Raw genomic sequence first — 56,160 nt, forward strand, 5'->3', positions numbered from 1 at the left:
CGTGCCCGCTTTTGATTTGGCTGTTGCTTTTGCTCTTCAACACTCAAGACCCCATACAAGCCCTCACCCAAATAACGGATATACACCCTTAAACCAAAACCTGGCCCAACTCTTGCTCTACCTCCTGTTACCGCACCCTCGACCCCTGTGCGGCGGAGACTCTTGACTATGGCAATCACCCCGAATTCGCTCCTTCAGGCAGCCCTTGCGGCCAAGCCTCAAGCGCCCGCTGCCAATCCACCGGCAGTGGCTGCGAACCCGCGGGACAAGGCCCCGGGCTTCGCTCAGGTGTTCGCCAACCAGGCCCCTGCGCCTGCGGCAAAACCTGTCGACACCCCCATCAAATCCACCCGCGACAAGCCTGCGGACAACAGCCCCAAGCCCGCCGCCAACAACGACAAGCCTGCCGCCGGTACCCCATCGGTTGCCGATAACGGCAAGACTTTGCCTGCCAACCCGCCGGCCAAGGCGGACACCCCGGACACCACCGCCAAGTCAGACGACGATGCCCCGGCAGACGATCCGTCCCTGGCCCAGCAACCTCCGGTCGACCCCGCCGTAGACCCGGCGCTGATAGCCGCGGTAGTCCCTGTCCCCGTCCCCGCTACGCCGGCGCCCGTCGAGACCCCGACGCCGGCCACCGCGAAGGATGACAAAAACCAGCCAGTCGTGGCGCCACCGATTGCCGCGACCGACGACGCCAAGCCCGCCTTCGATCCCGAGGCCGATCCGCTGGATGCAATGCCCGCCGTGCGCCTGGCCATGGAGCAGGGCGGACACGTGTCCGCCAGCAGCCAGGCCCCGGCAAAAACCGCCCCGGCCCCGACCCAGGATCAGCCGACCGCCGCGCAAAACTTCGTCACAGGCCTGGCCAATATGGTCGACCAGCAAGCGTCCAAGGACAGCACCGACCAGGGCGGCGACAAAGCCTTTGCCGGTCTGATCGACGGCGGCCTCAAGGATTTGAAGGATGCCAGCAGCGACACCCGTGTCGATGACTTCGCCAACCGCCTCGCCGCGCTGACCCAGGCTGCCACGCCGAAAACTGCGAATGCCCTGCCGCCGGTGGCCAACGCGCCATTGGCCATGCACCAGAGTGGCTGGACCGATGAGGTGGTGAACCGGGTCATGTACCTGTCCAGCGCCAACCTCAAGTCGGCAGAGATCCAGTTGCAGCCCGCTGAACTGGGTCGCCTGGACATCAGCGTGAAGATGTCCGCCGACCAGCAGGCGCAAGTCACTTTCATGAGCGGCCATGCAGTGGTGCGTGAAGCCCTGGAAAGCCAGTCGGGCCGCCTGCGGGAGATGTTTGCCCAGCAGGGCATGGGCCAGGTCGACGTCAACGTGTCGGACCAGTCACGTGGCTGGCAGGGGCAGCAGGGCCAGGACCAGCAACAGCAGAACCAGGCTCGCGGCGTCAGCGGCAGTGGCGGGCGGGGTGATGGGGTTGATGGCGGCGGTATCGGTGAGGTGACTGAAGTGGCCGCGCCGGTGGTGCAGTCGGTGATTGGCTCCAGTGCCGTGGACTACTACGCCTGATCCGAGGCCTGGTGATGATCAAAATGTGGGAGCGGGCTTGCTCGCGAATACGGAGTGTCAGTCACCGTTACAGGTGCTGATCCACCGCTTTCGCGAGCAAGCCCGCTCCCACATTGGTTTTGCAGTGTCGGCGAAACCGTGACCGAACTGACAACTCTGGCATAACACTTGCTCTTGCCTTTCCCCAGAACTATGAATCCCAGAATAGTGACGGATTATTGGCATGGCGAAGAGCGACGACGCAGCAAAAGCACCCGCAGGCAAGGGCAAGCTCAAGCTTATCCTGCTGATTGTCCTGGCCTTGTTCCTGGCGATCGGCTTGTCCGTGGGGGCTACCTGGTACTTTATGCACAGTGCCCAGAGCAAACCGGCCGCCACGGCCGAGGTCAACCCCAACGTCAAGCAACCGGCAATCTTCGAGCCGATGCTGCCGGCGTTTGTCGCCAACTTCAATCAGAACGGCCGTCAACGCTACCTGCAGGTGAGCATTACCCTGCTGGCGCGTAACCAGGCAGACCTGGATGCCCTCAAGGTGCACATGCCAGTGATCCGCAACAACCTGGTGATGCTGTTTTCCGCCCAACCCTTCGACACCCTCGCCACCCCGGTGGGCCAGGAAATGCTGCGCCAGAAGGTCACTGCCAGCGTGCAGGAAGTGGCCCAGAAGGAAGTCGGCAAACCGGTGATCGAGCAGGTGCTCTTCACTAATTTCGTATTGCAGTAGGATCACGACATGGCCGTGCAGGACCTGCTGTCCCAGGATGAAATCGATGCGCTGCTCCATGGCGTCGACGATGGTCTGGTACAGACCGAAATGGCTGCCGAGCCCGGCAGCGTCAAAAGCTACGACCTGACCAGCCAGGATCGCATCGTCCGTGGACGCATGCCGACCCTGGAAATGATCAACGAGCGTTTTGCCCGTTACACCCGTATCAGCATGTTCAACATGCTGCGCCGCTCGGCGGACGTGGCAGTGGGCGGCGTGCAGGTGATGAAGTTCGGTGAGTACGTGCACTCGCTGTACGTGCCCACCAGCCTCAACCTGGTGAAGATCAAGCCGCTGCGCGGCACCGCGCTGTTCATCCTCGACGCCAAGCTGGTGTTCAAGCTGGTGGACAACTTCTTCGGCGGCGATGGCCGTCACGCCAAGATCGAAGGCCGTGAATTCACCCCGACCGAGTTGCGGGTGGTGCGCATGGTGCTGGAGCAGGCCTTCATCGACTTGAAGGAAGCCTGGCAGGCGATCATGGAAGTCAATTTCGAGTACATCAACTCGGAAGTGAACCCGGCCATGGCCAACATCGTCGGCCCCAGCGAAGCCATTGTGGTCTCCACCTTCCACATCGAACTCGATGGCGGCGGCGGCGACCTGCACGTGACCATGCCGTACTCGATGATCGAGCCGGTGCGCGAGATGCTCGATGCCGGTTTCCAGTCCGACCTCGACGACCAGGACGAACGCTGGGTGAAAGCCCTGCGCGAAGACCTGCTGGACGTCGACGTACCCCTGAGCGCCACCGTGGCCCGTCGCCAGCTGCGTTTGCGGGATATTTTGCACATGCAGCCGGGGGATGTGATTCCCGTCGACCTGCCGGAAGAACTGATCATGCGCGCCAACGGCGTGCCGTCGTTCAAGGTCAAGCTCGGTTCTCACAAAGGCAACCTGGCGTTGCAAGTGATCGAACCGATCAACCGTCGCTGATCCACCTTAATTTCTGCTCCGCCGAGGACATGTAATGGCTACCGAACACGAAAACACTTCCGCCGAAGACCAGGCCCTGGCTGACGAGTGGGCGGCTGCCCTGGAAGAAACCGGCGATGTCGGCCAGGACGATATCGATGCACTGCTGGCGGCCGATGCGGCCACTGCACCGGTTGGCAACCGCCTTCCCATGGAAGAGTTCGGCAGCGTGCCGAAGAACAATGACCCGGTGACCCTCGACGGTCCGAACCTGGACGTGATCCTCGACATCCCGGTGTCGATCTCCATGGAAGTCGGCAGCACCGAAATCAACATCCGCAACCTGCTGCAGCTCAACCAGGGGTCGGTGATCGAGCTGGACCGCCTGGCCGGCGAGCCGCTGGACGTGCTGGTCAACGGCACGCTGATCGCCCATGGCGAAGTGGTGGTGGTCAACGAGAAGTTCGGCATCCGCCTGACCGACGTGATCAGCCCGAGCGAACGCATCAAGAAGTTGCGTTGATATGAAGCGCTCATTGGTAGGACTGTTATCGACGCTGCCCTTGAGCGTAATGGCAGCAGAACCGGTTGCCCAGGCGGCTGCGCCGGCACTCGGCAGCGGTGTGGGCGGGCAACTCACCCAGTTGGTGCTGGGGTTGTTGCTGGTGGTGGGGCTGATCTTCGTGCTCGCCTGGGTGCTGCGCCGCGTGCAGCGCATCGGCCCGGGCAATGCCCAGGTCATCGAGCTGGTGGGTTCACGCGCCCTTGGCCCGCGGGACAGGCTGGTGCTGGTGCAGGTCGGCGACGAGCAGATCCTGCTGGGCATCACCCCCGGTCGCATCACCCCGTTGCACGTGCTCAAGTCGCCTGTGGAAGTGGCCCAGACCCAAGCGGCCACGCCGGAATTCGCCCAGCGCCTCATGGAGTTGCTGGGCAAGGATCAGAAGGATAAGAAGTAATGCGCGTTTTATTGACGCTCATGCTGTTGCTGGCAGCGCCGCTGGCGTACGCAGCAGACCCGTTGTCGATCCCGGCGATCACCCTGGGCACTAACGCGGCGGGCGCGCAGGAGTATTCGGTCAGCCTGCAGATCCTGCTGATCATGACCGCGCTGAGCTTCATCCCCGCGTTCGTGATGCTGATGACCAGCTTCACCCGCATCATCATCGTGTTCTCGATCCTGCGTCAGGCCCTCGGCCTGCAACAGACGCCGTCGAACCAGATCCTCACCGGCATGGCGCTGTTCCTGACGCTGTTCATCATGGCGCCGGTGTTCGACAAGGTGAACCAGCAAGCCCTGCAACCGTACCTGGCGGAGAAAATGACCGCCCAGGATGCGATCGACAAGGCCCAGGGCCCGATCAAGGATTTCATGCTGTCGCAGACCCGTTCCAGCGATCTTGAGTTGTTTGTGCGGTTGTCCAAGCGTACCGACATCGCCAGCCCCGACATGGCGCCGCTGACCATCCTGGTGCCGGCGTTCGTGACCTCGGAGTTGAAGACCGCGTTCCAGATCGGCTTCATGATCTTCATTCCGTTCCTGATCATCGACCTCGTCGTGGCGAGTGTGCTGATGGCCATGGGTATGATGATGCTGTCGCCGCTGATCATTTCGTTGCCGTTCAAGATCATGCTGTTTGTGTTGGTGGACGGGTGGGCGCTGATTATCGGCACCCTGGCCGGCAGTTTCGGTGGGGTGTAGGCCATGACGCCAGAAGTAGCAGTCGACCTGTTTCGCGAAGCCCTGTGGCTGACCACCATGATGGTCGCCGTGCTGGTGGTGCCGAGCCTGTTGGTGGGCCTGTTGGTGGCGATGTTCCAGGCCGCGACCCAGATCAACGAACAGACCCTGAGCTTTTTGCCGCGCCTGCTGGTGATGCTGATCACCCTGATCGTCGCCGGCCCGTGGCTGGTGCAAACCTTCATGGAATACATCCTGCAGCTGTACGGCAGTATTCCGCAGTTGATCGGCTGACCCCGTGAATTCGATGCTGGCCTTGACCGACACCCAGATCAGCACCTGGGTGGCCTCGTTCATCCTGCCGTTGTTCCGGGTCACGGCCGTGCTGATGACCATGCCGGTGTTCGGCACCACCCTGGTACCACGGCGCATCCGCCTGTATTTCGCAGTGGCGATCACCGTGGTCATCGTGCCGGGCTTGCCGCCGATGCCACCGGTGAATGCCCTGGACCTCAGTGCAATGATGCTGATCGCCGAGCAAATCATCATCGGCGCCTTGCTGGGCTTCTCCCTGACGCTGTTCTTCCAGGCCTTCGTGATCGCCGGGCAGATCATCTCGATCCAGATGGGCATGGGCTTCGCGTCCATGGTCGACCCTACCAACGGCGTGTCGGTGGCGGTGATCGGGCAATTCCTGACGATGCTGGTGACCTTGCTGTTCCTGGCCATGAACGGCCACCTGGTGGTGTTCGAGGTGATGACCGAAAGCTTCACCACCTTGCCGGTGGGCAGCGGGTTGGTGGTCAATCATTTCTGGGAGCTGGTGGGGCGCTTGAGCTGGGTGCTCGGTGCATCCCTGCTGCTGGTATTGCCGGCGATCACTGCGCTGCTGGTGGTCAACATCGCCTTTGGCGTGATGACCCGGGCGGCGCCGCAGTTGAACATCTTCTCCATCGGTTTCCCGTTGACCCTGGTGCTGGGCATGGGGATTTTCTGGGTCGGCATGGCTGACATTCTCAATCAGTATCAACCGCTGGCGACCGACGCCTTGCAGTTTTTACGTGACTTGGCGCGGGCGCGGTAAGCCATGGCCGAGAGCGAGAGTGGCCAGGACAAGACAGAAGACCCCACGGAGAAACGTAAAAAGGACTCCCGGGAAAAGGGCGAGATTGCCCGCTCCAAAGAGCTCAACACCCTGGCGATCATGCTCGCCGGTTCCGGCGGCCTGCTGATCTACGGCGGTGGCCTGGCCCTGGACCTGATGGAGTTGATGCGCCTGAATTTCTCCCTGCCCCGCGACGTGCTGCTGAGCCCGGGCGCCATGGGCTTGTACCTGCTGCACTCGGGCAAGATCGCGATCCTCGCGGTGCAGCCGATCCTCATCACCTTGTTGCTGGCGGCCCTGATCGGCCCGATTTCCCTCGGCGGCTGGCTGTTTGCCGCCGGCAGCCTGGCGCCCAAATTCAGCCGGATGAACCCGGCGGCCGGGCTCAAACGGATGTTTTCCACCAAGGCCCTGGTGGAACTGCTCAAGGCCTTGGCCAAGTTCATCCTGATCCTGTTTGTGGCGTTGACGGTGTTGTCGTCCGACATCGACGACCTGCTGCGCATCGCCCATGAGCCGATCGAGCTGGCGATCATCCACAGTGTGCAAGTGGTGGGCTGGAGTTCGCTGTGGATGGCCTGCGGGCTGATCATCATTGCTGCGGTGGATGCGCCGATCCAGCTGTGGGAAAGCCACAAGAAACTGCTGATGACCAAGCAGGAAGTGCGCGACGAGCACAAGGACCAGGAAGGCCGGCCCGAGGTCAAGCAGCGGATTCGCCAGCTGCAGCGCGAGATGTCCCAGCGCAAGATGATGGCCTCGGTGCCCGATGCCGATGTGGTCATCACCAACCCGACCCACTACGCCGTGGCGCTCAAGTACGACCCGGAGAAGGGTGGGGCGCCGATGTTGCTGGCCAAGGGCAGTGATTTCACGGCGTTGAAAATCCGCGAGATTGCGGTCGCCAATGACATCCTGCTGCTGGAATCGCCGGAGTTGGCGCGGTCGATCTTCTACTCCACCGACCTGGATCAGGAAATTCCGGCCGGGTTGTATCTGGCGGTGGCTCAGGTGTTGGCGTACGTGTATCAGATCCGCCAGTACCGGGCGGGCAAGGGCAAGCGGCCGGATCCGCTGAAGGACCTGCCGATTCCGCCGGATCTGCGTCGGGATTCCTGATTTTGTAGCGCCGTTCCCGGCCTCTTCGCGAGCAAGCCCGCTCCCACATTTGACCGTGTATATCCTGTAGAAACGCGGTCAAATGTGGGAGCGGGCTTGCTCGCGAAGGCGTCCGCCCAAACAACAAAAATCCCCCTGAGCGTTCCCGCAATTGCATCTGGCACCGTTTAAGTCGCGGGCGAGGGCGCTACCTCAATCAGCGTGGCGAGGGAGCTTGCTCCCGCTGGGGTGCGAAGCGCCCCCAATAAAGCTAGCGCGGTGAATCAGGCAAAGCGCGCAAGCCGTTCCGGGGCTGCTGCGCAGCCCAACGGGAGCAAGCTCCCTCGCCACAGGTGATGTGTGTACGGCGGTAGCCCTTCGCTGTCCGTGAGACCGATCTGCTTCCTCAAGCAAAAGTTGGAAGGCTTCTTGCAATACCGCCTCCAGGACGCTTCCCGGCGTCAAAAGTTTGCTTCAAGGAAACGAGGAATACCGGTGGATCGCTCTCAAATGCTCAGCACGGCCCGTGGCACCCTGACTGACCTCTCGCGAGGCAATCTGGGTGTGCCGTTGTTGTTGCTGGTGATGCTGGCAATGATGATGTTGCCGATGCCGCCGTTCCTGCTGGATGTGTTCTTCACCTTCAACATTGCGCTGTCGGTCGTCGTGTTGCTGGTGTGCGTATACGCCCTGCGGCCGCTGGATTTCGCGGTATTCCCGACCATCCTGCTGATCGCCACCCTGCTGCGGCTGGCGCTTAACGTGGCTTCCACCCGGGTGGTGATGCTCCACGGCCAGGACGGCCACGCCGCCGCGGGCAAGGTGATCCAGGCCTTCGGCGAGGTGGTGATCGGCGGTAACTACGTGGTCGGTATCGTGGTTTTTGCGATCTTGATGATCATCAACTTTGTGGTCGTGACCAAGGGCGCCGGGCGGATTTCCGAGGTGAGCGCGCGTTTTACCCTCGACGCGATGCCCGGCAAGCAGATGGCGATCGACGCCGACCTCAACGCCGGCCTGATCGACCAGAACCAGGCCAAGGCCCGTCGCCTTGAAGTCGCCCAGGAAGCCGAGTTCTACGGTTCCATGGACGGTGCCAGCAAATTCGTGCGCGGCGACGCCATCGCCGGCCTGTTGATTCTGTTTATCAACCTGATCGGCGGCATGGCGGTCGGCATCTTCCAGCACGGCATGACCTTCGGCGACGCCGGCAAGGTTTACGCCCTGCTGACCATCGGTGACGGTTTAGTGGCGCAATTGCCATCACTGTTGTTATCTACAGCTGCGGCGATCATGGTGACCCGTGCTTCGGGCTCCGAAGACATGGGCAAGCAGATCAGCCGGCAGATGTTTGCCTCGCCCAAGGCGCTGGCGGTGGCGGCAGGCATCATGGCGATCATGGGCATCGTGCCGGGCATGCCCCATGTCTCGTTCCTGAGCATGGCCGCCATGGCCGCCGGCGGTGCCTACCTGTTCTGGAAAAAACAAAACAACATCAAGGTGATTGCCCAGCAGGAAGTGGCGCGCCAGCAGGAGCTGCTGCCATCGCCGGCCCGCGCCCTGGAAACCAAGGAACTGGGCTGGGACGACGTGACCCCGATCGACATGATCGGCCTGGAAGTCGGCTACCGCCTGATTCCCCTGGTGGATCGCAACCAGGGCGGGCAATTGCTGGCGCGGATCAAGGGTGTGCGCAAGAAGTTGTCCCAGGACCTGGGCTTCCTGATGCCCACCGTGCACATTCGCGACAACCTCGACCTGGCCCCGAGCGCCTACCGCCTGACCCTGATGGGGGTGATTCTGGCCGAGGCCGAGATCTACCCGGACCGCGAACTGGCGATCAACCCGGGCCAGGTGTTTGGCAGCCTCAACGGGATTACCGCCAAAGATCCGGCTTTTGGCCTGGAAGCGGTATGGATCGAAATCAGCCAGCGCAGCCAGGCGCAGTCGCTGGGCTACACCGTGGTCGACGCCAGCACTGTGGTCGCCACCCACCTCAACCAGATTCTGTACAAGCACTCCCACGAGCTGATTGGCCACGAAGAAGTCCAGCAACTCTTGCAATTGCTGGCCAAGGCCTCGCCAAAACTCGCCGAAGAGCTGGTACCGGGTGTGCTGTCCACCTCGCAACTGCTCAAGGTGCTGCAAGCGCTGTTGGCCGAGCAGGTGCCGGTGCGGGACATTCGCAGCATTGCCGAAGCTATCGCCAACAATGCCGCCAAGAGTCAAGATACTGCCGCCCTGGTGGCCGCAGTGCGCGTCGGATTGTCGCGTGCAATCGTCCAAAGCATTGTAGGGCTTGACTCCGAGCTGCCTGTCATCACCTTGGAACCAAGGTTGGAACAAATATTGCTCAATAGTATTCAGAAGGCTGGGCAGGGCGCTGATGAGGGCGTGTTGCTGGAGCCAAGCATGGCAGAGAAGCTGCAACGTTCGTTGATCGAGGCCGCGCAGCGCCAGGAAATGGAAGGCCATCCGGTGATCCTGCTGGTGGCTGGCCCCGTCCGGGCGATGTTGTCGCGGTTTGGACGCCTGGCTATACCGAATTTGCACGTATTGGCTTACCAGGAAATTCCTGACAATAAGCAAGTGACTATCGTCGCGACAGTAGGGCCCAACGGCTGAGGTAGTGGGATATGCAAGTGAAGCGTTTTTTCGCCGCCGATATGCGTCAGGCCATGAAACTGGTACGTGATGAGTTGGGCGCCGACGCTGCGATTATCGGTAACCGTCGTATTGCCGGCGGTGTGGAGCTGACGGCTGCCCTGGATTACAAACCCTCGGCCCTGGCGCCGCGCGTGCCGAACATGGAACTGGAAGACGAGCTGCGCAAGACCGCTTCGCGCATTGTCTCGGCCCAGGCTGAACTGAGCATGCGTGGCGACAGCGACGCCTCCACCAATCGCCAGCTGTTTGCCGGGCTGCCGTTGACCGCGTCCGAGCCGCTGGTAGAGCCGACTTTTGTTGAACCACCGCGTCCTGCTGCGCCAGCCCCGGCGCCGGCGGTAGACCAGCGGGTGTTCGACTCGATGCGCTTCGAACTCAACGGCCTGCGTGAACTGCTGGAAGTGCAGCTGGGTTCGCTGGCCTGGAACCAGTTGCAGGGCAGCCAGCCACAACAGGCCAACCTGTGGCGTCGCCTGCAACGCATTGGCCTGTCCGGCCCGTTGTCCCGCGACCTGCTGCAACTGACCACGCAAATTGAAGAGCCTCGCCAGGCCTGGCGCATGCTCCTGGCCCACCTGGCGCGGATGATCGTCACCCCGGAAATCGAACCCCTGGAAGAAGGCGGTGTGATTGCCATGGTCGGCCCGGCCGGCATGGGCAAGACCACCACCCTGGCCAAGCTGGCCGCACGTTACGTGCTCAAGTACGGCGCCCAGAACATCGCGCTGGTGAGCATGGACAGCTACCGCATCGGCGCCCAGGAACAACTCAAGACCCTGGGCCGCATCCTCAATGTGCCGGTGACCCACGTCGACCCGGGCCAGTCCCTGGCCAACGCCCTCGACCCGTTGCTGCGCAAGCGCGTGGTGCTGATCGACACCGCCGGCCTGCAAGCCAGCGACCCGGCCCTGCGCATGCAGCTGGAAAGCCTGGCCGGGCGCGGGATCAAATCCAGAAACTATTTGGTGCTTGCCACTACCAGCCAGAAGCAGGTATTGACCGCCGCCTACCACAGCTACAAGCGCTGCGGGCTGGCGGGTTGCATCCTGACTAAACTGGATGAGACGGCAAGCCTGGGCGAAGTATTGAGCCTGGCAATCAGTCATGAATTACCGGTCGCCTACCTGACCGACGGGCCGCGGATCCCGGATGATCTGCATCTGCCGCGCCGTCATCAGTTGGTCAGCCGGGCTGTCAGCGTGCAAATGCAGGAAGAACCCAGTGAGGAAGCGATGGCTGACATGTTTGCTGACCTCTACCACAGCCCGAACAAGCGAGTTGGCTGAGGCATCATGGCTTTCTATTTAAAAATGACAGTGAAAAGTATCTACATCGATGGCCTGCCAGCAGTTCGCGCGGCCAACTTATGTAGCCTGCGTCTAAGCAAGACAAGGTAAAGAAATAAAATGGGCAGCATGCATCCCGTACAGGTGATCGCGGTGACCGGCGGCAAAGGTGGCGTCGGGAAAACTAACGTGTCAGTGAATTTGTCCCTGGCCCTGGCAGAGCTTGGCCGTCGCGTCATGCTGCTGGATGCTGACCTGGGGCTGGCGAACGTCGACGTTCTGCTGGGACTGACGCCCAAACATACCCTGGCCGATGTCATCGAAGGCCGCTGTGAGCTGCGCGACGTACTGTTGCAAGGCCCCGGCGGGATTCGCATCGTGCCGGCCGCTTCCGGCACCCAGAGCATGGTGCACCTGAGTCCGGCGCAACATGCCGGCCTGATTCAGGCGTTCAGCGACATTGGCGACAACCTCGACGTACTGGTGATCGACACCGCCGCCGGGATCGGCGAGTCGGTGGTCAGTTTCGTGCGCGCAGCCCAGGAAGTGTTGCTGGTGGTGTGCGACGAGCCCACCTCGATCACCGACGCCTACGCCCTGATCAAACTGCTCAACCGCGACTACGGCATGAACCGCTTCCGCGTGCTGGCCAACATGGCCCAAAGCCCGCAGGAAGGGCGGAATCTGTTCGCCAAGTTGACCAAGGTCACGGATCGCTTCCTCGATGTCGCCTTACAATACGTTGGCGCAGTTCCTTACGACGAGTGTGTGCGCAAGGCCGTGCAAAAGCAGCGTGCGGTCTATGAAGCGTTCCCTCGTTCGAAGTGCGCATTGGCGTTCAAGGCTATTGCCCAGAAGGTCGATACCTGGCCGTTGCCCGCCAATCCCCGGGGGCATCTGGAGTTTTTCGTCGAGCGATTGGTGCATCAGACGAGCGCAGGACCGGTGCTATGACAGCCAGCGGCTACAACCTTTACAAGAAGTCGGCACGTGACAGTCAAGTCGAATTGATCGAGCGCTATGCGCCCCTGGTCAAGCGCATTGCCTATCACCTGCTGGCGCGCTTGCCTGCCAGCGTGCAGGTCGAGGACTTGATCCAGGCCGGGATGATCGGCCTGCTTGAAGTGTCGACCAAGTACGACGCGAGCAAGGGCGCGAGTTTCGAGACATACGCGGGTATCCGTATCCGTGGGGCCATGCTCGATGAAGTGCGTAAAGGTGATTGGGCGCCGCGATCAGTGCACCGCAATACGCGGATGGTGAGTGACGCAATTCGCTCAATTGAAGCAAAAACCGGTCGCGACGCTAAAGATCATGAAGTTGCGGCCGAACTCCAATTGAGTCTCGACGATTACTACGGGATTTTGAACGATACCTTGGGCAGCCGGCTGTTCAGTTTCGACGACCTTTTACAGGACGGCGAACATGAAGGGCTGCACGAGGACGGCGCGAGTGCCCATCTCGAACCGTCACGGGACCTGGAAGATGAACGCTTCCAGAGCGCGCTGGCGGACGCGATAGCCAATTTGCCGGAGCGTGAGCGACTGGTGTTGGCGCTGTACTACGACGAAGAGCTGAACCTCAAGGAAATCGGTGAGGTCCTGGGAGTCAGCGAATCGCGGGTCAGCCAGTTACACAGCCAGTGCGCGGCCCGCTTGCGGGGGCGTTTGGGAGAGTGGCGAGCGCGCTGACAGGCAGTGTGGGGACACTGCGAACGATACCGTCCAGGCCCTGCGCCCGGACGGGCTTGGCCCGTGGTGCGCCCCCGGTAGTCCTTTTTGTGTAACGCCTGTTGATTGATATGGCGCGCCCAGGTGCTGGGCGCGTTTAAGACTGCTTGGAGGTCGAATTGGACAAGAACATGAAAATCCTCATCGTTGATGACTTCTCAACGATGCGGCGGATCATAAAAAACCTGTTGCGTGACCTTGGGTTCACTAACACGGTCGAGGCGGATGACGGTATTACGGCGATTCCGATCCTCAACAGCGGGAGCATCGACTTTCTGGTAACGGACTGGAACATGCCGGGCATGACCGGTATCGATCTGCTGCGCCACGTGCGCGCTGATGAAAAACTGCGCAGCCTGCCTGTGCTGATGGTGACCGCTGAAGCCAAGCGTGAACAGATCATCGAAGCCGCCCAGGCCGGGGTCAACGGCTACGTGGTCAAGCCATTCACTGCACTGGCCTTGAAAGAGAAGATCGAAAAGATCTTCGAACGCATCGGTCATTGATGCTGCCACGGGGGAGCTATGGAGCATAAAGAATCATCGCAGGCCGACTTTGAGTCGACCCTGAAAAAACATGCTCATCAACTCGTCGAAAGCCTTGAAAGAGGCCAGTTCGGCGACGCGGTGCAGTTGATCCATGAGCTCAACCAGACCCGTGACCGCGGCCTGTACCAGGAAGTGGGCAAGCTCACCCGTGAGTTGCACAGTGCGATAGTCAATTTTCAGATTGACCCGCACATGCCCCAGGCCGAGGAAATCTCGCAGATCACGGATGCCACCGAACGCCTGTCCTACGTGGTCAGGCTGACTGAGGCGGCGGCCAACCGCACCATGGACCTGGTGGAAAACGCCACGCCTCTGGTCAACGGTATGGCCAGTGAAGCCAAGGCCCTGAGCACTGACTGGGGCCGGTTCATGCGTCGGGAAGTGGGCGCTGAGGAGTTTCGTGAGCTGGCGCGTCGGGTCGAGGGCTTTTTGTCCCGCAGCGAGCAGGAAAACCGCACGGTTTCCAGCAACCTCAATGACATTCTGCTGGCCCAGGATTACCAGGACCTCACCGGTCAGGTGATCAAGCGTGTGACCCAACTGGTCACCGAAGTGGAAAGCAACCTGCTCAAACTGGTGTTGATGGCGGGCCAGGTCGACCGGTTTGCCGGCATCGAACATGACCGCGCAGCGATCCTTTCTGAAAAAGATCCACAAAAACACCTCGCCAAGGGTGAAGGTCCGCAGATTCATGCCGATAAACGTGAAGACGTTGTATCCGGGCAAGACGACGTAGACGATTTGCTGTCCAGTTTAGGCTTCTAAGGAGCACACCCATGAGCTTCGGCGCCGATGAAGAAATCCTTCAGGATTTCCTTGTAGAGGCCGGCGAAATTTTAGAGCAACTGTCCGAACAACTGGTCGAGCTGGAAAGCCGACCGGATGATGCGAACCTGCTCAATGCAATTTTTCGCGGTTTTCATACTGTAAAAGGGGGCGCCGGCTTCCTCCAGCTCCACGAGCTGGTGGAGTGCTGTCACATCGCCGAGAACGTGTTCGACATCCTGCGCAAGGGTGAGCGGCACGTCGACTCGGAACTGATGGACGTGATCCTGGAAGCACTGGACGCGGTCAACGGCATGTTCAGTGAAGTGCGCGAGCGCGCACCGATCACTGCCGCCACGCCGGAACTGCTGGCCGCCCTGGCGCGCCTGGCGGAACCTGCGGCCAACGCTCCCGTGGTGGAAGCAGTGGCTGAGCCGGTTGCCGAGCCTGCGGGCGACGTGACCGACAGCGAATTTGAACAACTGCTGGACTCGCTGAACGCCGTCAAGGCCGAAGCCGAAGCGCCGGCAGCCAGTGCGCCGGCCATGGTGCCGACCACCGAAGACATTACCGACGCCGAGTTCGAGTCGTTGCTCGACCAGTTGCACGGCAAGGGCCAGTTTGCCCCGGACGCGGTGGCCGCAGCGCCAGCGCCAACGGAAGCCGCGGCGCCCGTCAGCAATGAAATCACCGACGACGAATTTGAAGCGCTGCTGGACCAGTTGCACGGCAAAGGCTCGTTTGCCGCCGAGGCTCTGCCGGAAGTCGCCGCAACGGCCGCCGCGCCTGCGGCACCCGCTGCTGCGCCGGCCGCCGATGGACTGATCTCCGATCACGAATTCGAAGCCCTGCTGGATGAACTGCACGGCAAGGGCAAGTTCACCGAAGTGGTCGGCGCTGCTGCACCGGCTGCTGCCGCGGCTGTCGCAACACCGGCTCCTGCCGCCAAGGCAGCCGCGCCTGTCGCAGCGAAAGCGGCTCCGGCTCCGGCTCCAGCCCCGGCCCGGGCTGCCGCGGCTGCCCCGGCCCCGGACAAGCAACCGGCCAGTGAAGCCGAAACTACCGTGCGGGTTGATACCGCGCGCCTGGACGACATCATGAACATGGTCGGCGAACTGGTGCTGGTGCGTAACCGCCTGGTGCGCCTGGGCCTGAACAGTGGCGACGAGGCCATGCAAAAGGCCGTGTCGAACCTCGACGTGGTCACCGCAGACCTGCAGACCGCCGTCATGAAGACCCGGATGCAGCCGATCAAGAAAGTCTTCGGGCGTTTCCCGCGCCTGGTTCGCGACCTGGCACGCCAGCTCAAGAAAGAGATCAACCTGGAACTGGTGGGTGAAGAAACCGACCTCGACAAAAACCTTGTCGAGGCCCTGGCCGACCCGCTGGTCCACTTGGTGCGCAACGCGGTCGACCACGGTGTCGAGACGCCGGAAGAGCGCGAAGCCTCGGGCAAGAACCGCCAGGGCAAAGTGATCCTGGCGGCCGAACAGGAAGGCGACCATATCCTGCTGTCGATCACCGATGACGGCAAAGGCATGGACCCCACGGTACTGCGCAACATTGCAGTCAAGCGTGGGGTGATGGACAAGGACGCCGCCGACCGCCTCACCGACACCGAGTGCTACAACCTGATCTTCGCCCCTGGCTTCTCCACCAAGACCGAGATTTCCGACGTGTCGGGCCGTGGCGTGGGCATGGACGTGGTGAAGACCAAGATCAGCCAGCTCAACGGCTCGATCAACATCTACTCGACCAAGGGCCAGGGCTCGAAGATCGTCATCAAGGTGCCGTTGACCCTGGCGATCATGCCGACCCTGATGGTGATGCTGGGCAACCAGGCGTTCGCCTTCCCGCTGGTCAACGTCAACGAAATCTTCCACCTCGACCTGTCGCGCACCAACGTTGTGGACGGCCAGGAAGTGGTGATCGTGCGCGACAAGGCGTTGCCGCTGTTCTACCTCAAGCGCTGGCTGGTGGCTTCGGCCAAGCATGAAGAGCAGCGCGAAGGCCATGTGGTGATTCTTTCCGTGGGCACCCAGCGTATCGGCTTCGTGGTCGATCAACTGGTGGGCCAGGAAGAAGTGGTCATCAAGCCTTTGGGCAAAATGCTGCAGGGAACCCCGGGCATGTCGGGTGCGACCATTACCGGTGACGGTCGGATCGCGCTGATTCTGGATGTTCCGAGCATGCTCAAGCGTTACGCCGCACGGCGTATTTGATTCGGCCCGGGCAGGGCGGTTGTCCCTCGCCCGGCCTAACGGAGTGTTTATGGTAGTCAAGGTCCTGGTGGTGGACGATTCGGGTTTCTTCCGCCGCCGCGTCTCGGAAATTCTTTCATCGGATTCCAATATCCAGGTGGTCGGCACGGCCACCAACGGCAAAGAGGCGATCGATCAGGCCCTGGCCCTCAAGCCGGACGTGATCACCATGGACTACGAGATGCCGATGATGGACGGCATCACGGCGGTGCGGCACATCATGCAGCGCTGCCCGACGCCGGTGTTGATGTTCTCCTCGCTGACCCACGAAGGCGCCCGGGTGACCCTGGATGCGCTGGATGCCGGCGCGGTGGACTTCCTGCCGAAGAATTTCGAAGACATCTCGCGCAACCCCGAGAAGGTCAAGCAGATGCTCTGCGAGAAGGTGCACAGCATCTCCCGCAGTAACCGTCGCAGCCTGTTCAGTGCGCCGGCGCCCGCACCCGTTACGCCGCCACCGGCCGCCCCGAGCACCTTTGGTCGCCCGGCGCCGACACCGGTTGCGCGCCCGGCCGCCGCCCCGGTGCGTACGGCTGCGCCCGCCGCGCACTCACCTGCGCCCAAGCGCAAGGCCTACAAACTGGTGGCCATCGGTACGTCCACCGGCGGCCCGGTGGCCTTGCAGCGGGTGTTGACCCAATTGCCGGCCAACTTCCCGGCGCCGATCGTGTTGATCCAGCACATGCCGGCCGCGTTCACCAAGGCGTTCGCCGAGCGCCTGGACAAGCTGTGCCGCATCAGCGTCAAGGAAGCCGAGGATGGCGACATCCTGCGTCCGGGTCTGGCGCTGCTGGCCCCCGGTGGCAAGCAGATGATGGTCGATGGCCGTGGTGCGATCAAAATCCTGCCGGGTGACGAACGCCTGAACTACAAGCCGTGTGTGGATATCACCTTCGGGTCTGCGGCCAAATCCTACGGCGACAAAGTTTTGGCGGTGGTGTTGACCGGCATGGGCGCCGACGGCCGTGAAGGCGCGCGCCTGCTCAAGCAGGGCGGCAGCGCGATCTGGGCCCAGGATGAAGCCAGCTGCGTGATCTATGGCATGCCCATGGCCATCGTCAAGGCCGACCTGGCCGACGCCGTCTACAGCCTGGACGACATCGGCAAGCACCTGGTGGAGGCTTGCCTCTGATGGATGTATTGAGCCTGATTGGCATCATCATGGCGTTTGTCGCGATTATCGGCGGCAACTACCTCGAAGGCGGCCACCTGGGCGCTCTGGCCAACGGCCCGGCGGCGTTGATCGTGATCGGCGGCACCGTGGGCGCGGCGTTGTTGCAGTCGCCCATGAGTTCGTTCAAGCGCGCGATGCAGATCCTCATCTGGATTATCTTCCCGCCGCGTGTCGACTTGCCGGGCGGCATCGACCGCGTGGTCAACTGGAGCCTCACGGCGCGCAAGGAAGGCCTGCTCGGGCTGGAAGGCGTGGCCGATGCCGAGCCCGACAGCTACGCACGCAAAGGCCTGCAACTGCTGGTGGACGGCGCCGAGCCGGAAGCGATTCGCAGCATCCTCGAAGTGGACTTCTACACCCAGGAAAGCCGCGACATCAACGCTGCCAAAGTCTTTGAAAGCATGGGCGGCTACGCGCCGACCATCGGCATCATCGGTGCGGTGATGGGCTTGATCCACGTGATGGGCAACCTGGCCGATCCGTCGCAACTGGGCAGCGGGATTGCCGTGGCGTTCGTCGCCACCATCTACGGCGTGGCCAGTGCCAACCTGGTGTTGTTGCCGGTGGCCAGCAAGCTCAAGTCGATCGCCCTGCGCCAGTCGCGTTATCGCGAGATGTTGCTCGAAGGCATCCTCTCGATTGCCGAGGGTGAAAACCCGCGCTCCATCGAATTGAAGCTCCAGGGCTTCATGGATTGATGGGAGGTATTTGTTGTGAGCCGTCGCCGCCGCGAGCCTGAAGAACACGTCAACCATGAACGCTGGCTGGTGTCCTACGCCGACTTCATTACGTTGCTGTTCGCGTTTTTTGTGGTGATGTACTCCATTTCCTCGATCAACGAAGGCAAGTACAAAGTCATTTCCCAGGCGCTGATTGGCGTGTTCAACGACGCTGACCGCGCCCTCAAGCCGATACCCATTGGCGAAGAACGCCCCAAGACCGTGACCCCGGCCAAGCCGCTGGTCAACGACAGCGATGAAACCGCCGCCGGCATCGGTGGCACCAGCGACCCGCTGAAAAGCATCGCCGATAACATCAGCGCGGCCTTTGGCGACCTGATCAGCTCCAACCAGATGACCGTGCGCGGCAATGAGTTGTGGGTCGAGATCGAGCTCAATTCCAGCCTGCTGTTCGCCAGTGCCGATGCAATGCCCAGCGACCAGGCGTTTACCATCATCGACAAGGTGGCGGCGATCCTGAAGCCGTTTGAAAACCCGGTCCACGTTGAAGGCTTTACCGATAACCTGCCGATCAGTACCGCGCAGTACCCGACCAACTGGGAGCTGTCTTCGGCCCGGGCGGCGAGTATTGTACGAATGCTCGCGATGCAGGGTGTGAACCCCGGGCGCCTGGCGTCGGTGGGTTACGGCGAGTTCCAGCCGGTGGCCAATAACGCCACGGCGGAAGGCCGTGCGCGCAACCGTCGGGTGGTGCTGGTGGTGTCGCGCAACCTGGACGTGCGCCGCAGCCTGACCGGTACCGGCACTGCCAATGCAACACCGGATGCCGCCTTGAAGCGGGCTGGCACACAAACTGCACCAGCGCCCGTAAAGGCGCCGGTTCGCGGGAGTGCCGTCAATTCTCCGTCACCGGCTCTATAACCCCATGCAATTTCTCGGTCGAGCCTGTGCCTGCCGGGAGGAACAATCCGAATGAGAGTCTGGGCAGTTGCCAATCAAAAGGGTGGTGTCGGTAAAACCACCACGTCCATCGCCTTGGCCGGCTTGCTGGCCGAGGCCGGCAAGCGTGTGGTCGTGGTCGACCTGGACCCCCACGGCTCCATGACCAGCTATTTCGGCTATGACCCGGATGCCCTGGAACACAGTTGCTACGACCTGTTCCTGCACAAGGGCAGCGTGCCGGCCGACTTGCCGGGGCAACTGTTGCTGCCTACCAGCAATGAAAAGATCTCGCTGTTGCCGTCCAGCACCGCCCTGGCCACCCTTGAGCGCCAGTCGCCGGGGCAGAGCGGCCTGGGCCTGGTGATCGCCAAGACCCTGGCGCAGCTGTGGCAGGACTTCGACTACGCGATCATCGACAGCCCGCCGTTGCTCGGCGTGCTGATGGTCAACGCCCTGGCCGCCAGCCAACAGCTGGTGATCCCGGTGCAGACCGAGCACCTGGCCGTCAAGGGCCTGGAGCGCATGGTCAGCACCCTGGCGATGATCAACCGCTCGCGCAAGCAGGCGCTGCCGTTCAGCATCGTGCCGACCCTGTTTGACCGCCGTACCCAGGCGTCCCTCGGCACCTTGCGGGTATTGCGCGATGCTTATCCGGACACTATCTGGCAAGGCTACATCCCGGTGGACACGCGCCTGCGGGATGCGAGCCGGGCAGGGCTGACGCCGTCGCAGTTCGACGGCAAGAGCCGTGGGGTGCTGGCGTATCGGGCGTTGCTCAAGCACCTGTTGTCCCAGCAACTTGTGGCGCAGGTGGCGTGATGGTCATTGTAGGAGCCTGGCTTGCCAGCGATGCAGACGCCGCAGTTTTCGCGACAAAACCGGCTCTCGATTCAAGTCCGGACACCCACAGGCCGATAACCTCTGAATACAGGGTTGATGGGGCTTGCGCGTGGGCATACAGATGAACCGTCCCGTTGATTTCAAGACCCGGCCGCAACTGGCGCTGGAGTCCTACCTGGACGCTTTGCTCCAGGACGCCACCGAGGACATGCCGGAGCCGATTCTGATCCTCGATGAAGTCATCGAGCCTGAACCTGCTGCCCTGGACGAGTTTCAGCTGGCGGTCCTGGAAGAGCAGGCCCGTGATGCGTTGGTGGTTCCCTTAGCCGTTCCTGTACCGGTTGCTGTGCCCGTCGAGCCTGTGGTGATTGCGCCTGTAGTGGTGGAGCCGGTGGTTGAGGTTCACCTCCCGCCGAGCATCACGCCGCCGCCGGTACAAGGCGACGGTCGCCCGGTGTGGGCTGCGGAGCCGTTCGAATGTTTGCTGTTCGATGTGGCCGGGTTGACCCTGGCCGTGCCGCTGGTGTGCCTGGGTTCGATCTACTCCCTGGAAGGCCAGGAGTTGACGCCGTTGTTCGGCCAGCCGGATTGGTTCCTCGGGATCCTGCCGAGCCAGCAGGGCAACTTGAAGGTATTGGACACCGCGCGTTGGGTGATGCCCGACCGCTACCGCGATGACTTCCGCCAGGGCCTGCAATACGTTATTTCGGTCCAGGGCTACGAGTGGGGGCTGGCGGTGCATCAGGTCAGCCGCTCATTGCGCCTGGACCCGAACGAAATCAAATGGCGCAGCCACCGGGGCCAGCGGCCATGGCTGGCGGGCACTGTGATCGAGCACATGTGCGCGTTGCTGGATGTCGCCGAACTGGCGGAGTTGATTGCCAGCGGCGCGGTAAAAGCCATGCCGCTGAACAAACGCACTTGATAACAAGCAGCAGCGCTACGGCGCTGCCCAAGAACACACACCGTAACCAACGGTATTTGAAGGGGTCTGGAGTATGAACAAGTCAGTGTCCGCACAAGGTCTGGTGGATGATCCAATCCTGCAATGGGTCACCTTCAAGCTGGACAACGAGTCCTACGGCATCAACGTGATGCGTGTGCAGGAAGTGCTGCGCTACACCGAAATCGCTCCGGTTCCGGGTGCCCCAAGCTATGTGCTGGGCATCATCAACCTGCGCGGCAACGTGGTGACTGTGATCGACACCCGCCAGCGTTTTGGCCTGGTGCCGACCGAAGTCAACGACAACACCCGCATCGTGATCATCGAAGCCGACAAGCAAGTGGTCGGGATCATGGTCGACAGCGTAGCGGAAGTGGTTTACCTGCGCCAATCCGAAGTCGAGACTGCGCCGAACGTCGGCAACGAAGAATCGGCCAAGTTCATCCAGGGTGTCTGCAACAAGAACGGCGAACTGCTGATTCTGGTTGAGCTGGACAAGATGATGAGCGAAGAAGAGTGGCAGGACCTGGAGAATATCTGATTGTTTCTTGAGGTAGCGGTGATCGTCCTGGCCATCCTTTGGGCCGGGACCCTGGGCTTCCTGCTGCGTTATGTTCGCCAGCAACGGGAATTGGCCACTCGACAAGTCGAGCGCGACGCTGTGCGCGACCGGCGGATCCTGGAGCTGGCCAAGCGGGTCGACCACTTCCAGCAAAGTGCGGTGCGTGTGGGTGATGAAGTGCACGAGCTGCGTTCGGTGCTGGCGCCGTTGCCGGACAAGCTGTCGGCACTCGAGCAGCGTGACCCGTCGAGCCTCTCATTCGCCCAGGCGGCGAAGCTGGTGGGCATGGGCGCCACGGTGGATGAGCTGACCCAGTCCTGCGGGTTGACCCAGGCTGAAGCGCAGTTGATGAGCCGGTTGCACAAGGACAACTGAAGGTTACGAGCTGCAAGCGGTATTGCTTGCAGCTTATAGCCGGTGCCGGTTGCTCAGCCATTCGGCCATGGTCGAGTCCTCCAAAGCATATTCACCACGGTTGGCTTTCCAGACCAACTCCTTCTCCCGCAGCACTTCCAGTGCTTTCTGCACGTTTGGTGTGCTGGCGTTCGGCTCGACCTGGGCCTGTTCCAGCTTGCGGTTCACATCCTGGAAGGTTTTCTCCGCAAAAGGCGAGAACGCCTGCTTGCCCAGGGTTCGTTCGCCCATCACTTCAAGTACCGCCTGTTGCAGCGGCGAGAGGTCGTTGTAGGCGCTCTCGTAATCGCTCCAGATGCCGGCCTGGTGATTGAGTGCCCCGGTCCTCAGCAACTCGCCAAGGTTGCTGGCCTCGCCAAGACCCACGCTCACTTCGGTCAGTAGTGTGTTGAGCATTTCCGGGCGCCGGCCAACGAGCTGGAAGGCATAGTCCATGTCCTCCAGGTTGAACTGGTTGGTCGCGGCCAGGCGCTGGTTCCAGAGGTCCGTCACGAACTCGACGAAATCCCGGCTCAGCAGCGGGAACGGCGTGATATGGGCGCCGAAGAACGGTTGTTTGCTCTTGAGTACCAGGTTGGCCAGTTTGTCCCGGCTGGAGCCGGTGAAGACCAGGCGCAGGCCATCGGCCGTGCTGCTGCCGTTGAGATGATCCCGTGCCGCCTTGAGGGCGAACATGGCGTTCACCCCACCTTCGCTGTTGAGGGCGTGCTGGGCTTCGTCGACGATCAGCACGATCATTTGCCCCGAGACCTGGTGCAGCACGTCCAGCGCGTGGCTGAGCGTGGTGCCGGCGGGCAATTGCGGTTTGGTGAAGTCCCAACTCAAGGTGCGCAACAGGCTGATCTTCTCGATACCGGCTTTCTTGGCCGCCTTGCTCACTGCGCTTTCGAACTCGCCCAGGGCTTTGCCGATAGCGCCGGAGATCAGTTCGGCGGGGTCGATTTCGCGGTTCATCCACAGGTCCACGTACACCGGCAGCCAGCCCCGGGCCTTGCACTCGGGGATAAGGTCGTTGCGCAGGAACGTACTCTTGCCGGTACGGCGCGGAGCCGCGAGGAACATGCCGGAGCTGTAGTCGGCAAATGACTCGCCTGCCAGATCACGGGCGAGCGCTTCGGCGAGTAGCTTTCGACTGAGAATCGGGCGGGTAGGGCTCATGGGTTTATCCTGAACTATCGGGTTCGGGATAATCTATACCTCGAAAGATATAATTGCTATACACCACCCACCGCAACTGATCATTCCCACGCTCTGCGTGGGAATGCATCCCGTGACGCTCCGCGTCACCCCTGCGCAAGACTTGAAGTTGCAGCGCCGGTTGGACGCGGAGCGTCCGAGGCGGCGTTCCCACGCAGAGCGTGGGAACGATCAGCCGGCTCCCACCTTAATAATCGTCGCCTCTTTCCGTCACATCCCGCTCCACCGGCCCCGCGTCCGGGTCGTAGCCCACCGGGAACTTGCCCTTCAGCGTCCAGGCAAACGCGATGATCTCGGCGACGGTGCGGTACAGCTCTTCCGGGATGCTGTCGCCCAACTCCATGCGTGCCAGTAATTTGACCAGCTCGGCATTTTCGTAAATCGGGACTTCGTTCTCCCGGGCCAGCTTGAGGATGGCTTCGGCCAGGGCATCGTCGCCCTTGGCGGTCAGGGTCGGCGCTTGTTGCCCGTCGTATTTGAGGGCGATGGCCTGGCGGGGCGGGTTGGGGTTTTTCATGCGGTTTCATCCACCCAGCGTTGTTCAAGCCCGGTTTTCGGGCCCCGTGGCGGGGTACCGAGGTGGCAGTCGAGGTCGCCGACGTTGAGTCCCGACGACACCAGGCGCTCGCGCAGGCTGCCCAGGTGGCTTTCGATCAGGCTGGCGGTGAAGGGCCGGGTCGCCCACAACTGGCTCGACAGTTTGCCCTGGCTCAGTTGCGCCTGGACCTGCAACGGGCCGAGCGGCTCCATGTCGAGCGCCATTTCCACGCGCCAGAGCATTTGCTTGGGATCCTTGCTGTCCTTGCGTTCCGGCTGTTCCTTGTCGGGCGCCGGTTCTTCCCGCTGGAACTTGACCTGCAACGGCACGATGTCCTGCAAGGTGCGCATGGGGATTTCCAGCTGCCAGGTGGTCAAGAGCTTGCCTTCGGCGGTGGTACCGGTCTGCTCCAGGCTCGACAGCTGATGGCTTTGCAGGCGGGAGACGGCCCCGGCGGCCAGGCGCAGCAGGTTTTCCAGGTCACTTTCACCTTCCAGGCGTTGCATCAGCCGATCGGGCAGCGGAAAGCCTGCGGGCGCCTGCCTGGCGCCGACCTGGCCGAGGGTGCCCAGCGGGCTGCGTACGAAGCTGGGCAGCAACTGCGCCAGGGTGTTGGCAGCGAGGATCGCATTCAGATTGGTGCTGGCGGGCAGGGATGGCAGCAGGTCGGCGACGAAGCGCAGCAGCGCGCCTTTCATGTCCAGCGGCGGTATCTGCGGGTTTTGCCCGGCCAGCAACTTGGCTTCGAGGAAGGTCCCGCTGTTCTGGATCAGTTGCGCCAGCACCTTGGGGTTGCTGGCCTGGGCCAGGTCGGGCAGGCCGGCGAGCAAACGCTCGGCGGCGGCGCGCAGGTCGGCCCCGGTGCTGTCGCTGCTGGTCGCCGGCAGGCTTTGCAGCGCGGTGAACACCACGTCCAGCGAGCCCTGGCGGCTTTGCTGGGTGGAGAGTTGCTGGGCCACGGCCAATTGGTCCTGGCGCCCGCTCAGCGGTACAAAGCTCAAGGTCTGCGCACTTTGCACCACGGCGCTGAGCAGGCTGCCGACGCGCAAGGGCTGCGGGCTTTCGACGGTCAGGGTCGCGCCGCTGAGGACGTTATTGAGCACCGACACCAGTGAGCGATACACCACCGGCTGGTTGGCGCCCTGTGGCAGCGCCTGGGTGGTCAGCACCTTGCCTTGCAGCAGGGTGCCCACCGGTAACTGGCTGGTGTCGATACGCGTCAGCGCAGCGACGCTGGAACTCAGGGCCTGCTGCAGGCTGATGGACAAATTGCCCGACGGCGTCTGGCTGACTTCCACCTGGGTACCCAGCGGCAGCGGCTGGCTGCTGCTGGCCTGCACCAGGGTTTGCCGGCCGCCTTCCAGGGTCAGCTTGAGCAGCAACTGAAACGCATCACCGCCTTGTTTCAGTGCCAGCACCTCGGCATTTACGGTTTTTCCGGGGTCGATCAGGCCGGTCTGCGGCTCCAGCAGTTTCAGCAGCTCGCCCGCTGCAGGCGCGGGCGCAGGCCCGGCCGGAAGCGTCGGGGGGAGCGTGGGAAGATTGATCTCACCGGTCATCGTGCGCGCCGTCTCAGGGGAAATTGCCCTCTTTAGAGTAGGGCATCACATGTATAATGCCGCCCGTCTTCAAAGAGAGCGTTAAAAACAACACAACTGATTGATCCAGCTCTCTAAAAACGGTCGCCAAAGCAGTTAATGTGCATCTCTTTAACGGCCGTTCCACCGCCGACTTGAACCGTAAAGGCCCGCGATCTCTTGACCAGCCCTCTTCTAGAAGCCGTAGCGCTCGCCTGTGAACGTGACCTGCGGATGCTGTTCGAACACCTCGAACTGCGTCTGGCGGGCGGCGACATGGTGCAGGTCAGCGGCCCCAACGGCAGCGGCAAGACCAGCCTGTTGCGCCTGCTGGCCGGTCTGATGCAGCCGACGGCGGGCGAAGTGCGGCTCAACGGCAAACCGTTGCACGAGCAGCGCACCGAGCTGGCGCGCAACCTGATCTGGATCGGCCACGCCGCCGGAATCAAGGATGTGCTTACCGCTGAAGAAAACCTCAGTTGGCTCAGCGCCCTGCATCATCCCGCCAGCCGCGAGGCGATCTGGCAGGCGCTGGCCGCGGTTGGCCTCAAGGGTTTCGAGGACGTTCCCTGCCACACCCTGTCCGCCGGCCAGCAGCGCCGCGTGGCCCTGGCCCGTTTGTATCTCGACGGCCCGCCGCTATGGATTCTCGACGAACCCTTCACCGCCCTCGACAAACAAGGCGTTGCCCAATTGGAAGAACACCTTGCCGCGCACTGCGAGCAGGGCGGCATGGTTGTCCTGACCACTCACCACACCTTGACGCGCATGCCCGCCGGTTACCGCGACCTCGACCTGGGCCGGTGGGCGGTATGAGCGTATTTGCCCTGTTGGTCGCCCGCGAAGCGCGGTTACTCTGTCGCCGTCCGGCCGAATTGGCCAACCCGCTGGTGTTCTTCGCGATTGTGATCGCGCTGTTCCCGTTGGCGGTGGGCCCCGAGACTAAACTGTTGCAAACCTTGTCTCCGGGACTGGTCTGGGTGGCGGCGCTTTTGTCAGTCCTGCTCTCGCTGGACGGGCTGTTTCGCAGTGATTTTGAAGACGGTTCCCTCGAACAGTGGGTCCTTTCGTCGCACCCCCTGCCACTTCTGGTATTGGCCAAGGTACTGGCACACTGGGCGTTTTCCGGCCTGGCGCTGGTATTGCTCGCGCCGCTGCTGGCGATGATGCTGGGGTTGCCCACCGAATGCCTGCCGGTGTTGCTCCTTTCCTTGTTGCTTGGCACGCCGGTTCTCAGTCTACTGGGCGCCGTAGGTGCGGCACTGACCGTCGGTTTGAAACGCGGTGGCCTGTTGTTGGCCCTGCTGATCTTGCCTTTGTATATCCCGGTGTTGATCCTGGGCAGCGGCGCGTTGCAAGCCGCGCTCCAGGGCATGCCGGCGACCGGTTACCTCCTGTGGCTTGGCAGCCTGGCCGCCCTGGCGGTAACCCTGACACCCTTTGCTATAGCGGCTGGCCTGAAGATCAGCGTCGGCGAATAATGAGGTCTGGTTAAGCGATAGAACCTTAACCAGTAAAGACCCTAAGCTTCTCGCAACGACGAGAAGCAACCGTGATGGAAACAGCATGAACTGGACCTGGTTTCACAAGCTCGGCTCGCCCAAATGGTTTTACGGCATCAGTGGCAAACTGCTGCCGTGGTTGAGCATCGCCGCGGTATTGCTGATCGGCATCGGCCTGGTCTGGGGCCTGGCCTTTGCGCCGCCGGACTATCAGCAAGGCAACAGTTTTCGCATCATCTACATCCACGTGCCCGCCGCGATGCTGGCCCAGTCCTGCTACGTGATGCTGGCGGTGTGCGGCATCGTCGGCCTGGTGTGGAAGATGAAACTGGCGGATGTGGCCCTGCAATGCGCCGCGCCCATCGGTGCCTGGATGACCGCCGTGGCGCTGGTCACCGGTGCGATCTGGGGCAAGCCGACCTGGGGTTCGTGGTGGGTATGGGATGCGCGACTCACCTCGATGCTGATCCTGCTGTTCCTGTATTTCGGCCTGATCGCCCTGGGCAACGCCATCAGCAACCGTGACAGCGCCGCCAAGGCCTGCGCGGTGCTGGCGATCGTCGGCGTGATCAACATCCCGATCATCAAATACTCGGTGGAGTGGTGGAACACCCTGCACCAGGGCGCCACCTTCACCCTCACCGAAAAGCCGGCAATGCCCGTGGAAATGTGGGCGCCGCTGCTGCTGATGGTGCTGGGGTTCTACTGCTTCTTCGGCGCCGTGCTGCTGCTGCGCATGCGCCTCGAAGTGCTCAAGCGTGAAGCCCGCACCAGTTGGGTCAAGGCCGAAGTGCAAAACAGCCTGGGAGCCCGTGGATGAGCTTCAACTCTTTCAGTGATTTTCTCGCCATGGGCCATCACGCCCTGTACGTCTGGACGGCCTATGGCATTTGCCTGGCGGTGCTGGCCCTCAACGTCGCCGCGCCGATCCTGGCCCGCAAGCGTTACCTGCAACAAGAGGCGCGTCGTTTGCGCCGGGAGACCGAAAAGTGAATCCGCTGCGTAGAAAGCGTCTGTTGATCATCCTGGCCATCATGGCCGGTGTCGGCATTGCCGTGACCCTGGCCCTGAGCGCCCTGCGGGAGAACATCAACCTGTTCTACACCCCGACCCAGATCGCCAACGGCGAAGCGCCGCTGGATACCCGAATCCGTGCCGGTGGCATGGTCGAGAAAGGCTCGTTGCAACGCTCCGGCGACTCCCTGGACGTCAAGTTCATCGTCACCGACTTCAACAAGTCCGTGACCATCACCTACCGCGGCATCCTCCCGGACCTGTTCCGCGAAGGGCAGGGCATCGTCGCCCTCGGCAAGCTCAACGCCGACGGCGTGGTGGTGGCCGATGAAGTGCTGGCCAAGCACGATGAAAAATACATGCCGCCGGAAGTCACCAAGGCCCTCAAAGACAGCGGCCAATCCGCCCCGACCCCTGCCAAGGAGGGCTAAGTCATGACGTCCGCACTGTTTATTCCGGAGCTGGGCCAGCTGGCGATGATCCTCGCCCTGTGCTTTGCCATCGTCCAGGCCGTGGTCCCGTTGCTGGGCGCCTGGCGCGGTGACCGCCTGTGGATGAGCCTGGCCCAGCCGGCTGCCTGGGGCCAGTTCGCCTTTCTGGTATTCGCCTTCGGTTGCCTGACCTACGCCTTCATGACCGACGACTTTTCTGTCGCGTATGTGGCCAATAACTCCAACAGCGCCTTGCCCTGGTACTACAAGTTCAGCGCCGTGTGGGGCGCCCATGAAGGTTCGTTGCTGCTGTGGGCATTGATCCTCGGCGGCTGGACCTTTGCCGTGTCGATCTTCTCCCGCCAACTGCCGCAAGTGATGCTGGCCCGGGTGCTGGCGGTGATGGGCATGATCAGCATCGGCTTCCTGCTGTTCCTGATCATGACCTCCAACCCGTTCACCCGCATCCTGCCGCAGATCCCGGTCGACGGGCACGACCTCAACCCGCTGCTGCAAGACATCGGCCTTATCGTGCACCCGCCGATGCTCTACATGGGCTACGTCGGTTTCTCGGTCGCCTTCGCCTTCGCCATCGCCGCCTTGCTCGGCGGGCGTCTCGATGCGGCCTGGGCGCGCTGGTCGCGGCCGTGGACCATCGTCGCCTGGGCATTCCTCGGCATCGGCATCACCCTGGGCTCGTGGTGGGCCTACTACGAACTCGGCTGGGGCGGCTGGTGGTTCTGGGACCCGGTGGAAAACGCCTCCTTCATGCCCTGGCTGGTGGGCACCGCGCTGATTCACTCGCTGGCAGTCACGGAAAAACGCGGCGTGTTCAAAAGCTGGACCGTGTTGCTGGCCATCGCCGCGTTTTCCCTGAGCCTGCTGGGTACGTTCCTGGTGCGTTCCGGCGTGCTGACCTCGGTGCACGCGTTTGCCTCCGACCCGGAGCGCGGCGTGTTCATCCTGATCTTCCTGCTGTTCGTGGTCGGCGGCTCCCTGACGCTGTTCGCCCTGCGTGCGCCAGTGGTCAAGAGCCACGTGGGCTTCAACCTCTGGTCCCGGGAAACCCTGCTGCTGGGTAATAACCTGGTGCTGGTGGTGGCGGCCTCGATGATTCTGCTCGGTACCCTGTACCCACTGGTGCTGGATGCCCTGAGCGGCGCCAAGCTGTCCGTCGGCCCGCCGTACTTCAACGCGCTGTTCATCCCCTTGATGGCGCTGCTGATGGTGGTGATGGCGGTCGGCGTACTGGTGCGCTGGAAAGACACCCCGGTGAAATGGCTGGTGGGCATGCTCACCCCGGTACTGCTGGGCAGCGCCGCATTGGCGGTGATCGCTGGGATTGCCTACGGCGACTTCAACTGGGCCGTGCTTGCCACCTTCATGCTCGCGGCCTGGGTATTGCTGGCCGGTGTACGCGACCTGATCGACAAGACCCGCCACAAAGGTTTGATCAAAGGCTTGCCGACCATGACCCGCAGTTACTGGGGCATGCAGGTCGCCCACATCGGCATCGCCGTGTGCGCCCTGGGTGTGGTGTTGTCTAGCCAGAACAGCGCCGAGCGCGACCTGCGCCTGGCCCCCGGCGAGTCCATGGACCTGGCCGGCTATCACTTCATTTTCGAAGGCGCCAAGCACTTCGAAGGGCCGAACTTCACCTCCGACAAAGGCACCGTACGCGTTGTGCGCAACGGTAAGGAAATCGCCGTGCTGCACCCGGAAAAACGCCTGTACACCGTGCAAAGCTCGATGATGACCGAAGCCGGGATCGACGCCGGTTTCACCCGCGACCTCTACGTCGCCCTGGGTGAACCGTTGGGCGATGGCGCCTGGGCCGTGCGGGTCCACGTCAAACCGTTTGTGCGCTGGATCTGGTTCGGCGGCCTGCTCACTGGCTTCGGTGGTTTGCTGGCAGCGATGGACCGGCGCTACCGGGTCAAGGTCAAGAGCCGGGTGCGTGAAGCCCTCGGTCTGCAAGGAGCGGCGGTATGAAGCGTTGGTTGATGGTGTTACCGCTGGCGGCGTTTCTGGTGGTGGCGGTGTTCCTGTATCGCGGGCTGTACCTGGACCCGGCCGAGCTGCCGTCGGCCATGATCGGCAAGCCATTCCCGGCGTTCTCGCTGCCGACGGTGCAGGGCGACAAGACCCTGACCCAGGCTGACTTGCTGGGCAAACCGGCACTGGTCAACGTGTGGGGCACCTGGTGCATTTCCTGCCGCGTGGAGCATCCGGTGCTGAACAAGCTGGCGGAGAAGGGCGTGGTGATCTACGGCATCAACTACAAGGACGACAATGCTGCCGCCCTGAAGTGGCTGGCTGAATTCCACAACCCGTACCAGCTGGATATCCGCGACGAAGACGGCAACCTCGGGCTGAACCTTGGTGTGTACGGCGCTCCGGAAACCTTCTTCATCGACGCCAAGGGCGTGATCCGCGACAAGTACGTGGGCGTGATCGACGAAGTGGTGTGGCGCGAGCAACTGGCCGCCAAGTACCAGGCGCTGGTGGACGAGGCCAAGCCATGAAGCGTTGGTTAGCCGCCGCGGTATTGGGCTTGAGCATGGTCGGCGTGGCCCACGCCGCCATCGACACTTACGAATTTTCCAAGGACGGAGACCGCGAGCGTTTTCGCGAACTGACCAAGGAGCTGCGCTGCCCCAAGTGCCAGAACCAGGACATCGCCGACTCCAACGCACCGATCGCCGCCGACCTGCGCAAAGAGATTTTCCGCATGCTCGGCGAGGGCAAGGACAATCAGCAGATCATCGACTTCATGGTCGACCGCTACGGTGACTTCGTGCGCTACAAGCCGGCGCTCACCGGCAAGACAGCGCTGCTGTGGTTCGGCCCCGCCGGGTTGTTGCTCACAGGCTTAGTCGTTATGGCGGTGATTGTGCGCCGCCGTCGTGTCGCCCCGGCCGATGGCTCGGACTCGCTTTCCGTCGATGAGCGTCAACGCCTCGACCAACTGCTGGACAAAAAAACTGATGATTGATTTCTGGCTCGCAGCAGGTCTGCTGCTTCTGATTGCCTTGAGTTTCCTGCTGATCCCGGTGTTACGCGGCCGCCGTGCCCAGCGTGAAGAGGATCGCACTGCATTGAACGTGGCGCTGTACCAGGAACGCGTGGCGGAACTGCAAACCCAGCAGACCGAAGGCGTGCTGGATGCGGCCCAGCTGGACAGCGGCCGCGCTGAAGCAGCTCGCGAGTTGCTGGCGGATACCGAGGGCGTGGAAAAGCCTCGGGAGTCGCGCCTCGGCAAACCGTTGCCGTTGCTCGCGGCCTTTCTGGTGCCGGTGCTGGGCGTGGCGCTGTACCTGCATTACGGTGCCAGCGACAAGGTCGAACTGACCCGTGAATTCTCCCAGCCGCCGGTGTCCATGGAAGACATGACCCGCCGCCTGGAGCGCGCCGCAGCGGCCCAGCCGGATTCGCCGGAAGGCCTGTACTTCCTCGGTCGCGCCTACATGGCCCAGGACCGTTCCGCCGATGCGGCGAAAATCTTCGAGCGCACCGTGGCCCTGGCCGGTCGCCAGCCCGAGTTGCTCGGCCAGTGGGCCCAGGCCCAGTACTTTGCCGACAACAAACAGTGGTCGCCCAAGGTCCAGGCCCTGACCGACGAAGCACTGAAACTCGATCCGAAAGAAGTCACCAGCCTCGGCCTGCTGGGCATCGCCGCCTTTGAAGGCCAGCGTTACCAGGAAGCGATCGACTACTGGAACCGCCTGCTGGCGCAACTGCCACCGGACGACAATTCCCGTGCCGCGCTGCAAGGCGGGATCGACCGGGCCGCCGAGAAGCTCAAGGAGAGCGGCGGCAGCGTGGCGCCCGTGAAGGCAGAAAAACAGATACAAGTGCGGGTGGACCTGGCCGCCGATGTGAAGGCCAAGGCCTTGCCGACCGACAGCGTGTTCATCTTCGCCCGTGCCGTCAAAGGCCCGCCGGCGCCATTGGCGGCCAAGCGCGTGACCGTGGCCGACCTGCCGATCACCGTCGAGCTGAGCGACAGCGACGCGATGATGCCGCAGTTGAAACTGTCCAACTTTCCTGAAGTCCAACTGGTTGCGCGCATATCCCGCGCAGGTGTTCCCACAGCTGGCGAGTGGATCGGCCGCAGCCAACCCCTGGCCAGCAGCACCACTGCGCTGCAGCAGCTGACCATCGACAGTCCGGACCAATAATTCGAGGAAATGCCCATGACCGCTATCGCACGTATCACCCTGCTCAGCCTGGTACTGGGGTTGAGTGCTTGTGCGGTCCATCGGCCTCCGTCGCCTACCGGGCCGACTATTCCACCGACAGGGCCGTCGACCCAGCCGAGCACCCAGCCCTCGAGCCCGGTGATCAAACCGTCGAAGCCGGTGCCGAGCTCCTCGCCGACCTTCGCACCGCCACCGGGTGCGGCCAGTCACTGGGACGGGAAGATGCAGGTGTACGTGCTGGACGAACAGCCGGATACGTTCTACCGCCAGCGCACCTACTACCGCTGGAGCAACGGCTGGAGCCGGTCCATCAGCCCGAACGGGCCTTGGGAAGAGACCGATGTCCATGGCGTACCGCCGGGGTTGAGCAAGCAGTACGCGCAATGAAAAAAGGCGACCTTCGGGTCGCCTTTTTCATGGCTGGTTTGGAATACAGTCCACCCAACAACAAAGCTCAAATGTGGGAGCGGGCTTGCTCGCGAATACGGCGTGTCAGCCAACAAATCGGGCACTGATATACCGTATTCGCGAGCAAGCCCGCTCCCACATTTTGAATCTCGTTTGATTTGAAATTACGCCAGCTCCTCAGTCTGCCTGGGCGCGCTTGTCCAGTGGACCACCCCGGCAATCACCCCCAGCATCACCCCAAACTCCACAATCCCCATCCAGCCCAACCGCGACATCAACCAGCCGCTGACTGTCGCCCCCACCGCACCGCCAAAAAACGTCGCCGTCATGTACAAACTATTGATGCGGCCCTGGGCTTTCGGGTCCACCGCAAACGCCCGGGTTTGGTTGGAAACCAAGCCCGACTGCACGCCGATATCCAGCACGATCACCCCCAGCACCAGCAAGATAATCGAAGTCTCGGCACCCGCCAGCAGCAGGAACGCCAAGGTCACAATCCCGATACTCGCCCCAATCACCTTGCGCGAACCCAGCCTGTCGGAAGCCCGCCCACCGAGCGACGCCGCCAACGCACCCGCCGCACCGATAATCCCGAAGCCACCGGCCCAGGCACTGCCCAATTGCCATGGCCCATGAGCCAACAGTGCTGCCAGATTCACCCAAAACGCATTGAAGCAAGCCCACAACAACGCCTGCACCATCATTGATTGGCGAATCGGGCTGTTGTCGCGCATCAGCGGCCACAGCGAAGCCAGCAGGCGAGGGTAGGACAGGTTGGTGCTCGGCACGCCTTGTGGCAGCAGCCTGGCGGCACCGATCCACACCGGGATCATGAAGGCCGCCTCCATCGCGTACACCGCCCGCCAGCCATAAGCCTCACCGACTACGCCGGCGATCGTGCGCCCGAGCAGGATGCCGACCATGATCCCGCTGACCACCGTGCCCACATTGCGCCCGCGTTCGTGGGGCTGCGACATCACCGCCGCGAATGGCACCAGTTGCTGCGGTACACAGCTCACAATCCCCAAGCCGAAAGACGCCCCGATCAGCGCCCAGATGCCCGGTGAAAACGCCGCCGCCAGGGCGAAACAGAACGCCAGGGCGATCTGCCCCAGCACCAGCTTGCGGCGGTCAAAACGGTCGCCCATCGGCAGCAACAACGCCAGCCCGGTAGCAAAACCCAGCAGGGCGGAACCGGCCACCAGATCCACGGTGGTCACGTCTACGCCCATGTCCGAAGCGATCAGCGGCAGGATCGGCTGGGTGCAGTAAATATTGGTAATCACCGCGCCGGCGATCACCGCCATCATGATGATCTTGCCGCGCGGCGCGACCGCAGGCGCTGTGGAAGGTTGGGATGTCATCGGCAGGCCACTCACGGCGCTCTCCTTCAATGCAGATCTCCGGGAAGGAGATGAGTGGCCAACGTTACGCACTCGCGCTTGGCAGGATAATCCCCTAGGATTTGGAATCATCCTTCCAGAATTTGATAGGTTGCCATGAACCGTCTTGAATCCATGTCCATCTTCGTTGCCGTGGTTGATGCAGGCAGCCTGACCGCTGCGGCGCGGCGCCTCGACATGCCGCTGGCCAGCGTCAGCCGCAAGGTGGCTGAACTTGAGACGCACCTGAAAACCCGCCTGCTGCACCGCACCACGCGCCAGCTGTCGTTGACCGATGCCGGCGCCTCCTACCTCGACGCGTGCCGGCGCATTCTTGAAGACATCAGCGAGGCCGAGCGCGCGGCCACTGGCGAATATTCCCAGCCCCGGGGCGAACTGGTGGTCACCGCGCCCGTGGTCTTCGGGCGGCTGCACATCGTGCCGGTGGTGGCGGAATTCCTCGCGCAGTACCCGGAGATCGACATCAACCTGATCCTCACCGACCGCGTCGTGCACCTGATGGAAGAACACTGCGACGTCGCGGTGCGCATTGGCGAGTTGCCCGACAGCTCGCTCAAGGCCATGCAGGTGGGCGCGGTGCGGCGGGTGGTGTGCGCCAGCCCGGCATACCTGGCCGCTCGCGGCATACCCGCTGAGCCCCAGGACTTGGCGGGGCATGACTGCATCACCTTCGAAGTGCTGGCGTCCCAAGGGGCGTGGGGATTTGGCGCGGGTAAAACCGGGCTCTCGGTACCGGTGCATTCGCGGTTGTCGGTGAACACCGCAGAAGCAGCGATTGCGGCGGCGACGTTGGGGGTTGGGGTGATTCGGGTACTCTCGTATCAAGTGGCGGATGCGCTGCGGGAGGAGGCGTTGGCGGTGATGCTTGAGGCGTTCGAGTCGGCGCCGCTGCCCATTAGCCTGGTGCACAAAGGGCAGTCGCCGTTGCCGCTGAAGCTGCGGGCGTTTCTGGATTTTGTGATGCCGCGATTGCGCGCCCGCATCGCTCAATAACACCGGGCAGTTTGAACCTGATGAAAATCAAAATGTGGGAGCGGGCTTGCTCGCGAAAGCGGTGGATCAGTCACCCGATGTATTGACTGACCCTCTGCATTCGCGAGCAAGCCCGCTCCCACATTGGATTTATGTTGCCAGTTGGATTTCGGTTTTGATCAGGCCACCGGGCACTCTCGATCCAGCGCTCTATCCACCAACAACAATCCCAACTCCAGCAGTTGTTGCATCGCCAATACCAGGCTGCGGTCTTTGCCATCAATGTTTTCGGAAAGGTCCAACGCCATTGCATTGGCAGACTGGAGTGTTTCGTAGGCGTTGCTCAGCAGTGCTTCCGTTTCAACGTTGGCTGATACGGTGAACAGACTGAAGTGGTTTTTTTCATTGGTGGACGCTTTGGTTTCGGCGGGTTTCAGGTAGTGATCGATGGCCCGCTGGGCAGCGTCCTGAAGCTTGTTTTTTTCAGACTTGGAGCCAGACGTTTCTGGCGGATTGGGCGTGACCTTGTACATGCAATGACTCTCCATTCAGTGGGAGCTCACCACATCTGCGACCAAGCAGGTGGGTGGCGAGCTGTACGCAGGTTGGTCGACCAGGGAATGGAAACCCGGCAGGGCCAGGGCCCTCCCACGCACAGCTCGCCATAATGCGAACACGATAATGCCGCTTGCGCGGCACTGTGCGCCATTCTAACCCGGGCGACCAAACCCGATCGCTGATGAGCAGCGACTTGGAGAGGCTAGCGGCGAGTTAAGGCTGCTGCAAGCCATAGAGATCGTAGGAAAAATCACCGATCTACCGGGATCTTGATTATTCCTGAAGCGATACTTCGGCAAGGCGCGGCTTTAGAAACTCCAGGGCATCTTTAAACACCGGATGCCACTCTTCTGACGGTTCGCTCGCCAGCGGGTGCCAGAAGAACTGGAACTCGTGGCCGCCATCATCCTCTGCAAAATGGGTCCAGGTATCTGGCAGGTCTTCAGGGATCAGGCATTGATGAAAGGCCCATGTATGCCCCGTGGACGCTGAGTGCCAAGTGCCCAGGTCACGTATCACCTTGCCGGTTATCCCGGCCTCTTCAAACAACTCTCTAACTGCCGCAACCTCGGTACTTTCGCCAGGCTCCACGCTGCCCTTGACCAGTTGAAGACCTGCCAGTGGGTGTTTGAAGGCGAGGATTTCCAGGGATTGGCGGGTTCGCAGGATGACCGGACATGCCTTCTCTTTTCCCATCACGTTGTCCTTTTGCACATATTGGCGGCCAGCTATTGCACCACAGTCCGGTACATTTCCAATGCCGGGCGAAGACCTTGTGGCGAGGGAGCTTGCTCCCGCTGGACTGCGAAGCAGGCCCAAGTCAGCCACTTCAGTACATCTGACAGACCGTGTCACCCAGGCTTGGGGCCGCTGCGCAGCCCAGCGGGAGCAAGCTCCCTCGCCACAGGTTAGGTATGGATCGTTCCCACGCTCTGCGTGGGAATGCATCCCGTGACGCTCCGCGTCACCACTGCGCAAAACTTCAATGGACGCAGAGCGTCCGAGGCGGCATTCCCACGCAGAGCGTTGGGAACGATCAACGTCCTACAGCTACTTCCAACCTTTCATCAAACCTTCATCAAACGGTTTTACTCCAGTCATGTGCAAGTCATAGGGCTGACACAGCCCGCGCCTACTGTCGTTTGAACTCAAACGCAGCCACGGATGGCTGTTCAACCAGACAGAGAAGCCCATGACTCCAGCTATCCATGTCGATCATCTGAACAAGACCTTTGCGAAGAAATCCGCGCTGGTCGACCTCGAGCTCACCGTTGCCACCGGTGAGATGGTCGCGCTGATTGGCGCTTCCGGCTCCGGCAAGTCCACCTTGCTGCGCCACCTCGCGGGCCTGGCCTGTTGCGACAAGAGCAACGGCGGCAGCGTCAAGGTGCTGGGCCGGGAAGTGCAGGCCAGCGGGCGGTTGAATGGCAAGGTGCGGCGCCTGCGCGCCGACATCGGTTACATCTTCCAGCAGTTCAACCTGGTCAACCGCCTGAGCGTGCTCGACAACGTACTGCTAGGTTGCCTGGGCCGCATGCCGCGCTGGCGCGGCAACCTCGGTTTGTTCAATGCCGAGGAAAAACAGTTCGCCATGGAATCCCTGGCCCGCGTCGGCCTGGCAGACCTGGCCAGCCAGCGCGCCTCCACCTTGTCCGGCGGCCAGCAGCAACGCGTGGCAATCGCCCGCGCTTTGACGCAACGCGCCGAAGTGATCCTGGCGGATGAACCCATCGCCTCCCTGGACCCGGAGTCGGCGCGCAAGGTCATGGAGATCCTCGCCGACATCAACGGCCGCGACGGCAAGACCGTGGTGGTCACCCTGCACCAGGTCGATTACGCCATGCGTTATTGCCCGCGAGCCGTGGCGCTCAAGGGCGGGCGGATTCACTTCGATGGCCAGGCCAGCGAGCTGAGCAGCCAGTTCCTCAACGATTTGTACGGTGCCGATGTCGACACCAGCCTGATGTTTTCCGACCAGACCCGCACACCCGTCGTCCCCGCACGGTTGGCCCTGGCCCGCGCTTGAAACCTTACTAACGACCCACAGGAATCCTCTCCATGTTGAACCGTATCGGTCATGTGTTTCTGTCTGCCGTGCTGCTTGCCAGCGTGGCCATGGGCACTGCCCAGGCCGCCGACAAGGCGATCAATTTCGGCATCATGTCCACCGAGTCTTCGCAGAACCTCAAGAGCATCTGGCAGCCCTTCCTGGATGACATGCACAAGAAGACCGGCCTCACCATCAACGCCACCTTCGCTTCCGACTACGCCGGCCTGATCCAGGGCATGCGCTTCAACAAGGTCGACGTGGCCTGGCTGGGCAACAAGGCCGCGATGGAAGCGGTGGACCGTTCCAACGGCGAAATCTTCGCCCAGACCGCCGCCGCCAACGGGGCTGCCGGTTACTGGAGCGTGCTGATCGTGCGCAAGGACAGCCCGATCAACAACGTCGATGACATGCTCAAGAACGCCAAGAACCTGACCTTCGGCAATGGTGACCCGAACTCCACTTCGGGCTACCTGGTGCCTGGCTACTACGTGTTCGCCAAGAACCACGTCGACGCCGCCACCGCCTTCAAGCGCACCCTCAACTCCAGCCATGAAGTCAACGCATTGAGCGTGGCCAAGGGGCAGTTGGACGTCGCCACCTTCAACACCGAAAGCTGGGACCGCCTGGAAGTCACCCAGCCGGACAAGGCCGCCATGCTCAAGGTGATCTGGAAGTCGCCGCTGATCCCGGCCGACCCGATGGTGTGGAGCAAGGCCCTGAGCGACAGCGAGAAGACCAAGATCCGCGACTTCTTCGCCAACTACGGTGACACCGACGAAGAGAAGGCCGTGCTGAAGAACATGCAACTGGGCAAGTTCCTCAAGTCCAGCGACGACCAGTTGTTGCCGATCCGCCAACTGGAACTGTTCAAGCAGCGCACCACCATCAGCGCCGACGACAAGTTGGAAGCGGCTGACAAGGCCAGGAAGCTTGCCGACATCGACGCCGACCTGGCCAAGCTGCAAGAGCGCATCACCGAACTGGACAAGAAGACCGCAGCCAACGGCTAACCCCCTGTAGGAATCGGGTTCATGTGGGAGCGGGCTTGCTCGCGAATACGGTGTGTCATTCAACGCATCCGGCGACTGAGTCACCGCATTCGCGAGCAAGCCCGCTCCCACATTAAGCCCAGTTCCAACCCTACACCGAGAGTGACCCATGACTACCTTGCATGCTGAAGCAGTGGGCAAAAGGACTTGGCCGCAATACCTGGGCTGGGGCCTGTTCCTGATCCTGCTGGCCTGGGCCTGGCACGGCGCCGAGATGAACCCGCTGGCGCTGTACCGCGACTCCGGAAACATGGCGACCTTCGCCGCCGACTTCTTCCCGCCGGACTTCCACGAATGGCGCTCCTACCTCAAGGAGATGATCGTCACCGTGCAAATCGCCCTCTGGGGCACGGTGCTGGCGATCGTCTGCTCGGTGCCCCTGGGCATCCTGTGCGCCGACAACATCACCCCATGGTGGATTCACCAGCCGCTGCGCCGGGTGATGGATGCCTTCCGTTCGATCAACGAAATGGTGTTCGCGATGTTGTTCGTGGTCGCCGTCGGCCTCGGTCCTTTTGCCGGTGTCCTGGCCTTGTGGATCAGCACCACCGGGGTCCTCGCCAAGCTGTTTGCCGAAGCCGTCGAAGCCATCGACCCGGGCCCCGTTGAAGGTGTGCGAGCCACCGGTGCCAGTGCCCTGCAAGAGGTGATCTACGGCGTGATCCCGCAAGTGATGCCGCTGTGGGTGTCCTACGCGCTCTACCGCTTCGAGGCCAACGTACGCTCGGCGACGGTGGTGGGGATGGTCGGTGCCGGCGGGATCGGCGTGATCCTCTGGGAGAACATCCGCGCGTTCCAGTTCGTGCAGACGTGCGCGGTGCTGCTGGTGATCATCGTGGTGGTGAGCTGTATCGACGTGCTGTCCCAACGCCTGCGCAAGCAGTTCATCTGACGTCGGAGGGGTGCCCCAGGGCGCTTTTTTTAAGCATGCAGTTGTCTAGACAAGATGAGCCGGTGTACCGCGAACTCGCTGACATCCTGCGCCGCGAACTGAGCAGCTACCAGGCCGGTGAATTCCTGCCGGGCGAGGTGCAACTGGCTGAACGCTTCGGCGTCAACCGCCACACCCTGCGCCGCGCCATCGACGAGCTGGTGTTCGAAGGCAGCCTGTTGCGCCGCCAGGGCAAGGGCACCCAGGTGCTGGACCGCCCGCTGATTTACCCGATGGGCGCCGAGACCTCCTACAGCCAGTCCTTGTCGGCCCAAGGCGTGGGCGTGGAAGCGATGCTGCTCAAGCGCCGCTACTGCTTTGCCAGCCGCGAAGAGGCCCAGCAACTGGGCATCGCCGAGATGGCGCCGATGATCGAGTTGCAAACCCTGCGCAAGCTCGACCACCAGCCGGTCAGCCTGATCCGCCACCGTTACTGCGCCAGCCATGCGCCGCTGCTGGCGGACTACAACGGCGGCTCGCTGCGCCACTACCTGCGTGAGCGCGACATGCCGTTGACCCGTACCCAAAGCCTGATCGGCGCGCGTTTGCCCAACCGCGACGAAGCCGCACTGCTGATGATGCCCCGGCACTTGCCGGCGCTCACCGTATTCACCCTTTCCCGCGATCGCGACGGCCGCCCGGTGGAGCTGGCGCAGTCCACCAGCCGTTCGGATCGCTTCCAGTACCAAGTGGTGACCTGATGGAGACCCCGATGAACCTGTCCCCGCGTCAACACTGGATCGGCGTGCTCGCCCGCGCCTTTCGCAGTGAATTGCTGCCCCATGAAGACGCCCTGCGCGACGTGGATTACCAACTGATCCGCGCCCCGGAAATCGGCATGACCCTGGTGCGTGGCCGCATGGGCGGCAATGGCGCGCCGTTCAACCTCGGCGAAATGAGCGTGACCCGCTGCGTGGTGCGCCTGGCAGACGGGCGCACCGGCTACAGCTACCTGGCCGGGCGCGACAAGGTCCATGCCGAACTGGCGGCCCTGGCGGATGCGCATTTGCAAGGGGCACACCCGAGCCCCTGGCTTAGCGACCTGATCGGCGCACTGGCCAACGCCCAGGCCGAGCGCCGGGCGCAAAAAGAGGCCGACACCGCCGCCACCAAGGTCGAGTTCTTCACCCTGGTTCGAGGAGAAAACTGATGAATGCCCAACGCTTGCAACCGGCCTTTGTAGACCCGGTGCTGGACGCCCAGCGCGGTTTTCGCGGGGCCCTCAAGGCCCTCGCCGAGCCCGGCCTGATCCAGTCCTTGCCCGCGGCCCCCAGCCTTGAAGGCCTGGCGCCGGCTACCTATGCGCTGTGCCTGGCGCTGCTGGATATGGACACCCCGCTCTGGCTGGCGCCGTGCTTCGACACGCCGCTGATCCGCGCCAACCTGGCCTTTCACTGCGGCTGCCCGCTGACCGCCAACCGGGAAGAGGCCGCGTTCGCCTTGCTCGGTGAACAGGACTTGCTCGACCTCAGCGGCTTCGACCACGGCAATGACCGCTACCCGGATCAGTCCTGCACCTTGCTGGTCCAGTTGACCGACCTGGAAGCCGGTCGCGCCTTGAACTGGCGCGGTCCGGGGATCAAGACCCAGCGTCAGGTCAACCTGCCGGTGCCTCAAGCATTCTGGCTGGAACGTCAACGCCGCGAGACGTTTCCCCGTGGCCTGGACGTGTTGTTCGCCGCCGGCCATCACCTGATCGGCCTGCCACGCAGCACCCGAATTGCACAGGAGCATGCCTGATGTACGTAGCCGTCAAGGGTGGCGAACAGGCCATCGACAATGCCCACCGCCTGCTGGCGAAAAAACGCCGGGGCGATACTTCCATTGCGGAACTGAGCGTGGAGCAGATCCGCGAGCAACTGCCGCTGGCGGTCGCGCGAGTAATGAGCGAAGGCTCGCTGTACGACACGGAGTTGGCTGCACTGGCGATCAAGCAAGCGGCGGGGGATCTGGTGGAAGCGATCTTCCTGCTGCGGGCCTACCGCACCACGTTGCCGCGCTTCAGCCCGAGCCTGCCGATCGACACCGCGCAGATGTCCCTGAGCCGGCGTTTGTCGGCCACCTTCAAGGACGTGCCGGGCGGGCAACTGCTGGGCCCGACCTTCGACTACACCCACCGCCTGCTGGACTTCGCACTGCTGGCCGAAGGTGAATACCCGGGCCCGCAAACCACGCCGGATGCTGCCCTTGAACCATGCCCTCGGGTTCTCGGCTTGCTGGCCAAGGAAGGGCTGATCAAGAACGAATCCGACGACACCGGCAGCGTCGCCGACATCACCCGCGACCCGCTGGAATACCCGGCCAACCGCGCCCAGCGCCTGCAAGCCCTGGCCCGTGGCGACGAAGGTTTCCTGCTGGCACTGGGTTACTCGACCCAACGTGGTTACGGCCGCAACCACCCGTTCGCCGGCGAGATTCGCATCGGCGATGTGGAGGTGTGGATCGACCCGGAAGAGCTGGGTTTCCCGATTTGCCTGGGCAGCATCGAAGTCACCGAGTGCGAGATGGTCAACCAGTTCGTCGGCTCGGCCACCGAGCTGGCGCAGTTCACCCGGGGCTACGGCCTGGCATTCGGGCATGCCGAGCGCAAGGCGATGGGCATGGCCCTGGTGGACCGCTCGCTGCGGGCCAATGAGTTCAACGAAGAGATCGTCTCGCCGGCCCAGCAGGAAGAATTCGTGCTGTCCCACTGCGACAACGTCGAGGCGGCGGGCTTCGTTTCCCACCTCAAATTGCCTCACTACGTGGACTTCCAGTCCGAGCTGGAACTGATCCGCAAACTGCGCCAACCGGCCGAGGGCACCCGCCATGAATGACCTGACTCAAGCGCCTGCGCGTGACCCGGCGTACAACTTCGCCTACCTCGACGAGCAGACCAAACGCATGATCCGCCGCGCCTTGCTCAAGGCCGTGGCGATCCCCGGTTACCAGGTGCCGTTCGGTGGCCGCGAGATGCCGCTGCCTTACGGTTGGGGCACCGGCGGCATGCAACTGACCGCCGCGATCCTGGGGGCTGACGACGTGCTCAAGGTGATCGACCAGGGCGCCGACGACACCACTAACGCCGTGTCGATCCGGCGTTTTTTTGCGCGCACCGCGGGCGTCGCCACCACCGAAAGCACCCCGGACGCCACGGTGATCCAGACCCGCCACCGCATCCCGGAAACCCCGTTGCAGGCCGATCAGATCATGGTCTACCAGGTGCCGATCCCGGAGCCGCTGCGTTTTATCGAACCGTCGGAAACCGAGACCCGCACCATGCACGCCCTGAATGACTACGGGGTAATGCACGTAAAGCTCTACGAGGACATCGCCACCTTCGGCCATATCGCCACCAGCTACGCCTACCCGGTGATGGTGGATGAGCGCTACGTGATGGACCCCTCGCCGATCCCGAAATTCGACAACCCGAAACTCGACATGAGCCCGGCGCTGATGCTGTTCGGTGCCGGTCGCGAAAAGCGCCTGTACGCGGTGCCGCCGTACACCCAGGTCACCAGCCTCGACTTTGAAGACCATCCGTTCGAAGTGCAGAAGTGGGAACACACCTGCGCGATCTGCGGCAGCCATGAATCGTTCCTCGATGAGCTGATTCTCGACGACGCCGGTACCCAGAGTTTTGTGTGTTCCGACACCTGGTACTGCGCCCAACGGGTCAAGGAGAACAACCAGTGAGCCAGCCTCTTTTGCAAGTGCGTGACCTGTCGTTGTTGTACGGGGAAGAGAAGGGCTGCCAGGACGTCAGCTTCGATTTGTACCCCGGTGAAGTGTTGGGGATTGTTGGTGAGTCGGGCTCGGGCAAGTCCACCTTGCTCTCGCTGCTCAGCGGGCGTCTGCCACCGCAGGCCGGCCACATCGGCTATCGCGGCAAGGACGGTGAATGGCTGGATCTGTACAGCGCCAGCGAAGCCGAACGTCGCACCTTGCTGCGCACCGAATGGGGCTTTGTCGAGCAAAACCCTCGGGACGGTTTGCGCATGGGGGTCTCTGCCGGCGCCAATATCGGCGAGCGCCTGATGGCCCAGGGCGTGCGCAACTATGAGCAACTGCGTGGCGCCGGCCTCGACTGGCTGGGCCAGGTGGAAATCGACCCGCAGCGCATCGACGACTTGCCCCGGACCTTCTCCGGCGGCATGCAACAACGCCTGCAAATCGCCCGCAACCTGGTCTCCAGCCCGCGCCTTGTGTTTATGGACGAACCCACCGGCGGCCTGGACGTGTCGGTGCAGGCGCGCTTGCTCGACCTGTTGCGCGGCCTCGTTCGCGAGCTGGATCTGGCGGTGGTGATCGTGACCCACGACCTCGCCGTGGCGCGCCTGCTGGCCGACCGCCTGATGGTGATGCGCCGCTCGCGCGTGGTGGAAACCGGGCTGACGGACCAGATCCTCGACGATCCACAGCACCCTTACTCTCAACTGCTGGTGTCTTCGGTATTGCAACCATGATGAACGCCTTGATCGAGGTCCGTGACCTCTCGAAAACCTTCACCTTGCACCAGCAGAACGGCGTGGTGCTGAACGTGCTGCGCGGGGTGGGGTTCAGTGTGAAAGGCGGTGAGTGCCTGGTGCTGCATGGCCAGTCCGGCGCCGGTAAAAGCACGTTGCTGCGCACCCTGTACGGTAACTATCTGCCGGCGGGCGGCAGCATCCGAGTACAGCACCTCGGCGAATGGCTGGAGCTGGTTGGTGCCGAGCCGCGGGAGGTGTTGCAGGTGCGCCAGCAGACCCTGGGCTACGTCAGCCAGTTTCTGCGGGTGATCCCGCGGGTGGCCTGCCTGGATGTGGTGATGGAGCCCGCCCTGGCCCGTGGCTGGTCGAAGGCCAATGCACAGTCGCGCGCCGAGCATCTGCTGACCCGCCTGAATATCCCGCAACGCCTGTGGCAGCTGGCACCCGGTACGTTCTCCGGCGGCGAGCAACAGCGGGTCAACATCGCCCGCGGCTTCATGGTGGATTGGCCGGTGATGCTGCTGGACGAACCCACTGCGTCCCTCGATGACAGCAACCGCCAGGTGGTGCTGGAACTGATGAACGAAGCCAAGGCTGCCGGCGCGGCCTTGATCGGCATCTTCCACGACCGCGCCGCCCGTGAAGCGGTCGCAGACCGCCATTTCGACATGACCCCCGCGCCTGTTGCCCAAGAGGAATACGCCCATGCCCGCTGAACAGATCCTCAGTAATGCCCGGCTGGTGACGGCTGACCGTATGTTCCTTGGCAGCGTCGTGCTGCGTGACGGGCTGATCGTCGACATCGCCGAAGGCCGCAGCCAACTGCCCCAGGCCCAGGACCTTGACGGGGATTTCCTGTTGCCGGGCCTGGTGGAACTGCACACCGACAACCTGGAAAAACACATGACCCCGCGCCCCGGCGTGGACTGGCCGTCGACCTCGGCGGTGCTCAGCCATGATGCGCAGATCATCGCGGCCGGCATCACCACGGTGTTCGACGCGGTGTCCATCGGCGACGTGAACCCCAAGGGCAACCGCATGCAGAAACTGCCGGCGATGCTCAATGCCATCGCGGCAGCAGAAAGCGCCGGCCTGACCCGCGCCGAACACCACCTGCACCTGCGCTGCGAGCTGTGCCACCCCGACACCCTGAGCGTGTTCCGCGACCTGGTGGAAAACCCGTTGGTGCAGTTGGTGTCAGTGATGGACCACTCGCCGGGCCAGCGCCAGTTCGTGCTTGAATCCAAGTACCGTGAGTACTACATGGGCAAGTACCACCTGAACGACGAGACCATGGACGCGTTCATCAAGCTGCAAATGGCCAACTCCAGGGAGTACAGCGACCGCTACCGCGCCGCGATCGTCGAGCATTGCCTGGAACGCGGCCTGTCGGTGGCCAGCCATGACGATGCGACCCTGGCTCACGTCGAGGAGTCGGCACGCTACGGCATGACCATCGCCGAATTCCCCACCACCCTGGAAGCCGCCCGTGGCTGCCGTCAACTGAACATGAAAGTTCTGATGGGCGCGCCGAACGTGGTGCGTGGCGGGTCCCACTCGGGTAATGTGGCCGCCGCCGGCCTGGCCGCCGAAGGATTGCTGGATATACTTTCCAGTGACTACTACCCGGCCAGCCTGTTGCAGGCGGCGTTCGTGCTGGCCAATCAACAGGACGGCGGCGACCTTTCTCGGGCGGTCAGGATGATCAGCCTGGCGCCCGCACACGCGGCGGGCCTGAGTGATCGCGGCGAAATCGCTATCGGTCTGCGGGCCGACCTGGTGCAAGCCAAAAAAAGCCAAGACGGACTGCCCGTAGTCCAACAAGTGTGGCGACAAGCGAAGAGGGTGTTTTGATGGCAGGCAGGTTGATCTATCTCATCGGACCATCGGGTTCGGGCAAGGACAGCCTGCTGGATGCCGCACGACCGCGTCTGGCCGAGCGTGGCTGCCGCATTGTGCGGCGGGTCATCACCCGCTCGGCGGAAGCGGTGGGCGAAGCGGCGCAGGGTGTGAGCCCGGCGCAGTTTGCCGCAATGGAGGCCGAGGGCGCATTTGCCCTCAGCTGGCACGCCAACGGGTTGTCCTATGGCATCCCACGGGAAATCGATGAGTGGCTGGCGGCGGGGCACGATGTGCTGGTCAACGGCTCCCGCGGCCACCTGGCGCAAACCCGGCTGCGTTACCCGAACCTGCTGGTGGTGCTGCTGACGGTAGACCAAGGGGTTTTGCGCCAGCGCTTGCTGGCGCGGGGGCGCGAATCCCTGGCGGATATTGATCTGCGCCTGGCGCGCAATGCGCGATTCGCCGAGGGTTTGAGCGCTGCTGCAGATGTGTTCCTGCTCGACAATTCCGGCCAACTGGAACACACGGTCGAGCGCTTGCTGGGCTGCCTCGACGGGCAACCTGCATGCGCCTGACACTGCTGGGCACCGGCGATGCGCGGCAAGTCCCGGTGTATGGCTGTGAGTGCGCCGCCTGTGGCTTGGCCCGCCATGACCAGAGCCTGCGCCGCCGCCCATGCAGCGCATTGATCGAGTGTGGCGACCAGCGCTGGTTGATCGACAGCGGGTTGCCCGACCTCACCGAGCGCTTCCCGCCGCGCAGCTTCAACGGGATTCTCCAGACCCATTACCATGCCGATCATGCCCAGGGTCTGCTGCATCTGCGCTGGGGCCAGGGGCTGGTGATTCCGGTGCATGGTCCGGTGGATCCGGAAGGGTTGTCCGACCTGTACAAGCACCCCGGCATCCTCGATTTCAGCCAGCCGTTTGCCGAGTTTGAAACCCGCCGGTTGGGTGAACTGAGCGTCACCGCGTTACCGCTGCTGCATTCCAAGCCCACCTTGGGGTATCTGCTGGAAGGTGAAGGGCGGCGCATTGCCTACCTTACCGACACGGTCGGCCTGCCACCCGCCACCCGCGATTGGCTGCAACGGGAGCCGCTGGATGTGCTGGTACTCGATTGCTCCATGCCGCCGCAACCGCAGGCACCGCGCAATCACAATGACCTGACGCTGGCGTTGCAATGTATTGAAGAGGTGGGTGCGCAGTTGGGGGTGCTGACCCATGTGGGGCACACGCTGGATGCGTGGTTGTTGCAGCATCGGCGGGAGCTGCCGCGGCATGTGACGGTGGGCTGGGATGGGCGGGTGATTTAACGTGGGAAGTTACGTCAAGCGGTGAAGTCCTGATCGCTGGTGGATTTGGATGAAAAGTTTGAGTGGATGTATCTTTGTTGATGCCGGTTTGGAGTATTCATATTGGCGGCATTGTGTAGGGTTTTGTTTTTTTTCTGATAAACCAAGGCGCTGCCGCAACGGCTGGTGTGTGTTCAGTTGTTTAAATTACAAGTAATTTATTGAGTTTCTTAGCGGGTGTTTCATCGCTTTTAAATGTTTCGGTGAGAACTAAATAAGCGCTGTCCCGTGCTTTCCATGCATGGGAGCTTAATGGCTGATGCCGATTGTTCCGGCTCGTCTATTAATTAAAAGAGAGTGCTCTTTCTCATGAACGTTTTTGACGCGATCTCCATCAGGCCCATGCTTCAAAACTTGCCGGAGTCTGACCCCGGTCCGACTGGCTTCGGCGCGAAAGCCAAGCCGACCTACACCACGGATCAGGCCGGCAAGCAGATCTCGCGGGACAACCTGCGGTTTCACGATCGTAACGGCGACAAGAAAGTTGATCTGTCCTACACCGTCGACCCCAGTTTCACCGCGCAGCAGCAACAACGCGTTCGTCAAGCGGTGCAGTCCTGGCAGGATGTTGCCAACATTAACCTCAAGGAGCAGGCAGATGGGGCAGACGGCACGGTAAACATTAAAAACAACCCTCGCGGTGACCGTGGTGTTGCCACATCACCTACACGCTCCAACACCAGCACGACCGCGACGATAGGCACGCTGAAAGCAGGGAGCAGACCTGGCCTGGGCAGCCACTTTTCGGTGACCGCGGTACATGAAATCGGGCACGCCATCGGCCTGCAGCATCCAGGCAACTACAATGGTGGCGGCTCTGCCTACAACAGTGGCGCGGTCTATGCCGGGGATACCAAGGCGCGCAGCGTCATGAGCTACTGGTCGGAGAAAAACCAGGCCGGCCACGACTTTCAGTCTTCGAATCCATCCGCGCCAATGATGGACGACATCGCGGCAGCGCAGCGGTTGTATGGGGCCAATCACCAAACCCGCAATACCGACACCACGTATGGTTTCAACTCCAACACCGAGCGGGAGGCGATGACGCTCAAGAGCGCCACGGACAAACCCGTTTTTTGCGTATGGGACGGCGGCGGTGACGATACGTTGGACTTTTCAGGGTTCTCACAGAACCAGAAGATCAACCTCAATGCCGAGTCGTTCTCTGACGTGGGCGGCTTGAAGGGCAATGTCTCGATTGCCAAGGGGTGCACAATTGAAAACGCAACAGGTGGGGCCGGTCGCGACACCCTGATCGGTAACGAGGCGGGCAATCGACTCAAAGGTGGAGCAGGGGCTGATAAGTTGCGCGGTGGCGGCGGAGCGGACATGTTTATCTACGACAAGGCCAGTGATTCCACGCCTCAGGATCCTGACTTGATCGAGGACTTTACCAGCGGTACCGACAAGATCGACCTGTCGGGCGCATTGAAAGAAGCCGGGGTGGGCACCCTGGTGTTCACGGACCGATTCACGGGGCGCGCTGGCGAGGCCTTGCTCAAGTACGACGCCGCCATGGGCCGGTCAAGCCTTGAAGTTGACCTGAACGGCAGTGGCAAAGCCGAGTTGTTGATCAACAGTGTTGGCCGGATCAAGTCGACGGATGTGCAGTGGGCGGGGGCGACGCCTGGGTTCAAGCCGGTGCCATTACCCATGCCAAATGTAGTGCCGTCCCCGGCGCCGCCCCCTGAGCCTGATTCGAAAACGACCACGCTTGCAGTGTTGAACGAGATGATCGCCAAGACATTGTCGACGTTGCTGCAGCTATTGAAAGGTCTGCTTCAACAGCCGGGCGCCCCTGGGTAACCGCCAGAGTGAAGGCAGAGTCTGGCCCTGTTTCCAGTGCCTGACTCTCAGCCATCAGCACCACGTGGTGCAGCAGCCGGATGTGTAGCAGATTGTTTTCATGCCCGGGTTAGGGCGATGGTTAATTGTAGGTTTATATGTCTCCGGTTTTCTTCGTATCGCATATTGAATGCAGAGCTGGCCTGATCTGAAACTTCTGAATATAAATATAGTGCGCTTGAAAAATTGGCGATGTGTTTCTGGCTGTTTGGATATTTAAATTGAAACGTTCATAGGGGTGACATTCGGTTTTTTCATGTGAGATTTTAAGGCGGCTGTTAAGTGAAACAGTCGCGTTGAAAGTCTGTTTCCTGATGAATGAAAGTCTCAACTAAAAGGATGTTGTTTTTATGAGAGTCACTGCTTCTTTTGTTAATCCGCCTGTATCAAGTCATGAGCTATCTACGTTGAATGCGGCCACTACCAGTGATGGCGCAACCTCAAAAAAAACCTTCACCACGGATGATGCTGCAAAGCAGATCCTGCGAGAGGGTTCGAGGCATTACGATCGTAATGGCGATAACAAAATTGAGCTTTCCTTCACCCTTGACGATCAATTCTCTGTGCAACAGAAAGCGTCCTTGCGCAAAGCCCTGACGTCTTGGCAGGACGTGACAAATATTGTCTTCAAGGAGGGGGCGCCAGGTCCGGATGGTTCAATAACCATCAAGGCCAATCCCGATGACAATGGCGGGGTGTCGGGACTGCCTAATCGCTGGTACGGTGATATGAGCACTACGGTTGGAACGAAAGGCGCTTCTGATGCCCCACGGCATGGCGATGTTTTTTTATCAACGGCCATACATGAGTTGGGACATGCCCTGGGGCTTGGCCACCCTGGGGACTATGGTGAAAGTGTGCACTCTTATGCAGATGCCCTATACACGCAGGACACCAGAGCCCACAGCGTGATGAGTTACTGGCGAGAAACCAATCATACGGGCCATGACTTCAAATCGCGCGAACCTTCAACGCCAATGAAAGATGATATTGCTGCCGTACAGAAACTCTACGGGGCCAATCTCAATATTCGGAATACCGATACTACTTATGGCTTTGAATCCAATACTGACCGTGACCACTTCAGCCTTGAATCCTCGAAGGACGCCCCGATATTTTCGGTATGGGACGGGGGCGGGAATGACACGCTGAACTTTTCGCTATTTTCCCAGAACCAGAAGATCAACCTGAATGCGGAGTCGTTTTCCAATGTGGGTGGCTTGAAGGGTAATGTGTCTATCGCCAAGGGCGTTGTCATTGAAAATGCCACAGGTGGCTCAGGTGACGATGAGCTCATAGGGAATGAGGCCGGCAACCGGCTCAAGGGTGGAGCGGGTTCAGACAGGTTGACAGGCGGCGCAGGCGCGGACGTGTTTGCTTACGATAGAGCGAGTGACTCGACACTCACCAGGCCTGACGAAATCCTGGATTTCACCAGCGGCACAGACAAGATCGACCTTTCGGGCTTATTGAAAAATACCTCAATCAAGCATTTCAACATTGTTGAGCGGTTTACGGGGCGTGCTGGCGAGATTGTCCTGAGCCATGACCCGCGCAGCGGAAACGGTAGTCTGGGTCTCGACACCACTGGCAGGGGCAAAGCGGATTTTCTGATTAAGAGCGTGGGTCGCATTCAGGCCAGTGACATAGTCACTGGCGGGGCATACGAACCTGGAGTTTCCAAGCCGGAGCCCCAACCAGAGCCCAAGCCAGAACCTCAACCGGACCCGAATCCGGAACCTTTTCCTGCTCCGCACGATACTGTCTATGGCTTCAACTCCAACACCGGTGATCCCTTCCTTAGCCTGCATTCCCAGAGTGGCGCCCCCAGGTTCCTGGTGAGGGACAAAGGTGGCGATGACACCCTGGACTTTTCGGGCTTCCGGCAGAACCAGACCATCGACTTGCGCGAGGGCGCAGCCTCCAGCATAGGCGGCTTGCGCAATAACGTTGGTATAGCCAAAGGTGTCACCGTGGAGAATGCGATTGGCGGCTCAGGCCGTGACACGCTCATAGGCAATACGGTGGATAACGTTCTCACCGGCGGGGCAGGTGGAGATACGCTCTGGGGTGTGGGCGGTAGAAACACGTTCAGGTATGAGAAGGCCAGCGACTCGGCCTATGACGACGCTGACCTGATCATGGATTTCACCAGTGGCCAAGACACAATTGATCTGACGGGTTTAATGACAGAAGTCGGAACGCCCTTGCGGCTGGTGGATAGCTACACGGGCCGTATTGGAGATACCGTCGTCAAATACAACCAGCAGAGCGGGCGTTACTTTGTGGGCATCGACTTACTGGGACGGCGTCAGACAAACTTCCTGCTTAAAAGCACACGCTTGATCCGGCCAGAGGACGTGATCGGTCTGTCTACTCACCTGCGCTGAAAAGCAACGCGCCAGGGCGCTCGCCATCCTCCTGGAGGGGATACCGCCCATAAATCCCTGGGCGGTAATTCCCAATCAGTCAGCAAGCCCTTGACCTCGTCACTCGTCATTTCTGGCGGATGCGGCGTTGGAGCCGTTGATGCGGTTGTAAGGTGGGTCAGGCAGTCGCCACCGCCCCTTGCCGCGAGGCGCTCAAGAAGCGCAGCAACGCCACCAGCGGGAATGCGCTGCCCACCAGCATCACCCCCAGCCAGCCGCCGTGTTCGTACACGCTGCTGGCAATCGCCGAGCCGAAGGCGCCGCCGATGAAGATGCTGGTCATGTACAGCGCGTTCAGTCGGCTACGGCTGCTGGCGTCGAGGGCGTAGATGGCGCGCTGGCCAAGGACCATGTTCATCTGCACGCAGAAGTCCAGGACCACGCCGGTCACCGCCAGGCCGATCACGCTGTACAGCGGGTGCACGAAGGCCGGCAGGAAGCTCAGTGCGGCAAACAGCATCGCCAGCAGCGAAGCGCGGTGGGTGTGGCCGGCGTCCGCCAGGCGCCCGGCGATGGGTGCGGCGATGGCGCCCAGGGCACCGACCAGGGCAAACAGGGCGATCTGGCTTTGGCTCAGGCCGTGGTTGCGGGACAGTTCCAGCGGGGCGGCGGTCCAGAACAGACTGAAGGTGGCGAACATGCAGCCCTGGTAAAACGCGCGCTGGCGCAGCACCGGCTGGCGGCGCAGCAAGGTGCCCAGCGAGGCGAGCAACTGGCCATAGCTGGCCGCGTGATCCGGTTGGCGCTTGGGGATGGTCAGCATCAGCACCACGCTGATAAACGCCATCAGTGCCGCGGCGGCCATGAACATGGCGCGCCAGCCGAAGTGGTCGGCCACCACGCTGGACACCGGTCGCGCCAGCAGGATACCCAGCAGCAGGCCACCCATGATGCTGCCGACCACCCGGCCACGGGATTCAGCCGGCGCCAGGTGCGCCGCCAGCGGAATCAGGATCTGTACCGACACCGAGCTGAAGCCGATCAGCAGCGACACCAGCAGGAACAGGTTCGGCTGTTCGGTGAACGCCGCACCCAGCAGGCTGGCGATGGCCACCACGGTGGTGATGATCATCAGCCGGCGGTTTTCCAGCAGGTCGCCCAACGGCACCAGGAAGAACAGGCCCAGGGCATAGCCGATCTGGGTCAGGGACACGATCAGGCTGGCCATGGCCGGCGTGAGGCCGATGTCCGGGGCGATCAGCTCGATGATCGGTTGCGCGTAGTAGATGTTGGCGACGATGGCGCCGCAACAGAACGCAAACAGCATCACCATGCCTCGGGTCATCGTGCTTGTAGCGGGGGGCGTGGCGTTCATGGCGTTCTCATAAAAGCGAAGGATTGTGGCGAGCGAGGATAAAGACTGGCCCCGGGCGCGAGTAGCCTGTCTGTGGTGATAACACTCATGCCGGGAATTAATGACTGAAACGTTAACTTTCGCGCTGAAGGTCGATGATACATTCAGTCACAACTGCATAAACAGGAAATCGACTGCCATGAAGACGACATTCAACAAGATGCTCCTGGCCTCCAGCTTGGCCGCGCTGATGACCGTGGGCGTTGCCCAGGCCGCAGATGCCCCGCGTGTCGGCGTGCGGGGTGCGATTACCGCGATGGACGGCGACGCGATGCACGTCAAGGTCAACAGCGGTGAAGACGTCACCGTGCACCTGACCAAGGACACGCAGGTGCGTGCGGTCACCCTGGCAAAAATCGAAGACATCAAGCCCGGCAGTTACATCGGTTCGGCGGCCATGCCCAACGCGGATGGCACCCTGACGGCGCTGGAAGTGCATGTATTCCCACCGGCGATGGCCGGTACAGGCGATGGGCACCGTGCGTTCGACCTGAAGGAAGGCAGCAGCATGACCAACGGCACCGTGGGTGACCTGGTGGTGAGCGATGGCCGCACGTTGACCGTCAAGTACAAGGGCGGCGAGCAGAAGATCGTGGTGCCGGATGATGTGCCGATCGTCAACCTGGAGCCGGGTAATCGCAGCTTGCTGAAGCCTGGGGTGAAGGTGGTGATGTTTGCGGCGAAGGGCGCGGACGGGAGCGTGACGGCCCAGGCGATTTCCGCGGGTAAGGATGGCGTGACACCGCCGATGTAACGGCTGTAGATAGATCGTTCCCACGCTCCGCGTGGGAATACATCCAGTGACGCTCTGCGTCACCATTGCGCACGGTCCAGGTCTTGCGGCGCGGCCTGGACGCGGAGCGTCCTGTGATGCATTCCCACGCGGAGCGTGGGAACGATCAGCGATCAGGGTGCGGATTACTGCCCGGAGTAGATCTGGTCAAAAACCCCGCCATCATTGAAGTGGGTCTTCTGCACGGTGCGCCAGTCGCCAAAGGTCTTCTCTACCGACAGGAAGTCGACTTTCGGGAAACGGTCGGTGTACTTGGCCAGCACTTTCGGGTCACGTGGACGCAGGTAGTTGTTGGCGGCAATTTCCTGGCCTTCCGGCGACCACAGGTACTTCAGGTATTCTTCGGCAGCCACTTTGGTGCCTTTCTTCTCGACCACTTTGTCGACGATCGACACTGGCGGCTCAGCTTCTGCGGAAACGCTCGGGTAGATCACTTCGAACTGATCACGGCCGAATTCACGGGCGATCATTTCTGCTTCGTTCTCAAAGGTCACCAGCACGTCGCCGATCTGGTTGGTCATGAACGTGGTGGTAGCGGCACGGCCACCGGTGTCCAGCACGGGTGCGTGCTTGAACAGGTCACCCACGAACTTCTTGGCCTTCTCTTCGTCGCCACCGTTTTTCAGCACATAACCCCAGGCCGAGAGGTAGGTGTAGCGGCCGTTACCGGAGGTCTTCGGGTTCGGCACGATGACTTGCACGCCATCCTTGAGCAGGTCCGGCCAGTCTTTCAGGGCTTTCGGGTTGCCTTTGCGCACGATGAACACCGTGGCCGAAGTGAACGGCGCACTGTTGTTCGGCAGGCGGGTAACCCAGTTGTCCGGCACCAGTTTGCCGTTGTCCGCCAGGGCGTTGATGTCGGTGGCCATGTTCATGGTGATCACGTCAGCCGGCAGGCCGTCGATCACCGAGCGCGCTTGTTTGCTCGAACCACCGAAGGACATCTGCAGGGTCAGCTTGTCGTTTGGATGCTCGGCGGCCCAGTGCTTCTGGAAGGCGGCGTTGTAGTCCTTGTAGAAGTCACGCATCACGTCATAGGAGACGTTGAGCAGGGTGACCGGGGCGGCCTGGACGACGCCAGCCAGTGCGAGGCCGGCGGCCAGGAGAGAGGCACTAACGAGTTTTTTCACTGCTCATTCCTTGTTGTTCGAGAAGGTTTTTGAAACGCATGGGGGCAATATGCCAGCGACTATAACGGGGGGGCGCATAGTCGCTTAAAGATTAAAAAGAACTTTGCTTATTCCAGTTTCTTGAAAAGCGCGCTGCCACACCGTGAGCAAAACGCTGCATTGGGCTCATGGCTGTTTTTCTTGCACACCGGGCAATCCGTTTGCAATTGCTCACCGCGCATGGCGTTGGCCAGTTCGGCGGTGAAGATCCCGGTGGGCACCGCGATGATCGAATAACCGGTGATCATCACCAGCGACGAAATCACCTGGCCCAGCGGGGTCTTCGGCACGATATCGCCAAAACCCACGGTGGTCAGCGTCACGATTGCCCAATAGATGCCCTTGGGAATACTGGTAAAGCCGTGCTCCGGGCCTTCGATCACGTACATCAAGGTGCCGAACACCGTGACCAGGGTGCAGACGCTGACCAGGAACACCACGATCTTCTGCTTGCTGCCCCGCAGCGCCGACATCAGGTAGTTGGCCTGCTTGAGGTACGGGCCGAGCTTGAGCACGCGGAAAATCCGCAGCATCCGGATGATTCGGATAATCAGCAGGTACTGCGCGTCGCTGTAATACAGCGCGAGGATCCCGGGCACGATCGCCAGCAAATCCACCAGCCCATAAAAGCTGAAGGCATAGCGCAACGGCTTGGGCGAGCAATACAGCCGCAGGCCGTATTCGATGGCGAAGATGATGGTGAAGCCCCACTCGATATAGGCCAGCACGTTGGCGTAGTTGTCGTGGACCTCCTGGATGCTGTCGAGGATCACGATCACCAGGCTGGCCAGGATGATCAGCAACAGGGTGCTGTCGAAGCGTCGGCCGGCCGGGGTGTCACTTTGGAAAACCATGACGTAGAGACGCTCACGCCAGTGCTTGTTGCTGTCCATGGAAGTCGCCTGAATCGAAGATCAGCGAAGCCTAGGGGGATTCGAAGGGGCTGTCCATGCGGGTTTTCTGCATCACCCGCTGACTGGCGCGCACCAGCCAGGTGGCGAGGATAAACGGCGCGGTCAGCGCGGGCAGGTTCAGGCCGGTGAAGCCGGGCGTGAGGATGATCGCCAGGAGAATGCCGATCAGCGGCAGCCAGGGTTGGCGACGATGCTGGCTGAGGGCCAGGGCGGCCAGCGCCGGGTTATAGCTGTGCAGGCCGAGCAGGGCGCTGGCGGGCTCGT

General features: G+C 61.8%; 60 protein-coding genes (1 of these 60 running past the window's edge). 50 read left to right on the forward strand and 10 right to left on the reverse strand.

All coding sequences use genetic code 11. The features are described from left to right. The first annotated feature begins 168 nt into the window (after positions 1-168). The 23 genes from HX818_RS05120 to HX818_RS05230 all read left to right on the forward strand — a co-directional run bounded on the left by HX818_RS05120 (position 169) and on the right by HX818_RS05230 (position 21,877). On the forward strand, positions 169-1,539 hold the full coding sequence (locus tag HX818_RS05120; protein WP_177019590.1) for a flagellar hook-length control protein FliK: 1,371 nt from the start codon (positions 169-171) through the stop codon (positions 1,537-1,539). Between the two features lie 223 nt (positions 1,540-1,762). Further along, positions 1,763-2,263 carry a flagellar basal body-associated protein FliL gene (fliL, locus tag HX818_RS05125; RefSeq protein ID WP_177019591.1) on the forward strand — a complete coding sequence of 167 codons (501 nt, stop codon included), beginning with the start codon at positions 1,763-1,765 and terminating at the stop codon, positions 2,261-2,263. 9 nt (positions 2,264-2,272) lie between these two features. Beyond that, positions 2,273-3,241 (forward strand): flagellar motor switch protein FliM, encoded by a 969-nt coding sequence (gene fliM / locus HX818_RS05130; protein WP_003214559.1) that lies wholly within the window; start codon positions 2,273-2,275, stop codon positions 3,239-3,241. 34 nt (positions 3,242-3,275) lie between these two features. Then, entirely contained in the window at positions 3,276-3,743 is a 468-nt protein-coding gene (fliN, locus tag HX818_RS05135) for a flagellar motor switch protein FliN (protein ID WP_003214557.1), read from the forward strand. A gap of 1 nt (position 3,744) precedes the next feature. Further along, entirely contained in the window at positions 3,745-4,179 is a 435-nt protein-coding gene (gene fliO / locus HX818_RS05140) for a flagellar biosynthetic protein FliO (RefSeq protein WP_023659254.1), read from the forward strand. Next, a complete protein-coding gene (gene fliP, locus HX818_RS05145) occupies positions 4,179-4,922 on the forward strand; it encodes a flagellar type III secretion system pore protein FliP (protein ID WP_003214554.1) in 744 nt (247 codons plus the stop codon). The genes fliO and fliP overlap by 1 nt, the downstream gene beginning before the upstream one ends. A 3-nt stretch (positions 4,923-4,925) precedes the next feature. Continuing rightward, entirely contained in the window at positions 4,926-5,195 is a 270-nt protein-coding gene (gene fliQ, locus HX818_RS05150) for a flagellar biosynthesis protein FliQ (protein ID WP_003214552.1), read from the forward strand. A gap of 13 nt (positions 5,196-5,208) precedes the next feature. Then, positions 5,209-5,985, forward strand: a complete 777-nt coding sequence (gene fliR / locus HX818_RS05155; protein WP_003214551.1) for a flagellar biosynthetic protein FliR — start codon at positions 5,209-5,211, stop codon at positions 5,983-5,985. 3 nt (positions 5,986-5,988) lie between these two features. Next, positions 5,989-7,125, forward strand: coding sequence for a flagellar biosynthesis protein FlhB (gene flhB / locus HX818_RS05160; RefSeq protein ID WP_008430191.1), 1,137 nt, complete (start codon positions 5,989-5,991; stop codon positions 7,123-7,125). A 489-nt stretch (positions 7,126-7,614) separates the two neighbouring features. Continuing rightward, entirely contained in the window at positions 7,615-9,729 is a 2,115-nt protein-coding gene (flhA, locus tag HX818_RS05165) for a flagellar biosynthesis protein FlhA (RefSeq protein WP_023659255.1), read from the forward strand. Between the two features lie 11 nt (positions 9,730-9,740). Beyond that, positions 9,741-11,057 carry a flagellar biosynthesis protein FlhF gene (gene flhF / locus HX818_RS05170; protein ID WP_003214543.1) on the forward strand — a complete coding sequence of 439 codons (1,317 nt, stop codon included), beginning with the start codon at positions 9,741-9,743 and terminating at the stop codon, positions 11,055-11,057. A gap of 120 nt (positions 11,058-11,177) precedes the next feature. Next, complete coding sequence (fleN, locus tag HX818_RS05175; protein WP_003192912.1) at positions 11,178-12,011, forward strand: flagellar synthesis regulator FleN; 834 nt, start codon at positions 11,178-11,180, stop codon at positions 12,009-12,011. Beyond that, entirely contained in the window at positions 12,008-12,748 is a 741-nt protein-coding gene (gene fliA, locus HX818_RS05180; RefSeq protein ID WP_008434817.1) for an RNA polymerase sigma factor FliA, read from the forward strand. Before fleN ends, fliA begins: the two co-directional genes overlap by 4 nt. A 170-nt stretch (positions 12,749-12,918) precedes the next feature. Beyond that, the gene (locus HX818_RS05185; protein WP_005790040.1) at positions 12,919-13,293 is read left to right on the forward strand and encodes a chemotaxis response regulator CheY; all 375 of its coding nucleotides are present in this window, start codon (positions 12,919-12,921) and stop codon (positions 13,291-13,293) included. An 18-nt stretch (positions 13,294-13,311) separates the two neighbouring features. Beyond that, entirely contained in the window at positions 13,312-14,100 is a 789-nt protein-coding gene (locus tag HX818_RS05190) for a protein phosphatase CheZ (protein ID WP_003214538.1), read from the forward strand. A gap of 11 nt (positions 14,101-14,111) precedes the next feature. Then, on the forward strand, positions 14,112-16,322 hold the full coding sequence (locus tag HX818_RS05195; RefSeq protein ID WP_177019592.1) for a chemotaxis protein CheA: 2,211 nt from the start codon (positions 14,112-14,114) through the stop codon (positions 16,320-16,322). 49 nt (positions 16,323-16,371) lie between these two features. Next, positions 16,372-17,493, forward strand: coding sequence for a chemotaxis response regulator protein-glutamate methylesterase (locus tag HX818_RS05200; protein ID WP_177019593.1), 1,122 nt, complete (start codon positions 16,372-16,374; stop codon positions 17,491-17,493). Further along, positions 17,493-18,233, forward strand: coding sequence for a flagellar motor protein (locus HX818_RS05205; protein ID WP_003210645.1), 741 nt, complete (start codon positions 17,493-17,495; stop codon positions 18,231-18,233). Before HX818_RS05200 ends, HX818_RS05205 begins: the two co-directional genes overlap by 1 nt. Before the next feature lie 15 nt (positions 18,234-18,248). After that, positions 18,249-19,136, forward strand: a complete 888-nt coding sequence (motD, locus tag HX818_RS05210) for a flagellar motor protein MotD (RefSeq protein ID WP_003210644.1) — start codon at positions 18,249-18,251, stop codon at positions 19,134-19,136. Positions 19,137-19,187: 51 nt separating this feature from the next. Beyond that, a complete protein-coding gene (locus HX818_RS05215; protein ID WP_003210643.1) occupies positions 19,188-19,976 on the forward strand; it encodes a ParA family protein in 789 nt (262 codons plus the stop codon). A gap of 142 nt (positions 19,977-20,118) precedes the next feature. Next, positions 20,119-20,922, forward strand: a complete 804-nt coding sequence (locus HX818_RS05220; RefSeq protein ID WP_177019594.1) for a CheW domain-containing protein — start codon at positions 20,119-20,121, stop codon at positions 20,920-20,922. Between the two features lie 73 nt (positions 20,923-20,995). Beyond that, positions 20,996-21,481, forward strand: a complete 486-nt coding sequence (locus HX818_RS05225; protein WP_003210641.1) for a chemotaxis protein CheW — start codon at positions 20,996-20,998, stop codon at positions 21,479-21,481. Continuing rightward, the gene (locus HX818_RS05230) at positions 21,482-21,877 is read left to right on the forward strand and encodes a DUF2802 domain-containing protein (protein ID WP_008434800.1); all 396 of its coding nucleotides are present in this window, start codon (positions 21,482-21,484) and stop codon (positions 21,875-21,877) included. 33 nt (positions 21,878-21,910) lie between these two features. Here the strand turns inward: HX818_RS05230 and HX818_RS05235 are convergent, their stop codons facing one another. From HX818_RS05235 to HX818_RS05245, 3 genes are all read right to left on the reverse strand, one after another. Next, positions 21,911-23,074, reverse strand: coding sequence for a hypothetical protein (locus HX818_RS05235; protein WP_177019595.1), 1,164 nt, complete (start codon positions 23,072-23,074; stop codon positions 21,911-21,913). A 226-nt stretch (positions 23,075-23,300) separates the two neighbouring features. After that, on the reverse strand, positions 23,301-23,630 hold the full coding sequence (locus HX818_RS05240) for an EscU/YscU/HrcU family type III secretion system export apparatus switch protein (RefSeq protein ID WP_003210638.1): 330 nt from the start codon (positions 23,628-23,630) through the stop codon (positions 23,301-23,303). Next, positions 23,627-25,210, reverse strand: coding sequence for a flagellar hook-length control protein FliK (locus HX818_RS05245; protein WP_177019596.1), 1,584 nt, complete (start codon positions 25,208-25,210; stop codon positions 23,627-23,629). The genes HX818_RS05240 and HX818_RS05245 overlap by 4 nt, the downstream gene beginning before the upstream one ends. A gap of 252 nt (positions 25,211-25,462) precedes the next feature. On the opposite strand from HX818_RS05245, the gene ccmA reads away from it, so the two are divergent. The 10 genes from ccmA (at position 25,463) to HX818_RS05295 (ending at position 32,764) form a co-directional block, all read left to right on the forward strand. Further along, entirely contained in the window at positions 25,463-26,044 is a 582-nt protein-coding gene (gene ccmA / locus HX818_RS05250; protein ID WP_003210636.1) for a cytochrome c biogenesis heme-transporting ATPase CcmA, read from the forward strand. Further along, positions 26,041-26,709: a heme exporter protein CcmB gene (gene ccmB, locus HX818_RS05255; protein ID WP_003210635.1), complete on the forward strand. Its 669-nt coding sequence runs from the start codon at positions 26,041-26,043 to the stop codon at positions 26,707-26,709. Before ccmA ends, ccmB begins: the two co-directional genes overlap by 4 nt. A gap of 85 nt (positions 26,710-26,794) precedes the next feature. After that, the gene (locus HX818_RS05260) at positions 26,795-27,550 is read left to right on the forward strand and encodes a heme ABC transporter permease (protein ID WP_003210634.1); all 756 of its coding nucleotides are present in this window, start codon (positions 26,795-26,797) and stop codon (positions 27,548-27,550) included. Continuing rightward, positions 27,547-27,723, forward strand: coding sequence for a heme exporter protein CcmD (ccmD, locus tag HX818_RS05265; RefSeq protein ID WP_008434788.1), 177 nt, complete (start codon positions 27,547-27,549; stop codon positions 27,721-27,723). The genes HX818_RS05260 and ccmD overlap by 4 nt, the downstream gene beginning before the upstream one ends. Further along, on the forward strand, positions 27,720-28,175 hold the full coding sequence (gene ccmE, locus HX818_RS05270; RefSeq protein WP_008434786.1) for a cytochrome c maturation protein CcmE: 456 nt from the start codon (positions 27,720-27,722) through the stop codon (positions 28,173-28,175). Before ccmD ends, ccmE begins: the two co-directional genes overlap by 4 nt. A 3-nt stretch (positions 28,176-28,178) precedes the next feature. After that, positions 28,179-30,167, forward strand: coding sequence for a heme lyase CcmF/NrfE family subunit (locus tag HX818_RS05275; protein WP_003210631.1), 1,989 nt, complete (start codon positions 28,179-28,181; stop codon positions 30,165-30,167). Next, positions 30,164-30,700 (forward strand): DsbE family thiol:disulfide interchange protein, encoded by a 537-nt coding sequence (locus tag HX818_RS05280; protein WP_008434782.1) that lies wholly within the window; start codon positions 30,164-30,166, stop codon positions 30,698-30,700. The genes HX818_RS05275 and HX818_RS05280 overlap by 4 nt, the downstream gene beginning before the upstream one ends. After that, positions 30,697-31,170 (forward strand): cytochrome c-type biogenesis protein, encoded by a 474-nt coding sequence (locus HX818_RS05285; protein WP_177019597.1) that lies wholly within the window; start codon positions 30,697-30,699, stop codon positions 31,168-31,170. The genes HX818_RS05280 and HX818_RS05285 overlap by 4 nt, the downstream gene beginning before the upstream one ends. Continuing rightward, the gene (gene ccmI, locus HX818_RS05290) at positions 31,163-32,356 is read left to right on the forward strand and encodes a c-type cytochrome biogenesis protein CcmI (RefSeq protein WP_177019598.1); all 1,194 of its coding nucleotides are present in this window, start codon (positions 31,163-31,165) and stop codon (positions 32,354-32,356) included. The genes HX818_RS05285 and ccmI overlap by 8 nt, the downstream gene beginning before the upstream one ends. Before the next feature lie 15 nt (positions 32,357-32,371). Beyond that, positions 32,372-32,764, forward strand: a complete 393-nt coding sequence (locus tag HX818_RS05295; protein WP_008434777.1) for a hypothetical protein — start codon at positions 32,372-32,374, stop codon at positions 32,762-32,764. Between the two features lie 185 nt (positions 32,765-32,949). On the opposite strand, the gene HX818_RS05300 is transcribed toward HX818_RS05295, so the two are convergent. Continuing rightward, positions 32,950-34,149 (reverse strand): MFS transporter, encoded by a 1,200-nt coding sequence (locus tag HX818_RS05300; protein ID WP_102370293.1) that lies wholly within the window; start codon positions 34,147-34,149, stop codon positions 32,950-32,952. 135 nt (positions 34,150-34,284) lie between these two features. Between HX818_RS05300 and HX818_RS05305 the strand changes: the two genes are divergently transcribed. Continuing rightward, positions 34,285-35,181 carry a LysR family transcriptional regulator gene (locus HX818_RS05305; RefSeq protein ID WP_177019599.1) on the forward strand — a complete coding sequence of 299 codons (897 nt, stop codon included), beginning with the start codon at positions 34,285-34,287 and terminating at the stop codon, positions 35,179-35,181. A gap of 158 nt (positions 35,182-35,339) precedes the next feature. Here HX818_RS05305 and HX818_RS05310 read toward each other — a convergent pair whose 3' ends face one another. Both HX818_RS05310 and HX818_RS05315 read right to left on the reverse strand, forming a co-directional pair. Further along, on the reverse strand, positions 35,340-35,693 hold the full coding sequence (locus HX818_RS05310; RefSeq protein WP_087694315.1) for a DUF6124 family protein: 354 nt from the start codon (positions 35,691-35,693) through the stop codon (positions 35,340-35,342). Between the two features lie 298 nt (positions 35,694-35,991). Continuing rightward, complete coding sequence (locus tag HX818_RS05315; protein WP_177019600.1) at positions 35,992-36,414, reverse strand: NUDIX domain-containing protein; 423 nt, start codon at positions 36,412-36,414, stop codon at positions 35,992-35,994. 496 nt (positions 36,415-36,910) lie between these two features. Here HX818_RS05315 and phnC point away from each other — a divergent pair, with 496 nt between their 5' ends. The 15 genes from phnC (at position 36,911) to HX818_RS05390 (ending at position 51,627) form a co-directional block, all read left to right on the forward strand. Next, positions 36,911-37,744 carry a phosphonate ABC transporter ATP-binding protein gene (gene phnC, locus HX818_RS05320; RefSeq protein WP_003210623.1) on the forward strand — a complete coding sequence of 278 codons (834 nt, stop codon included), beginning with the start codon at positions 36,911-36,913 and terminating at the stop codon, positions 37,742-37,744. 32 nt (positions 37,745-37,776) lie between these two features. Further along, positions 37,777-38,778, forward strand: a complete 1,002-nt coding sequence (gene phnD, locus HX818_RS05325) for a phosphonate ABC transporter substrate-binding protein (protein ID WP_003210622.1) — start codon at positions 37,777-37,779, stop codon at positions 38,776-38,778. Between the two features lie 148 nt (positions 38,779-38,926). Continuing rightward, positions 38,927-39,709: a phosphonate ABC transporter, permease protein PhnE gene (gene phnE / locus HX818_RS05330; protein WP_003210621.1), complete on the forward strand. Its 783-nt coding sequence runs from the start codon at positions 38,927-38,929 to the stop codon at positions 39,707-39,709. Positions 39,710-39,744: 35 nt separating this feature from the next. Then, positions 39,745-40,449: a phosphonate metabolism transcriptional regulator PhnF gene (phnF, locus tag HX818_RS05335; protein WP_023659262.1), complete on the forward strand. Its 705-nt coding sequence runs from the start codon at positions 39,745-39,747 to the stop codon at positions 40,447-40,449. A gap of 11 nt (positions 40,450-40,460) precedes the next feature. After that, positions 40,461-40,898, forward strand: a complete 438-nt coding sequence (phnG, locus tag HX818_RS05340; protein ID WP_003210619.1) for a phosphonate C-P lyase system protein PhnG — start codon at positions 40,461-40,463, stop codon at positions 40,896-40,898. After that, a complete protein-coding gene (phnH, locus tag HX818_RS05345) occupies positions 40,898-41,488 on the forward strand; it encodes a phosphonate C-P lyase system protein PhnH (protein WP_063028147.1) in 591 nt (196 codons plus the stop codon). Before phnG ends, phnH begins: the two co-directional genes overlap by 1 nt. Then, positions 41,488-42,564: a carbon-phosphorus lyase complex subunit PhnI gene (locus HX818_RS05350; RefSeq protein WP_102369660.1), complete on the forward strand. Its 1,077-nt coding sequence runs from the start codon at positions 41,488-41,490 to the stop codon at positions 42,562-42,564. The genes phnH and HX818_RS05350 overlap by 1 nt, the downstream gene beginning before the upstream one ends. After that, the gene (locus HX818_RS05355; RefSeq protein ID WP_008434764.1) at positions 42,557-43,423 is read left to right on the forward strand and encodes an alpha-D-ribose 1-methylphosphonate 5-phosphate C-P-lyase PhnJ; all 867 of its coding nucleotides are present in this window, start codon (positions 42,557-42,559) and stop codon (positions 43,421-43,423) included. Before HX818_RS05350 ends, HX818_RS05355 begins: the two co-directional genes overlap by 8 nt. Further along, positions 43,384-44,193, forward strand: a complete 810-nt coding sequence (phnK, locus tag HX818_RS05360; protein WP_085984643.1) for a phosphonate C-P lyase system protein PhnK — start codon at positions 43,384-43,386, stop codon at positions 44,191-44,193. Before HX818_RS05355 ends, phnK begins: the two co-directional genes overlap by 40 nt. Continuing rightward, positions 44,193-44,912: a phosphonate C-P lyase system protein PhnL gene (gene phnL, locus HX818_RS05365; protein WP_177019620.1), complete on the forward strand. Its 720-nt coding sequence runs from the start codon at positions 44,193-44,195 to the stop codon at positions 44,910-44,912. Before phnK ends, phnL begins: the two co-directional genes overlap by 1 nt. Then, positions 44,902-46,050, forward strand: coding sequence for an alpha-D-ribose 1-methylphosphonate 5-triphosphate diphosphatase (locus HX818_RS05370; RefSeq protein ID WP_177019601.1), 1,149 nt, complete (start codon positions 44,902-44,904; stop codon positions 46,048-46,050). The genes phnL and HX818_RS05370 overlap by 11 nt, the downstream gene beginning before the upstream one ends. After that, positions 46,050-46,613 carry a phosphonate metabolism protein/1,5-bisphosphokinase (PRPP-forming) PhnN gene (gene phnN, locus HX818_RS05375; RefSeq protein WP_087694466.1) on the forward strand — a complete coding sequence of 188 codons (564 nt, stop codon included), beginning with the start codon at positions 46,050-46,052 and terminating at the stop codon, positions 46,611-46,613. The genes HX818_RS05370 and phnN overlap by 1 nt, the downstream gene beginning before the upstream one ends. After that, a complete protein-coding gene (phnP, locus tag HX818_RS05380) occupies positions 46,604-47,353 on the forward strand; it encodes a phosphonate metabolism protein PhnP (protein WP_003210610.1) in 750 nt (249 codons plus the stop codon). Before phnN ends, phnP begins: the two co-directional genes overlap by 10 nt. A gap of 348 nt (positions 47,354-47,701) precedes the next feature. Beyond that, the gene (locus HX818_RS05385; RefSeq protein ID WP_177019602.1) at positions 47,702-49,198 is read left to right on the forward strand and encodes a M10 family metallopeptidase C-terminal domain-containing protein; all 1,497 of its coding nucleotides are present in this window, start codon (positions 47,702-47,704) and stop codon (positions 49,196-49,198) included. Positions 49,199-49,587: 389 nt separating this feature from the next. After that, positions 49,588-51,627 carry a M10 family metallopeptidase C-terminal domain-containing protein gene (locus HX818_RS05390; protein ID WP_177019603.1) on the forward strand — a complete coding sequence of 680 codons (2,040 nt, stop codon included), beginning with the start codon at positions 49,588-49,590 and terminating at the stop codon, positions 51,625-51,627. A 157-nt stretch (positions 51,628-51,784) separates the two neighbouring features. Here HX818_RS05390 and HX818_RS05395 read toward each other — a convergent pair whose 3' ends face one another. Then, a complete protein-coding gene (locus tag HX818_RS05395) occupies positions 51,785-52,981 on the reverse strand; it encodes an MFS transporter (RefSeq protein ID WP_087694461.1) in 1,197 nt (398 codons plus the stop codon). Positions 52,982-53,159: 178 nt separating this feature from the next. On the opposite strand from HX818_RS05395, the gene HX818_RS05400 reads away from it, so the two are divergent. Further along, positions 53,160-53,774 carry a DUF5666 domain-containing protein gene (locus tag HX818_RS05400; protein ID WP_177019604.1) on the forward strand — a complete coding sequence of 205 codons (615 nt, stop codon included), beginning with the start codon at positions 53,160-53,162 and terminating at the stop codon, positions 53,772-53,774. Between the two features lie 164 nt (positions 53,775-53,938). Here HX818_RS05400 and HX818_RS05405 read toward each other — a convergent pair whose 3' ends face one another. The 3 genes from HX818_RS05405 to HX818_RS05415 all read right to left on the reverse strand — a co-directional run. Next, positions 53,939-54,943, reverse strand: a complete 1,005-nt coding sequence (locus tag HX818_RS05405; protein ID WP_003210600.1) for a sulfate ABC transporter substrate-binding protein — start codon at positions 54,941-54,943, stop codon at positions 53,939-53,941. Between the two features lie 107 nt (positions 54,944-55,050). Then, complete coding sequence (locus HX818_RS05410; protein ID WP_177008368.1) at positions 55,051-55,875, reverse strand: ion transporter; 825 nt, start codon at positions 55,873-55,875, stop codon at positions 55,051-55,053. Positions 55,876-55,906: 31 nt separating this feature from the next. Next, positions 55,907-56,160 carry the end of an urea transporter gene (locus tag HX818_RS05415; RefSeq protein WP_177019605.1) on the reverse strand. The gene runs 622 nt beyond the window's last position, so the window shows 254 of its 876 coding nt (coding positions 623-876); the start codon falls outside the window, past its right edge; it ends in the stop codon at positions 55,907-55,909.

The sequence above is a fragment of the Pseudomonas sp. F9001 genome (genome assembly GCF_013385435.1).
Taxonomy (GTDB): Bacteria; Pseudomonadota; Gammaproteobacteria; order Pseudomonadales; family Pseudomonadaceae; genus Aquipseudomonas.

Coding starts and splice junctions, on each gene's coding strand:
- fliA (WP_008434817.1), top strand. CDS start 12,008: ATGACAGCCAGCGGCTACAACCTTTACAAGAAGTCGGCACGTGACAGT.
- fleN (WP_003192912.1), top strand. CDS start 11,178: ATGGGCAGCATGCATCCCGTACAGGTGATCGCGGTGACCGGCGGCAAA.
- phnG (WP_003210619.1), top strand. CDS start 40,461: ATGAACCTGTCCCCGCGTCAACACTGGATCGGCGTGCTCGCCCGCGCC.
- HX818_RS05185 (WP_005790040.1), top strand. CDS start 12,919: ATGAAAATCCTCATCGTTGATGACTTCTCAACGATGCGGCGGATCATA.
- phnP (WP_003210610.1), top strand. CDS start 46,604: ATGCGCCTGACACTGCTGGGCACCGGCGATGCGCGGCAAGTCCCGGTG.
- ccmD (WP_008434788.1), top strand. CDS start 27,547: ATGAGCTTCAACTCTTTCAGTGATTTTCTCGCCATGGGCCATCACGCC.
- HX818_RS05310 (WP_087694315.1), bottom strand. CDS start 35,693: ATGTACAAGGTCACGCCCAATCCGCCAGAAACGTCTGGCTCCAAGTCT.
- ccmA (WP_003210636.1), top strand. CDS start 25,463: ATGCTGTTCGAACACCTCGAACTGCGTCTGGCGGGCGGCGACATGGTG.
- fliR (WP_003214551.1), top strand. CDS start 5,209: ATGCTGGCCTTGACCGACACCCAGATCAGCACCTGGGTGGCCTCGTTC.
- HX818_RS05195 (WP_177019592.1), top strand. CDS start 14,112: ATGAGCTTCGGCGCCGATGAAGAAATCCTTCAGGATTTCCTTGTAGAG.
- HX818_RS05295 (WP_008434777.1), top strand. CDS start 32,372: ATGACCGCTATCGCACGTATCACCCTGCTCAGCCTGGTACTGGGGTTG.
- phnF (WP_023659262.1), top strand. CDS start 39,745: ATGCAGTTGTCTAGACAAGATGAGCCGGTGTACCGCGAACTCGCTGAC.
- HX818_RS05280 (WP_008434782.1), top strand. CDS start 30,164: ATGAAGCGTTGGTTGATGGTGTTACCGCTGGCGGCGTTTCTGGTGGTG.
- HX818_RS05285 (WP_177019597.1), top strand. CDS start 30,697: ATGAAGCGTTGGTTAGCCGCCGCGGTATTGGGCTTGAGCATGGTCGGC.
- fliN (WP_003214557.1), top strand. CDS start 3,276: ATGGCTACCGAACACGAAAACACTTCCGCCGAAGACCAGGCCCTGGCT.
- HX818_RS05390 (WP_177019603.1), top strand. CDS start 49,588: ATGAGAGTCACTGCTTCTTTTGTTAATCCGCCTGTATCAAGTCATGAG.
- HX818_RS05190 (WP_003214538.1), top strand. CDS start 13,312: ATGGAGCATAAAGAATCATCGCAGGCCGACTTTGAGTCGACCCTGAAA.
- HX818_RS05235 (WP_177019595.1), bottom strand. CDS start 23,074: ATGAGCCCTACCCGCCCGATTCTCAGTCGAAAGCTACTCGCCGAAGCG.
- fliL (WP_177019591.1), top strand. CDS start 1,763: ATGGCGAAGAGCGACGACGCAGCAAAAGCACCCGCAGGCAAGGGCAAG.
- HX818_RS05205 (WP_003210645.1), top strand. CDS start 17,493: ATGGATGTATTGAGCCTGATTGGCATCATCATGGCGTTTGTCGCGATT.
- HX818_RS05240 (WP_003210638.1), bottom strand. CDS start 23,630: ATGAAAAACCCCAACCCGCCCCGCCAGGCCATCGCCCTCAAATACGAC.
- HX818_RS05260 (WP_003210634.1), top strand. CDS start 26,795: ATGAACTGGACCTGGTTTCACAAGCTCGGCTCGCCCAAATGGTTTTAC.
- ccmB (WP_003210635.1), top strand. CDS start 26,041: ATGAGCGTATTTGCCCTGTTGGTCGCCCGCGAAGCGCGGTTACTCTGT.
- HX818_RS05395 (WP_087694461.1), bottom strand. CDS start 52,981: ATGAACGCCACGCCCCCCGCTACAAGCACGATGACCCGAGGCATGGTG.
- HX818_RS05245 (WP_177019596.1), bottom strand. CDS start 25,210: ATGACCGGTGAGATCAATCTTCCCACGCTCCCCCCGACGCTTCCGGCC.
- HX818_RS05410 (WP_177008368.1), bottom strand. CDS start 55,875: ATGGACAGCAACAAGCACTGGCGTGAGCGTCTCTACGTCATGGTTTTC.
- HX818_RS05350 (WP_102369660.1), top strand. CDS start 41,488: ATGTACGTAGCCGTCAAGGGTGGCGAACAGGCCATCGACAATGCCCAC.
- flhB (WP_008430191.1), top strand. CDS start 5,989: ATGGCCGAGAGCGAGAGTGGCCAGGACAAGACAGAAGACCCCACGGAG.
- HX818_RS05200 (WP_177019593.1), top strand. CDS start 16,372: ATGGTAGTCAAGGTCCTGGTGGTGGACGATTCGGGTTTCTTCCGCCGC.
- phnE (WP_003210621.1), top strand. CDS start 38,927: ATGACTACCTTGCATGCTGAAGCAGTGGGCAAAAGGACTTGGCCGCAA.
- fliO (WP_023659254.1), top strand. CDS start 3,745: ATGAAGCGCTCATTGGTAGGACTGTTATCGACGCTGCCCTTGAGCGTA.
- phnD (WP_003210622.1), top strand. CDS start 37,777: ATGTTGAACCGTATCGGTCATGTGTTTCTGTCTGCCGTGCTGCTTGCC.
- phnC (WP_003210623.1), top strand. CDS start 36,911: ATGACTCCAGCTATCCATGTCGATCATCTGAACAAGACCTTTGCGAAG.
- HX818_RS05305 (WP_177019599.1), top strand. CDS start 34,285: ATGAACCGTCTTGAATCCATGTCCATCTTCGTTGCCGTGGTTGATGCA.
- flhA (WP_023659255.1), top strand. CDS start 7,615: ATGCTCAGCACGGCCCGTGGCACCCTGACTGACCTCTCGCGAGGCAAT.
- phnL (WP_177019620.1), top strand. CDS start 44,193: ATGAACGCCTTGATCGAGGTCCGTGACCTCTCGAAAACCTTCACCTTG.
- fliP (WP_003214554.1), top strand. CDS start 4,179: ATGCGCGTTTTATTGACGCTCATGCTGTTGCTGGCAGCGCCGCTGGCG.
- fliQ (WP_003214552.1), top strand. CDS start 4,926: ATGACGCCAGAAGTAGCAGTCGACCTGTTTCGCGAAGCCCTGTGGCTG.
- HX818_RS05315 (WP_177019600.1), bottom strand. CDS start 36,414: ATGGGAAAAGAGAAGGCATGTCCGGTCATCCTGCGAACCCGCCAATCC.
- flhF (WP_003214543.1), top strand. CDS start 9,741: ATGCAAGTGAAGCGTTTTTTCGCCGCCGATATGCGTCAGGCCATGAAA.
- HX818_RS05225 (WP_003210641.1), top strand. CDS start 20,996: ATGAACAAGTCAGTGTCCGCACAAGGTCTGGTGGATGATCCAATCCTG.
- HX818_RS05275 (WP_003210631.1), top strand. CDS start 28,179: ATGACGTCCGCACTGTTTATTCCGGAGCTGGGCCAGCTGGCGATGATC.
- ccmI (WP_177019598.1), top strand. CDS start 31,163: ATGATTGATTTCTGGCTCGCAGCAGGTCTGCTGCTTCTGATTGCCTTG.
- phnN (WP_087694466.1), top strand. CDS start 46,050: ATGGCAGGCAGGTTGATCTATCTCATCGGACCATCGGGTTCGGGCAAG.
- HX818_RS05400 (WP_177019604.1), top strand. CDS start 53,160: ATGAAGACGACATTCAACAAGATGCTCCTGGCCTCCAGCTTGGCCGCG.
- HX818_RS05120 (WP_177019590.1), top strand. CDS start 169: ATGGCAATCACCCCGAATTCGCTCCTTCAGGCAGCCCTTGCGGCCAAG.
- HX818_RS05215 (WP_003210643.1), top strand. CDS start 19,188: ATGAGAGTCTGGGCAGTTGCCAATCAAAAGGGTGGTGTCGGTAAAACC.
- HX818_RS05355 (WP_008434764.1), top strand. CDS start 42,557: ATGAATGACCTGACTCAAGCGCCTGCGCGTGACCCGGCGTACAACTTC.
- HX818_RS05385 (WP_177019602.1), top strand. CDS start 47,702: ATGAACGTTTTTGACGCGATCTCCATCAGGCCCATGCTTCAAAACTTG.
- phnH (WP_063028147.1), top strand. CDS start 40,898: ATGAATGCCCAACGCTTGCAACCGGCCTTTGTAGACCCGGTGCTGGAC.
- HX818_RS05300 (WP_102370293.1), bottom strand. CDS start 34,149: ATGACATCCCAACCTTCCACAGCGCCTGCGGTCGCGCCGCGCGGCAAG.
- HX818_RS05370 (WP_177019601.1), top strand. CDS start 44,902: ATGCCCGCTGAACAGATCCTCAGTAATGCCCGGCTGGTGACGGCTGAC.
- fliM (WP_003214559.1), top strand. CDS start 2,273: ATGGCCGTGCAGGACCTGCTGTCCCAGGATGAAATCGATGCGCTGCTC.
- HX818_RS05220 (WP_177019594.1), top strand. CDS start 20,119: ATGAACCGTCCCGTTGATTTCAAGACCCGGCCGCAACTGGCGCTGGAG.